Source organism: Thalassobaculum sp., from assembly GCF_040219615.1.
In the GTDB taxonomy this organism is placed as follows: Bacteria; Pseudomonadota; Alphaproteobacteria; order Thalassobaculales; family Thalassobaculaceae; genus Thalassobaculum_A.
Genome location: NZ_JAVJSE010000026.1, coordinates 55,539 through 112,092 on the forward strand (window position 1 = coordinate 55,539; position 56,554 = coordinate 112,092).

Sequence of the window (56,554 nt, forward strand, 5' to 3'; positions counted from 1 at the left end):
CAGCGCGGTGTAGCCGGTGGAGCCGCCGGTCGGCTCGACGATGGCGGCGGCGATGTCGTCATCGGCGTTCAGCAGGGCCCGCAGCCCCTCCAGGTCGTTCGGGTCGGCCAGCACCGCGTTCTCGGCGATCCCCGCCAGCACGCCGGGCGCCGCCGAGCCGTCGAACTGCGATGCCACGCCGTGGGTCATGTGGTCGTGCCAGCCGTGGAAATGCGTGCGGAACCGGACGATCTTCGACTTGCCGGTGAAGTCGCGGGCCAGCCGCAGCGCCATGTGGGTCGCCTCGGTGCCGGACGAAGTGAAACGCACGCGCTCGACCGACGGCACCAGCTTCATGACCTGTTCCGCCCAGCGCACCTCCAGCGGATGGTTGGCGCCGAACTGAGTGCCGATCGCCATCGCCTCGGCGGCCGCCTGCGTCACCTCCGGATGCGCATGCCCGAGCAGCAGGGCGCCGTGGCCGCCGAAATAGTCGACATACTCGTTGCCGTCGACGTCCCACTTCCGGGGGCCGGCGCCGCGCTCGATGTACACGCCATAGGGCTTGAGGTGGCGGGCGTCGTGGGTGATGCCGCTCGGGAACCGGGTCCTGGCCTCGGCCGCGAGGGCAGCGGAGCCGGGGGTGCGCTCGCGGAATGCCGCCTCGATCGGGGAATTGGACAGCGCGGCGTCGGTCGAATCGGGCATGGCGGGCTCCTCAGTCGGCGGCGGCGGACGACCGCAGGCCGTCCATGTAGCGGGAGAGCTTCGGTCCGACATCTTCGGCCAGCCGGGCGAAGGACCGCATCCACAGATCGTGCATACCTTCCATGTCGTGGCCGGTCACCATCAGCGTGCCGAAGTCGCCGATCTCGTCGCGGAACGCCACCAGCCGGTCCAGCACGGTGGCGGCCGAGCCGGCGATCACGAACTCGCGGGCGGTCTTCTCGGCACCGGCGCGCGCGGCCGGCCAGTCGATGTCCTTCGACAGGTCGCCGCCGGCCATCCGGCCGTGGACGTTGAGGTAGGTGTAGTAGCGGGTGAACACCCCGTCCGGGTCGGCCAGGATATCCTCGGCCTGGGCGTCGCTGTCGGTCACCAGCACGCTGCGGCCGACCCGCCAGAGCGACGGGTCCGCGCGCCGGCCCACGGCCTCGGCGCCGGCCGCGTAGGTCGGCCAATGGGTGGCGATGTCGGCGGCCGGGATGAAGTTGCCGGACACCGGGATCCAGCCGCGCCTGCCGGCCTCGGTCGCGGTGTAGGAGTTGGCGCTGCGCAGCGACACCGCGATCGGCGGATACGGCTTCTGGTAGGGCCGGATCAGCCGGCCGACGCCCAGCTCCGGGATGATCCGGTCCTCCAGGCTGACCTGGAAATGGGTGCCGTCGTGGCGGAACGGCGGATCCTCGGTCCACAGCTTCAGGATCAGCTCGATCGATTCGACCATAGCCATGCCGCGCTTGCGGCCGTCCAGGTTGCCGAAGATCTCCCAGTCGCAGGACAGCCCGCCGGAGCCGATGCCGAAGATCGTCCGGCCGCGCGACAGGTGGTCGAACAGGGCGACGTGGCCGGCCACCACCACCGGATGCTGCTGCGGCAGCGAGATCACCCCGGTGCCGAACACGATGCGCTCGGTCTCGGCGATCAGCGACGCGTTGAACAGCAGTGGCGAGGTCACCGGCTCGCCGGTCGAGGTGTAGTGCTCGCCCATCCAGGCCTCGGCATAGCCCAGGCGGTCGGCCAGCTTGACGAGGTCGCGGTCCTCCTCGAGGACCATGGTCAGGTCGCGCGCCGGTGGGTGCAGCGGCATCAGGAACAGGCCGAGCGAAACCATCAATATCCTCCCGAGGTCCGCGCGGACGCTAGCACCGGCGGACGCTCGCCCGAAAGCCGGCGCGCGAAATCACACCGATGCCGATTGCGACGGGCTCACGGCTTGGTCGCCCGCGGGAAGGTCGGCGCCACAAGGATCTCGTGGATGCTGGTGCGAGGATGCATGCGGGCCGCGAACAGCACCGCCTCGGCGATGTCCTCGGGCTGGATCAGCTTCTCCAGTTCCTCGGGCGTGAGCTTGACCGGACGGCGGTCGAGGATCGGCGTCGCCACCTCGCCCGGGCAGATCGCGCAGGCCCGGATGCCGTTGGCGCCTTCCTGCATGTTCACCTGGGCGCTGATCGACATCACCGCGTGCTTGGAGGCGCCGTAGGCGACGCCGGCGACCTGCGAGTAGAACCGGCCGGCCCATGACGAGGTGATGACGATCAGCCCGTCGCCCTGGCGGCGCATCGCCGGCAGCACCGCGGCCACGCCGTTGTAGACGCCCTTCACGTTGGCATCGATCACCGCGTCCCAGCCGTCCAGCACCGAGCGGTCGGCGATCGCGTCGCTCCAGTTGCGCGGCGTCAGGTTGGTGCCTGCATTCGCGAACATCACGTCGATCCGGCCGTGGGTCCGGTCGATGGCCGCCGCGGCGTCGAACACCGCGTCGCGGTCGGCGACGTCCAGCGCGACGACCTCGGCCCGGCCGCCGGTGCTCCGGATGGTCGCGGCCGCGGCCTCCAGCGGCTCGGCCCGGCGGCCCGACAGGACCACCGTCATGCCGGCCAGTGCCAGCAGCCGCGCGGTGGCTTCGCCGATGCCGGTCCCGGCCCCGGTGATCCAGACGACTTTTCCGTCGAGCGTGCGCATGGACGTGGCTCCCTGGCTGACCGATACTGATGGACCTTCCCACGAGCTTACGCCCATGTCCCCCTCCGTCGACACCCTGACTGCCAGGCTCAGGGCGCGCCTCACGCCCTACCTCGAACGGTGGGACGAACTGCCGGCGAACGCCCGGGGTTCGGTCTGGATGGTCGTCAGCTCGCTGGTGTTCGCGGTGATGGCCACCTGCATCAAGCTGCTCGGCCAGGATCTTCCGGTCGTGGAGATCCTGCTGTTCCGGCAGTTGTTCGTGCTGCTGTTCGTGTCGCCGGCGATCTTCCGGGGCTTTCCGGCGGTGCTCAGGACCACCCGCCGGCACCTGCATTTCACCCGCTCGCTGCTGGCCTTCGTCGCCATGACCGCCGGGTTCACCGCCCTGGTCCACCTGCCACTGGCCGAGGCGACCGCGATCAGCTTCGCGCGCACCCTGTTCACCACCATGCTGGCCGTGGCGTTCCTGCACGAAGTGGTCGGCTGGCGGCGCTGGAGCGCCACCCTGGTCGGCTTCGTCGGGGTGCTGGTGATCGTCCGCCCCTCGCCTGACAACCTGAACGAATACGCCCTGCTGGGGCTGCTGTCGGCCTGCTTCGTGGCGGCCCTGCAGATCGCGCTGCGCACCCTCGCCCGCACCGAGCGGCCGATCACCATCATGACCTACCAGAACGTCACCCTGAGCGTGCTGCTGGCCGGACCGGCCGCCTATTTCTGGGTAACGCCGAGCTGGCAGCAGGTCGCCGCGCTGGCGGCCGTCGGCTGCCTGATGTCGGTGGTGCAGTGGACGATGATCAAGGCCTACGGTGCCGGCGACGCCTCGGCGATCGCGCCGATGGAGTACGGCCGCATCGTGTTCGCCACCATCGCCGGCATCCTGGTGTTCTCGGAGGTGCCGACGGTCTACACCGCGATCGGTGCCACGCTGATCATCGGCAGCACGCTCTACACCATGCGCCGCAACGCCGCGAAGCAGCAGTCCCCGGACGCCGCGCCGCCCGGATGAAGGCGTGCATGCGGCCGATCGCGTGAATCGCCATGGTGCGACGGCCCCGGACATCGTAGGACTCGCCCGTCGATATTGTCCGAACGGAGGGAGTTCATGGCGCTGGGCGCAGGGGTCGCGGAGGGTGATTTCTGGAGGCGGGCCGGAAGGTTCGTCGAGAGCGGGCCCGCACAATGGTTTATCACCGCGCTGATCGTCGTCAACGCGGCGATCCTCGGCCTCGAGACCTCGCAGACCGTGATGGCGGCTGTCGGGCCGGCGCTGCTCCTCGTCGACAATGTCATCCTGGCGGTGTTCGTGGTCGAGTTGGTCCTCCGGATCGGCTATCGCCGGCTGGCGTTCTTCCGCGACGGCTGGAGCGTGTTCGATTTCGCCGTGGTCGGCATCGCGCTCGCGCCGGTCACGCCCGGCCTCTCGGTGCTGCGGGCGCTCCGCGTCCTCCGGGTGCTGCGGCTGATCACCGTGATGCCGAAGCTGAAGATGGTGGTCCGCGCGCTGCTGTCCTCGCTGCCGGGGCTCGGCTCGATCGCGTTGCTGCAGGCCTTGATCTTCTATGTCGCCGCGGTGATCGCCACCAAGCTGTTCGCCGCCGATTTCCCGGACTGGTTCGGCAGCATCGGGCAATCGCTGTACACGCTGTTCCAGGTCATGACCCTGGAGAGCTGGTCGATGGGCATCGTGCGACCGGTGATGGAGGTCTATCCCTATGCCTGGGCGTTCTTCGTCCCGTTCATCCTGATCGCCACCTTCACCATGCTGAACCTGTTCATCGCCGTCATCGTCAGCGCCATGCAGGCGATCCAGCACGACGAGACCGAGGCGGTGACCCAAGAGATCAGGACCGCGACCCACGACGAGACCGAGACCATCCTCGGCGAACTGAAGCGCCTGCGCGCCGAGGTCGAGGCCCTGCGCGACGGCATGACCGCGAGTGGGAGGCCGGCGGCGGGCGACTGACGCCGCCCGGAAGGTCCGCTCAGCGCACCCGGCGGGGCTTGCGGAACAGGGCGCGCAGCATGCCGCGGTCGGCCTTGCCGGTGCGCCCGGCGGGCAGCGCCGGCAGAACCTGGATCCGGCTCGGCGCCTTGTATTTCTCGATGCGCTCGGCGACCCAGCTCCGCAGCGCCTCGGGATCGAGCTCGACCCCCGGGCGCGCCACCACCCCGGCCGCGACCGCCTCGCCGGTCGCCTGGTCGGGGATGCCCGTCACCAGCACCGCCGCCACCCCGGGATGCGTCGCCAGGGCGTCCTCGACCTCGCGCGGGGCGACCTTCAGGCCGCCCTTGTTGATCATCTCGGAGGCCCGGCCGACCAGCGCCAGGCGGCCGTCGTCGCGGCGCGACACCAGGTCGCCGGTCCGGAAGTAGCCGTCCTCGTCGAACGCGGCGGCGATCCGCTCCGGGTCCTGCAGGTAGCCGGCCATGCCCCAGGGCGAGCGGATCCGCAGTTCGCCGTCGTCGGCGACCCGGACATCGATGCCGCGGGCCGGCCGGCCGAGCGACCCGGCGGCCGCGTCGTAGTCGTCCGGGTCGACGAAGAAGTCCGAGGTGCCGGTCTCCGTCAGGCCGTAGATGTCGCCCAGCCGGGCCGCCGGCCAGGCCTCGCGCAGGCGGCCGCCCAGGCCGGCGGGCAGGCGCTCGCCGCCGGCCAGAACGGTGCCGGGAAACGCCGGGGCATCGGTCTCGACCAGGGCCCGCAGCAGGGTCGGCACCGCCGGCAGCCGGTCGACCCCGCCGGCCGCCAGCCGGCGCGCCACCGCCTCCAGGGTCAGCCGTTCCGGTATCACCAGGGTGCCGCCGGTCAGCAGGGTCAGCCAGGCCACCCATTGCCCGAAGCTGAAGGTGAGCTGCAGCGCCAGCAGGGTCCGCGCCCCTTCCGGCCAGGCGGTCTCGTCGCGGATCGCCACCAGCTTGGCGGCCTGGCGGTCGCCGCGCAGGACCACGCCCTTCGGCGCCCCGGTCGAGCCCGAGGTGAACACCACGGTCGCGGCCCCGTCGTACAGCGGCGACGGCCCGAGCAGGTCGAGCATCTGCCGGCGCCGGACCTCCGGCGTCGCGCGGTGGATCGGGACCGCCACCCCGCCGGCCCGGTACACCGCCAGCAGGTCGATCACGTCGGTCGGCCGGTTGTCGACCTCGACCGGCACCGGCGCGAACCGACGCAGCCCCTCGGCCCGCAGGGTCCGGGCGCCGAGTTCCGCCTCTTCGACGATCCGGCTGGCGGTCAGGTTTTCGTCCTGCCCCTCGATCACCACCGCGTCGCCGCGACGGGCGAGCGCGTCGAATAGCGCTTCGGCAAGCGGTGTCATGCTGCATCCCAACGAGACAAGCCGCCCCTGGCGGCGCTACCGTCAGGCTACGGGAGGACGAAACCGGCATACAAGGACGAGACCGTGGACCAGACGATTCTCTACGAGACCCGGGGTCCGGTCGCACTGATCACCCTGAACCGGCCGGACCGTCTGAACGCCCTCGACCAGCCGATGCTGGATGGCCTGCAGGCAGCCTGCGACCGCGCCGAGGCCGACGAGGCGGTCGGCGCCGTGGTGCTGACCGGCGCCGGCAAGGCGTTCTCCTCGGGTTTCGACCTGCAGGCGCAGGCGGCGGCGACGCCCGAGGGCGTGGACCAGTGGCGGCCGGTCCTGCGCCGCGACTTCGATGCTACCATGCGGTTCTGGCATCTCTCGAAGCCGACGGTCGCCGCGGTGCACGGCCCGGCCCTGGCCGGCGCCTGCGAGATGGCGATGGCCTGCGACATCACCGTGGCGTCCGAGGACGCGGTGTTCGGCGAACCGGAACTGAAGTTCGGCGCAGGCATTGTCGTCATGCTGCTGCCGTGGATCGTCGGGCCGAAACGCGCCAAGGAAATCATCCTGCTCGGGCTGGACCGGATCGGCGCCGAGGAGGCCCGGGCCATGGGTCTGGTCAACCGGGTGGTCGCGAACGGGCGCGACGTCGAGGAGGCGCTGGCGCTGGCGCGCCGCATGGCCGGCATGGATCGCGTGCTGGTCAAGGAGACCAAGCGGGCGATCAACAGGACCTACGACCTGATGGGAATGGGGGCAGCCCTGGAAGCGGCGCTGGACATCGATACATTAATCGAGGGACAAGGCATGCCCACGAAGCGACGCTTCCTAGAAATCGCGCGGGCGGACGGACTGCGGGCGGCACTGGCCTGGCGGGAAGCCCGTGCCGCGGACTCCGAGGAACGGGAAGCGGGCGGGCTGGAACAGGGGCGCGGAAGACCACATGTACCGGGCGCCTGATAGCGAGAGGAGACGCCAAACATGGCCAAGGCGATGTTCGCGGCCGGATGCTTCTGGGGCGTGGAGGAAATCTTCCGCAAGGTCCCGGGCGTGACCGACGTCGCCGTCGGATACAGCGGGGGCTCGGCGTCGAGTCCCACCGACGACGACGTGCGAACGGGCCGGACCGGGCATGCCGAGGTGGTTCTGATCGAATTCGACCAGCGCAAGGTCGACTACGACGAACTCCTCGAAGTGTTCTGGGAGAGCCACGACCCGACCCAGGTCAACCGTCAGGGCGCCGACGTCGGCAGCCAGTACCGCTCGGCGATCTTCACCTTCGACGCCGATCAGGAAGCGGTCGCGCGCGAGTCCAAGCACGGGCACGACGCCTCCGGGCGCTATGCCCGGCCGATCGCCACCGAGATCCTGCCGGCCGGGCCGTTCTGGCGAGCCGCGGAGTTTCACCAGCGCTATCATGCCAAGCGCCAGGCCGCCCTGGCGGACGAAACCGCGCACTGATCCGGATACAGGCGAACCACGAGGAGACAGATCATGGCGAAGATCGCCCTGGTGACGGGGGGCTCGCGCGGCATCGGCGCGGCGACCTGCCGGCTGCTGGCGCGCGACGGCTGGGACGTCGCCGTGAACTACCGCAGCGACGCGCCGGCCGCCGAGGCGGTGGTGGCCGAAGTGACCGCGGCCGGTCGCAAGGCGATCGCGGTGCAGGGCGACGTCGGCAACGAGGCCGACGTGATCCGGCTGTTCGAGACCACCGAGCGCGCGCTCGGCCCGGTCGACGGCCTGGTGAACAGCGCCGGGGTGATCGGCCCCAAGGGCCGCGTCGACGCGCTGACCGCCGACGCCATCGAGGCGCTGCTGCGCACCAACGTCATCGGCTCGATCATGACCTGCCGCGAGGCGGTGAAGCGCATGTCGACGAAGCACGGCGGCAAGGGCGGGGCGATCGTCAACGTGTCGTCCGGCTCCGCCTATATCGGCAATCCCGGCACCGGCGTGCTCTACGCGATCTCCAAGGGTGCGGTGAACTCCCTGCACATCGGCCTCAGCCAGGAGGTCGGCGGCGAGGGCATCCGGGTGAACGCGGTATCGCCCGGCATGACCGCGACCGACATGGTCACCGAGGAAGCAATCCGCAAGGCAATGCCGAACATCCCGATGGGCCGCGCCGGCGAGCCCGAGGAGATCGCCGAAGCGATCGTCTGGCTGCTGGGCGACAAGGCGAGCTACGTCGCCGGCGCCAACATCCGGGTCGCCGGCGGACGGCCGTAGGGCGGCGGTCAGGCCGGCAGCAGGGCCCGCAGCCGGTCGGCCAGCCCGGCCGGAAGCGGCACCGGGCCGCCGCGCCCGCGGCTGACGCAGACGCTGCGGGTCAGCGCCACCGCCGCGCAGCCGGCACCGGCGAACAGTCCATAGCCCAGGGTGAACGAGGTCCGGCCGACCCGCAGGGGTGCTACCTCGACCGTCACGTCCTGCGGGTACATCAGGGACCGGACGTAGCGGACCGTGACCTCGGCGATCGGCCAGGACAGGTCGTCCGGATCCCCGGTCAGGTCCGCCATCGACGCCCTGAACCCGAGCCGGGCCTCTTCCAGATAGGCGAGATAGGCCGCGTGATTGACGTGGCCGTTGGTGTCCAGGTCGGCGTAGCGCACCGCCACAGTGGTCCGGTAGCGGTCGGCCCGGGAGTCCCGAAGGGCGTCGAGGTCGGCGTCATGCATTGCGGCCATCCCGCTCCATGTCCGGACCGGGTCCCTACCCGAGCGCCGCCTCCAGCTCGGCCAGCAGGTCGTCGCAATCCTCGATGCCGACCGACAGCCGGACCAGGCCGTCGGAGATGCCGAGCGCCTCGCGGATCTCCTTCGGCACGCTGGCGTGGGTCATGATCGCCGGGTGCTCGATCAGGCTCTCGACGCCGCCCAGCGACTCCGCGAGCGCGAACAGCTCGCAGCGCTCCAGGAACCGCCGGGCGTCGTCCAGCCCGCCCTTCAGGACCGCCGTCACCATGCCGCCGAAGCCGCGCATCTGGCGCTTCGCCAGTTCGTGCTGCGGGTGGCTCTCGAGACCCGGGTAGTAGACCTTCTCGACCCTGGGATGGGCCTCCAGGAACTCGGCGATGCGCTGGGCGTTGGCGCAGTGCCGCTCCATCCGTACCGGCAGGGTCTTCAGCGCCCGCAGCACCAGGAAGCTGTCGAACGGCCCCGGCACCGAGCCGACGGCGTTCTGCAGGAACGCCAGCTTGTCGCGGATGTTGTCGCGGTCCTCGGCAACCACCGCCACGCCGCCGACCACGTCGGAATGGCCGTTCAGGTACTTGGTGGTCGAGTGCATGACGATGTCGAAGCCGTGGTCCAGCGGCCGCTGGACGTAGGGCGAGCAGAAGGTGTTGTCGCACACGCTGATCAGGTTGCGCTTCCTGGCGATCTTCGCGATCGCCTCCAGGTCCACCATCTTCAGCAGCGGGTTGGTCGGGCTCTCGACCCAGACCATCTTCGTATTGTCCTGGATCGCCGCCTCGAAGGCCGCCGGGTCGGACAGGTCGACGAAGCTGAACTGCAGGCCGGCCGAGCGTCGCCGGACGTTCTCGAACAGCCGGTAGGAGCCGCCGTACAGGTCGTCCATGGCGATCACGTGGTCGCCGGAATCCAGCAGTTCCAGCAAGGTGCCGATGGCGGCCAGGCCGCTGGAGAACGCGAAGCCGGCCGCACCGTTCTCCAGGTCGGCGATGCAGGCCTCGAGCGCAAACCGGGTCGGGTTCTGGCTGCGCGAGTACTCGAAGCCCTTGTGCACGCCCGGGCTCTCCTGGACGTAGGTCGAGGTCGCGTAGATCGGCGTCATGATCGCACCGGTGGTCGGATCCGGCTTCTGGCCGGCGTGGATCGCCCGGGTCGAGAAGCCGGGCCGGTTGCGCGTGGTCGCCATGGGTGTCTCCGGTGTGAAGGTCAGCCGAGCTTGCGGCGCAGATGGTTGATCAGGTCGACCTTGGTGACCATGCCGAGGAATCGGCCGTCGCCGTCCTCCACGATCGCCACCTTGTCGGCCTTGAACAGCGGCAGCAGCGCCGTGGTGTCGGCGCTCGCCGGCAGCACGTCGAGCCGGCTGGTCATGTGCCGGTCGACGGTGTCCCGGAAGCAGTCGGCGCATTCGTGGACCGCCATCAGCAGATCCTCCTCGTCGAGCAGCCCGACGATCCGGTCGCCGTCCATCACCGGCAGCTGCGAGACGTCGTTGGCCCGCATCCGGTTGTAGGCAGTGTTGATGGTGTCCTTGGGGCCGACCGTCACCACCCGGCCCTCGTCGGCGCGACGCACGATCAGGTCGCGCAGATCGCCGGCGGCCGGCCGGTCCAGCAGCCCCTGGTCGGCCAGCCAGGCGCTGTCATACGCCTTCGACAGGTACTTGTTGCCGGTGTCGCACACGAAGGTGACGACGTTCAACGGCTCGTTCTGCCGCCGGCACCAGCGCAGCGCGCCGGCCAGCAAGGTACCGGTCGAGGTGCCGGCCAGGATGCCCTCGGTGCGCAGCAGTTCGTTGACCGCCGCGAACGCCTCCCTGTCGGTCACCGTGACGCCCTCGTCGATCACCGACAGGTCCAGGTTCGGCGGGATGAAGTCCTCGCCGATACCCTCGACCAGCCAGGAACCGTCCTCGTACTTCACCTGGCCGGTCTCGACGGCGCCGGCGACCACCGAGCCGTCGGGGTCGGCGACCACCACCTTGAGCTTCGGGTTCATCGACTTCAGGAACCGGCCGGTGCCGGAGATCGTGCCGCCGGAGCCGACGCCGGCCACCAGGGCGTCGACCCTGCCGTCCATCTGCGCCCAGATCTCCGGGCCGGTGGTGGTCTCGTGCGCCAGCGGGTTGGCCGGGTTGTCGAACTGGCTGGCCCAGAACGCCCCCGGCGTCTCCTGGACGATCCGCTCGGCCATGTCCTGGTAGTATTCGGGGTGGCCCTTGGGGACGTCGGAACGGGTCAGCCGGACCTCGGCGCCGAGCGCGCGCAGGTGGCGGATCTTGTCGGGGCTCATCTTGTCGGGGATCACCAGCACCAGCCGGTAGCCCTTCTGGGCCGCCACCAGCGCCAGGCCGAGCCCGGTGTTGCCGGCGGTCGCCTCGACGATGGTGCCGCCAGGCTGCAGCCGGCCCTCCCTCTCGGCCGCCTCGACGATGGCGAGGCCGATGCGGTCCTTGATCGAGCCGGCCGGGTTCTGGTTCTCCAGCTTGACGAACAGCCGGCACGGGCCGGCGTCCAGCCGCGTCAGTTCGAGCATCGGCGTGTTGCCGATCATCTGGAGGACGGAACTCGCAGTGGCCATGACCGTCTCCGGCGCGGCTGTCTCGGGACCGGGGATATGGGGATGCAATCCCGCCGCTAAAGGGAAGCTGCCGCGCGACAGCCGTTCCTTACGGCGAACGCCGATGGCCCCGGCTACTCCAGGATCCGGTATGCCAGCGACAATACCTGGTGCAGCGGCTCGTATTTCAGGTGCCTGCTGCCGTGCCGGTCGGTGATCGACCGCCACACCTCGGTGGCGTGGTCCAGCCGGGACAGGGCGTCGCCGAGCTCGCCGAAGATGTCGGACGCGTTGCCGAGGAAACTGATGAACGGCCCCGGGCTCTGCTTGTCGATGAACAGCTTGCGATAGGCGTCGTTGTATTCCTCGAGCCGGCTTCGTGCCTTGCGCCAGCGGTCGCGCAGCAGCCCGCGGGTGGCGTCGCGCACGTCGAGGACGATCTTCCGGTTGGCGGTCGGGATCAGGTCGATCGGCTCGGCCCCGCTGCCCAGCCACTCCGCGAACCGGCGGATCTGCGATTCGAGGGTCGCCATCCGGTAGTCGTAGTAGATCACGCCCTTCCAGGCGTGCAGGGCGATCGGCGCCTCGTCGCGGTCCAACTCCATCGCCTTGATGATCGGGGCCAGGGTGTCCATGTCCTTGGCATCCCAGAGCTTCTCGACCAGCTGGCGCAGCCGCGCCTGGGCCCGGGCGGCGTCCAGCCCGGCATAGGCGAACTCGACGATCGGCCGGAACCGCGCCATCACGTGCTCGCGGATCCGGGTCCATTCCTCCTGGGTGATCTCGAAATAGCCCGGATGCGGGGTGATCGCCTCGGCCATCAGCCGGTCCTTCAGCAGGAACGGGTCGAGCGACGGCAGGTTGTCGAGGATCTGGATGATATCGCGGTCGCGGATATAGTCCTCGACGCCGCGCTTGCGGTCAAAGCCGGCCTGGAAGGCCAGCGCGTTGTCGAAGTTGGGATCGCCGACGAAGATCGACTTGCCGCCCTCGTAGGCGTTGGTCTCGTTGAAGGCGAAGTACAGCTTGGTGCCGATCCGGTTCGAGCGGCCCTCCAGGTACTGGCCGTCACGGATCGCCTGCTTGATGAAGATGATCCGGTGCAGCTCCGGATGCCGGAACAGGAACTCGTCCGGACCGGCGCCGGAGTCCTGGACCAACCTGTGCAGCCGATCCGCGTGGTAGACGCGTGACGATCCGGCATTGAGCTCGGTCGCGAGGTGCTGGGCGGCGAGTTTGTCCCAGTCGACGAGCTTCTTGGAGTCGAGCATGTGCGACCGAATCAGTTTGGCATTTTCCTGACATTAGCACGCTGCTCGCGCAACCGAATCCGCAATAGCGACCCGGCCACGGATCCCTTCCGTTGCCGGTGCCGGGATTACCCGCGCTTCCCGGCGGGGCCGGACCTCAACTGGCCCGGACCCTCGCTATGAACGTGTCGACCTCACCGGCCAGGCGCTGGGCGTCGCGTGCCAGCCCGCCAGAAGCCTCCAGGACCTGGCTTGCAGCGGCACCCGTGGCGCGTGAAGCCTCGCTCAGACCGCTGGTGTTTCGCGACACCTCCTCGGTTCCGCTCGAGGCCTCCTGGACGTTGCGCGAGATCTCATTGGTCGCGGCGTTCTGCTGCTCGACCGCCGCCGCGATCGAGGCGGCGTTCTCGTTGATCTCGGAGATGGTCTGCGCGATCCCGCGGATCGAACCGGCCGCCTCTCCGGTGGCGGACTGGATGCCGGAGATCTGCTCGGAGATCTCGCTCGTCGCCTGGCCGACCTGGGTGGCCAGCGACTTCACCTCGGAGGCCACGACCGCGAAGCCCTTGCCCGCCTCGCCGGCGCGCGCCGCCTCGATGGTGGCATTGAGCGCCAGCAGGTTGGTCTGCGCGGCGATGTCCTGGATCATCGATATCACGTCGCCGATCCGCTGCGCGGCCTCGACCAGGCCCTCGACCTGGCGGTTGGTCGCCTCGGCCCGCTCGACGGCGGCCGAGGCGATGCGTCGGGACTCGCCGGCCTGCCGTCCGATCTCGGAGATCGAGGCCGAGAGTTCCTCGGATGCGGTCGCCACGGTCTGGACGTTGCTGGATGCCTCGCTCGCGGCGGCCGCCACCGCGGCGGCCTGGGCATTCGCCTGCTCGGCGGTGGCCGACATCGATCCGGCGGTCGACTGCAGCTCCTCCGCGGCGCCGGTCACCGCTCCGACGACGGCCTTGACGCTGGCCTCGAAACCGTCGGCCAGTTCGCTCATGGTCCGCCGCTTTTCCGATTCGGCACGCTCGGCCGCCTGCTTCTGCTCGACCTCCAGGCGCTGGACCTCGCGGGCGTTCTGCCGGAACACCTCGACGGAGCGGGCCATGGCCGCGATCTCGTCGCCGCCGTCGCCGCTCGGCAACTCGATGTCGAGGTTGCCGCCCGCGAGGTCGCGCATACCGTCGGTCAGAACCCGGATCGGGCCGACCACCCGCCGCAGAACGATCCAGAATGCCAGCACGGTCAGCACCATCGCGGCAGCGAGGATCGCGCCGCTGACCGCCATCGCCGACACGCTGTCGCCTTTCGACTGATAGGCCAGGCGCTCGGTAGCGTCGCTGGCCGCCTTTACGAGCGCCTGCAGGGAATCGGCACCTGCGCTGGCCTCCGTCGCCCAGGTTCCGGAGTCTATCGGATAGACCGGTCCGCGCGATCCGGCTGCATACACCTGCTCGCGCACCTGCTCGAACTTGCCGAAGAACACCTCGCGGACGACGTCGGCAGCTGCCGCGATCTCCGGCTCGACCAGGCCTTTCGACAGATAGTCCTCGACCTCCGACCAAGCGTGTTCGACATGGCCTCGCAGGTCTGCCAGGCGTCGAAGCATTTCCGGGGACATGGCGTTTCCGGCCGACACCAGACCGCCAACCAGCGTCCGCTCGTGGCCGGCGTACTCGGTAATGGTCCAGACTGCCTGCTTCACGCCCTGCGACAACTGAATACGGATCTGGAGCGCGTCCGGGAGATACTGCGAGACCATGCGCAGTCGCTGCGATGCCTCGATGACCTCGCCGATCGTCGGCCCCCAGGCCTTGGTCGCCTCCGGAGGTCGGCCGAACTTCGGCTTGCCGAGATCTTCGTCAACCTTCGCGCGCAGATCTCGAAGCGCTAGATGAGCCGCCTGAAGCGCCTCGACCTTTTCACCCCGCCCCGATGCACCCGGAACCGCAGAGACCTGAGAAAGCGCTCTCGCCATCGCCGCGTCGGCGGCGCTACGGCGCTCGTCGATCGCGGCCCGGGTGGCATCGTCCGGCGCATTCCATCCGTCGAGCGCCTGGGCCGTCGCGTCGCGTTCGGCGGCCCAGTCGCCGCTGGCGGTCTGGAGCAGATCCGCAATCCGGTTTCCGTCGACAATCCGTCCGGATTGCTGCAGTTCCTTCCAGGACTGCAGGCTGGCCATTCCAGCCAGCAGCACCACGGACATCGACAGCAGCCCCATGACGGCCATTAGGCCGGCACGAATCGTGAAATTCAGCTTGAGCATCCCCGTCCCCCAACACTTCCTACGCACATTCGAACGGCGCGCAGCAGAGAGAAGCATCGAGGCAAAGTCTTAAATATTTACTTTCAACAACAACCGATACTGGTTGTTCTGGTGTCTATATCTACACCTTCGGGTTCCCGGAGGCGCACGTCTACCGGGGATCCAGCGCTAGGCCATCCAGGCCTCGATCAGCTGCGGGCCGGGCTCGGCGATCGCCCGGGCCAGCGCGTCGTTGAAGGTCTCGGCACTGTCGACCCGGACGCCCGGGACGCCCATGCCCTTGGCCAGCGCCACCCAGTCGAGTTCGGGCCGGTCGAGGGTGAGCATGTCGATCGCCTTGCGGCCGGGGTTCTCGGCGCCGACGTTGGTCAGTTCGTGCCGCAGGATCGCATAGGAGCGGTTGGCGAAGATGATGTTCACCACGTTGCAGCCCTCGCGCGCCTGGGTCCAGAGCGCCTGCAGCGTGTACATGCCGGAGCCGTCGCCCTCGGTGCAGATCACCTTGCGGTCCGGGCAGGCGATCGCGGCCCCGGTGGCGTAGGGCAGGCCGAGGCCGATCGACCCGCCGGTCAGCGCCAGCCAGTCGTGCGGCGCCGAGCCGACAGTGAACGGCATGAATCCGCGTCCGGCGGTGACGCTCTCGTCGGCGATAATGGCGTTCTCCGGAATCAGCCGCCCGAGCGCCTGGGCCACCGCTTCGGGTGTCAGCGCGCCGGTCGCGAATTCCGGCCGCTTGCTGTCCTGGATCGCCGGCCTGGCGCTCCAGGCGTCGAGTTCGTCGCACAGCGCCGAAAGCACCGCGTGGTGGTCGTCGCCGATGTCGGCGAGCCGGTGGACGGCGCACCCCTCGGGGATCAGCACGCTCGGCTTGTTCGGGTAGGCGAAGAACGCCACCGGCACCTTGGCCCCCAGCAGGACGATATGCTCGACCGAGGCGAGTTGCTTCAGCGCGATGTCGACCGGGTACTGGATGCGCTCGATCGCCACCCGGCCGGCGCCACGCTGCCAGCGGCCGTTGGAGGTCTGGCAGGACAGCCGGCAGCCGGTCTTGGCGGCGATCTTCCCGGCGATCTCAAGGGTGTCGGCGCGCAGCACCCGGCCCGACATGTGGATCAGGGTCTCGCGGCCGGAGGTCAGGGCCTTGGCGGCCTCCCGCACGGCGTCCGGATCGGGCCCCGGCAACGGTGCCGCGGCGATCGCCGCGGCCGGGCCGTCGGACTCGTCCCAGGCGGTGTTGGCCGGCAGGATCAGGGTGGCGATCTGGCCCGGAGGGCCCATCGAGGCGGCAACCGCAGCGGCGCCGTCGGCGGCCACGTCCCTGGCGCTGCGCGAGGTCTTCACCCAGCCCGACACCGGGCGGGCGATGCCCTCGATGTCGGCGGTCAGCGGCGCGTCGTACTCGATGTGATAGGTGGCGTGCTCGCCGACGATGTTGACGATCGGGGTGAACGCCTTCTTGGCGTTGTGCAGGTTGGCGATGCCGTTGCCGAGGCCGGGGCCGAGGTGCAGCAGCGTCGAGGCCGGCTTGTCGGCCATCCGGCCGTAGCCGTCGGCCATGCCTGTGACGACGCCTTCGAACAGGCCGAGCACGCAGCGCATGCCGTCGACCCGGTCGAGTGCCGCGACGAAATGCATCTCCGAGGTGCCGGGGTTGGTGAAGCAGACGTCGACGCCGGACGCGACCAGCGTGCGCACGAGGGATTCCGCGCCGTTCATGAGATTCGCCCTGGAAGCTGAGAGTTCAGACCCGCCGATCATGGACGGACATGGCGGGCGGAACAAGACCGCGCGCTTGCCAAGCGGCGGCCCGACCGGGCCTCATGCCGAAAACCAGTTCGGGGGAAGATGCCGTGACCGATGCCGACCTGCCGATCATCGACGCGCACCATCATTTCTGGGACCTCGGCCACGACCGCTACCCATGGCTCGAGGAGCATGTGATCCCGTTCCGCTACGGCGACTATGCCTCGCTCCGCCGGCACAGCTACCTGGTGGAGGATTTCCGCCGCGACCACGGCAGCCACAACGTCGTGAAGTCGATCCACATGGAGGCTGAATGGGATCCGCGCGACCCGGTGGCCGAGACCCGCTGGCTGCATGAACTGCACGACCGCACCGGCTGGCCGCACGCCTGCGTCGGCCAGGCGTGGTTCGGGCGCGAAGACATCGCCGGCGTGCTGGCCGGCCACGCCGGGTTCCCGCTGGTCCGCTCGGTCCGGCAGAAGCCGGCGGCCGCGAAATCGCCCGACGCCTTCGTCGCCGGCGCGCCCGGCTCGATGGCGGACCCGGCGTTCAGGGCCGGCTACGGCCTGCTGGCCCGGCACGGCCTGCACTACGACCTGCAGACGCCCTGGTGGCACCTGGGCGAGGCCGCCGACCTGGCACGCGACTTCCCCGACACCCTGATCGTCCTGAACCACACCGGCCTGCCGTCCGACCGATCCGCCGCCGGGATGGACGGCTGGCGTGAGGCGATGGCGGCGTTCGCGGCGCAGCCGAACACAGCCGTGAAGATCTCCGGCATCGGCCTGCCGGGGCAGCCCTGGACGCCGGCGGCGCAATCCGGCGTGGTGCTCGACACGATCAGGCTGTTCGGTCCCGACCGCTGCATGGTCGCCAGCAACTTCCCGGTCGACTCGCTGTGCGCGAGCTACGACGAGATCTTCGCCGGCCTGAAGGCGATCACCGCCGGCCTGCCGCCGGCCGACCGCCGCGCCGTCTTCCATGACACCGCGGACCGGGTCTACCGCCCAGTGTGAGGCCTGGCGCTCGGAAGGGCCGCCCGTCGCCCGGTGGGTTCCGGATCCGCTCCGCCTGCGGCGGCTCGGTCCGGAATGACGTCAGGAAGGGGGTTGCCGCAGTATACGCCCCCTTTGACGTCATTCCGGACGGGCGCGCCGGCGACGGCGCGCCCGTCCGGAACCCACCCGCCGCGGCAAGGGCAATGCCCCCTCAGTTCAGCAGGGTCTGCGGCAGCCAGGTGATGACCTCCGGCCAGATCATGAACACCGCGACCGTGATGAAGTCGGCGACCACGAACGGCCCGACGCCGCGGAACACCGTGGCGATCGGGATGTCGGGCCGGACCGCCGACACCACGAAGCAGTTGAGGCCGATCGGCGGCGTGACCAGGCAGACCTCGGCCATCTTCACGACGATGATGCCGAACCAGATCGAGTCGTAGCCGAGCGCCATCACCGCCGGGTACACGACCGGCAGGGTCAGCAGCAGCATCCCGATCGCATCCATGAAGCAGCCCAGGATCGCGTAGGCGATCAGGATGCAGACCATCACCACCCAGGGCTCGAACGGCAGCGACACGATGAAGTTCGTGAAGTGCTCGGGCAGCCCGGCGAAGCCGAGGAACCGCACGAACGCCAGCACGCCCCAGATCAGGCTGAAGATCATCACCGTGAGCTTGGCGGTGTCGAGCAGCGACTCCCGCAGCGCCGGCCACCGCATGCCCTTCATCATCGCCATGACGAACACGACGAACGCCCCCAGCGCGCCGGCCTCGGTCGGGGTCGCCCAGCCGAAATACATCGCGCTGAAGATGATGATGACCACCGCGATCACCGGGAAGGTGCCCGGGATCGCCTTGACGCGATCGCTCCAGGTATAGCCGTGGATGGCCGGGCCGACCTTCGGGTCGGCCTTGGCCCAGATCAGGATGATGCCGACATAGATCAGCGCCGAGACCACGCCCGGGATGAAGCCGGCGAGCAGCAGCTGCCCGACCGATTCCTCGACGATGATCGCGTAGATCACCAGGATGGCGCTCGGCGGGATCAGGGTCGCGAGCGTACCGCCGGCGGCCACGACGCCGGCCGCGATGCTCTTCGAGTATCCGGCCGACAGCATCTCCGGGATGGCGACGCGGGCGAACACCGCCGCCGTCGCCGTCGAGGCGCCCGACACCGCCGCAAACCCGGCGGTCGCCATGACCGAGGCGACGGCGAGCCCGCCCGGCAGCCAGCCGAGCCACTTGCGCGCCGCGTCGAACAGCGCCTGGGTGATGCCGGCGTGGAATGCGAGGTAGCCGATCAGGATGAACATCGGCAGCACGGACAGGGTGTAGGTGACCGACTTCGAATGCGGGATCGTGCCGATCATCCCCGCGCCGGCATCCCAGCCGATGATCGCGACCAGGCCGACGAAGCCGACGGTCGCCGCGGCGATGTAGACGCGGACGCCGATGACCACCATCACCAGCAGGGCGATGACTCCGATGATACCGATAGTGTCGTTGCTGAGCTCGGTCACGCGCCGGCCCTCCCCTTGGAACCGTCGTCCTTGTCGTCGATCGCGCCGGCCTCGGCCGCCTCCTCCTTCGCGAGCTCACGGATGTCGGCGATCAGCGGGACCGCGACGGGCTCGACCTCGGGATGCAGGAACAGGCGCAGGTAGCCGATCAGGTTCAGCAGCTGCCGCACGAACAGCAACGCGAACGCGGCGGGAATCAGCATCTTCGACGGCCACCAGGGGATCTGCGCGTCGATCGTCGAGTCGCCGTACTCGTAGGCCCGCATCGCGTGCTCCCAGCCGTACCAGATCAGGACGGCCATCAGGAGCAGGCCCAGGACCTGTCCGGCGATTTCGGCAAGCCACAAGGGCCGCCCGCGCAGCTTGCCGACCAGCAGCTCCATGCGGACGTGCCCGCCCATGCGCTCGCAGTAGGCGATGGCCAGAAACGCGAACACCGCGATCGACATCTCGATCGCGTCGATATAGCCGAAGATCGGAAAGTTGAAGACCGTCCGGCCGACGATCTGGCAGACGCCGACCAGCATCAGCCCGAAGATGAAGATTGCCGACGCCAGGGCGGTGAAGCGTTCGGCCGCGTGCAGGGCGCGGTCGAGCCGGGCGATCATCTGCCCGCCCGACGCCGCCTGGTCGGGCGTCAGGTCAAGGGGCTGGGTCATGTCGACGTCCCTCTCGTGATGTTGTCCGGCCGCTCAGTCGCGCGCAACGGCCGCTCGATCCGGCCAGATGCGGGAAAGGGCCGCGCCCGGCGCGACCCTTTCCGCTGTACTCGGTCGGATGGTTACTTCTTGGCGGCCTTCGCCTCCGCGAAGATCAGGTCCAGCAGGCCCTGTGCGTCGAACTTGTCCTTGTTCTCCGCCACCCACTGATCCCAGACCGGCTTGCCACCGAGCTTGCGGAACTCTTCGAGCTGCGCGTCGGTGTAGACGATCTCCTCGAGCTTGGCCTTGAACATCGGCAGGTTCTTCTCGTCGATGTCGTGATAGGCCTTGATCTGGACCTTGTAGGCTTCCGGCTTCAGGTCCATCAGCAGCTTCTTGTACTGCTCCGGCAGCTTTGCGTACGCGTCCTTGTTCAGCACCGCCGCACACTCGGACGTGCCCGGGGACATGTTCGCGGTGAACCAGTTGCTGATCTCGTGGATCTTGTAGGCCGCGTGCGAGTAGGTGTACGGGAACGACGCGGCGTCCATCGTGCCGCGTTCCATGCCGGTGTAGACGTCGGTCGCCGGCACGGTGGTCAGGGTCGCGCCCAGCTTCTCCATCGCCGTTCCGACGCCACCGCCGGCGCGGACCCGCATGCCCTTCCAGCCGGCCAGGGTCTTCGGTGCCGGACCGCGGCCGAGGAACTCGTACTGCGGCAGCAATGCCGAGAAGTACGGCATGGCGTTCCAGTTATCCATGTCCGCCTTGAATTCCGGCGACTGCATCAGCTTCTCGCGGACATGCATCGAGACCTCGAGGTCGCCGATCGGCAGGAACGGCATGGTCAGCACCATCCACGCCGGGTTCTTGCCCGGATGGTAGAAGTTGCAGAACTGCGCGGCCTGGAAGGCGCCGATCTTGATGCCGTCGAGATTCTCGCGGGCCTTCGACAGCGCCTCGCCGTAGTGGATCTTCATCGTGAAGTTCCCGCCGGTCTTCTCGGACAACTGCTGGGCGATCCACTCGGGGCCGACCGTGAAGGCACGCGCCTTGCCCCAGGTCGAGAAATTCCAGGTGACCTTCGGGCCTTCGACCTCCGCCGCCTGGGCGTTGGCCAGCCCGAGGGTGCAGGCGCCGACGATCATGGAGACGCGAGCGAGCGTCTTGAACTTCATGGTGTCCTCCGCTGTGATTCTTTGCCGTACTCTCGGACGTTACCGGAGCGCTTTACTTCGAACGAAAGTCCGATCCTCGTCGCTCCCCTCACGACCGCGCCGTGTGCCGGAGTCCGGCGCCTTCCTCCCGGCCCATCACCGGGCACGGCCAGGAGTTTGACCGCACAGGCGTGACGCCACAAGTCACACGGCGGATCACCGACCGACTGATCGTCTGTATACAATCCTACGGCCGGATGAACAACCTACTCAGAACTCACATCTAGACCGGTTCACCGGTGAACAGCTTGAGGACCGCGATGCCGTCCAGTTCCTCATGCCCGCGCGCCGCCATCAGCCGGAACAGCTCGGCGGCCTGGGTCGACATCGGGATCGCGGCCTTCAGGTCGTGCGCGAGGTCGTGCACCATGTCGAGGTCCTTGAGGACCTGCCGGAGATAGCCGGCAGGCGCATAGTCGCGCTCGATCATCCGCGGCCACATCGCGCGCATCAGGTTCGACCCGGCATAGCCGGAGCCGAGTGCGTCGATCAGCTTGCCGCCGTCCACCCCTCCGCGCTCCGCCAGGTTCAGGGCCTCCGCCAGCACCACGAAGTTGGTCAGGACGCAGACCTGGTTGACCATCTTGGTCACCTGGCCGGCCCCGACCGGACCGAGATGCACCAGGCTGGCGGCCAGACCCTCCAGCACCGGGCGGGTCGTCGCCATGTCGGCGTCGGTCCCGCCGGCCATGATGGCAAGGCCGCCGCCCCGGGCCGCAGGCGGGCCGCCGGACACCGGCGCGTCGACCCAGCCGGCACCGGCGGTGTCCCGCAGCCGTCCCGCCATCTCCCTGGTCCGGGCCACGACGGTGGTCGAGAAGTCGACCAGCACCGCCTCCCGGCCGATCGCGGCGGCGACACCGTCGTCCCCGAAGACCGCCGCCTCGAGGTCGTCGGTGGTGGTCACGCAGGTCATCACCAGCCCGGCCCCGGCGGCCGCCTCGGCCGGGCTGGCGGCGGCCGCGACCCCCCAGCCGGTCGCGGCGTCCCGGCGTTCCGGCCGCGGGTCGAAGCCCCGCACCTCATGCCCGAGTTCGACGAGCCGGCGCGTGAACCCCTCGCCCATCAACCCGAGCCCCAGAAACCCGATGTGCATGGCGCTCCCTCTCCGTCGTCCATTCCGGCTCAGTGCAGCTTGGGACCCTTCAGCAGGGCACGGCGCGCCACCGATTCGATGGTCAGTTCCAGCAGTTCGCCGTCACGGGCGACGGTCAGCGGGATGGTGCTGCCGGCCGGGCCGGTCGCCCAGACCTGTCGCAGGAAGTCCGCCAGGCTGGCCACCGGATGGCCGTCGACCTTGGCGATCACGTCGCCGACCTGGACATCCGCCTGTTCGGCCGGGCCGCCGTCGCTCAACCCGGCGACCACGAGCCGGTTCTCCATCTCGGTGCCGTACAGGCCGAGCCACGGCCGCGGCGGCCGGTTCGGCATGCCGTAGGTCACCATGTCCTCATAGATCGGCTTCAGCAGATCGATCGGCACCACCATGTTGCCGTCGACCGGCTGGCCGCCGCCCTGCGACTGCTGGATGAACAGCGAGCCGATGCCGAGCAGCCGGCCGTCGTCGCCGATCAGGGCGCTGCCACCCCAGTTCGGGTGTGCCGGCGCGGTGAAGATCGCCTCGTCGATCAGGTACTCCCAGTAGCCGGCGAACTCGCGGACGCCGATCACCTGGGCCTTCACCGCCGCGCGCCGGCCGCCATGGCCGGCCAGCACCACGGGGTCGCCCTCGCTCAGGTCCGAGGAGTTGCCGATCTCCAGGGCCGGCAGGTCGAGGGCGCCGAGCGCCTGGACCAGGCCGAATCCGGTCTCCTGATCGTATCCCAGCACGGTCCCCGGAACGGCCCGGCCGCGGTTGTCGGTGATCCAGACGGTCTCCGCCTCGGTGACCAGATACCCGATGGTCAGGATCAGCCCGTCCTCGCGGATCACCACCCCGTTGCCGGAGCGCTCGGTCCCGAGGATCGGGGCGGTGAAGGCGTCCTCGGGAACGTGGGTCTTCAGGCCCACGATCGACGACAGCACCTTGTTCAGGTCGTAGGCCAGATGCTCCGGCCGCGGATCTTCCTCCGACATGTCTTCCCGTCGTTCGCCGGTTGCGGTCCCACACTGCGGCGCCGGCGCGAGCCGGGCACCGCCAAAGGGGCACTCTAGCACGCCGCCCGACGCCACCGGCAGCCTTGCGTGGCGGCCTATTCCTGGGTGTCCGGAAACCCGTCGAGCGGACCGATCTGGATCTGGTCCCGGGAGACCACGGGCGGGCTCATGACATACACCGCCACCAGCCGCGCCAGCGCCGCCAGCGAGTCGATATGGACCCGCTCCCAGCCGTGGCTGGCGTCCAGACCGAACGCCACCAGCGCCGTGCGGATGTCGTTGCCGGCCTCCAGCGCCGAGGCGGCGTCGCACCGGTAGTACCGGAACACGTCGCGGCGGTGGTCGATGCCGTAGCGCCGCGCCAGGTCGATCAGCCCGTGCGTCAGGTGGTAGTCGAACGGGCCGGTCATGTCGCCCATGGCGATGGTGACGCCGTATTCCGACGAGTTCTGGCCGGGTGCCACGGTCGCGTTGTCGACCGCCAGCACCTCCGACACGTCGCCGTGCAGGACCGCCGAGGCGCCCGACCCGGTTTCCTCCGAGATCGTGAACAGGAAGTGACAGTCGACCGCCAGGTGGGCGTCGGTCTCGGTCAGCGCCGCCAGCACCTCCAGCATCGCCGCCACCCCGGCCTTGTCGTCCAGGTGCCGGGCATTGATGAAACCGGTGTCGGTGACTTCCGGCTGCGGATCGACGGCCACCATGTCGCCGATGTGGAAGGCCCGCGAGATCAGGTCCTCCTGGGTCGACACCCGGTCGTCGACACGGATCTCCAGGTTGTCCCAGTTCGCGGGCTGGGTGTCGATCTCCTGGTCGAAGACGTGGCCGGACGCCTTCAACGGCAGGATCGTCCCGCGTCGCGGGCCGGCCTCGGTGAACACGGTGACGCGCGCGCCCTCGGCGAACCGAGCCGCCCAGGTGCCGACCGGGCGGACCGCCAGCCGGCCGTTCTCCTTGAGCCGGATGACCTGGGCACCGAGCGTGTCGACATGGCCGACCACCGCGCGGTCCGGGCTGCTGACGTCGCCGGGCAGATTGGCCCGGATGGCGCCGCGTCGGGTCAGTTCGTAGTCGATCCCGTGCTCTTCCAGCCACAGGCAGACGTGCCGGACGATCGAGTCGGTGTAGCCGGTCGGGCTCGGGATCGCCTGCAGCGCAAGCAGATGGTCGAGGATCCGGCGGCCCTCGATCGCGGCCAGGGTGCGCGACGCGTCGCCATAGGCGCGAAGCCGTTCCTCGGCGGATCTATCGAGCGGCGGCATGGCTCACCTCCAGGTCGCGCTGTGCGCCCGGGCGCATGGAGCGATCGACGGTGTGGGGGAACAGCATGTCGACGAACCGTTCGGCGGTCGGCTGCGGCTCGTGGTTGGCCAGTCCGGGGCGCTCGTTCGCCTCGATGATCACATAATCCTCCTTGGACGGGTCGGGCACGAGGAAGTCGAACCCGACCAGCGGGATACCGAGCACACGCGATGCCTCCTCGGCGGCCAGCGCCAGCCGCGGGGACAGCACGGGGGTGACATCGTGGATGGTCCCGCCGGTATGCAGGTTGGCGGTCTTGCGAACCGCCAGATGCTCGCCGGCCGGCAGCACCGAATCGTAGGTGTAGCCGGCGAGCCCGATGCAGCGCTCGGTCTCGCCATCCGTCGGGATCCGGCTCTCGCCGCCGGTCGCGGCCGCCCGGCGCCGGCTCTGCTTCTCGATCAGGGTCCGCACCGTCGAGACCCCGTCGCCGACCAGGCTGGCCGGCTTGCGGACCGCCGCGGCAACCAGCTTGTGGTCGATGACGATCAGGCGCAGGTCCTGGCCCTGGCAGAATTCCTCCAGCAGGACCCGGTCGGAGACGGCATAGGCGGCCTGGATGGCCTTCCGCATGGACTCCACGTCGCTGATGTCGACCGCGATGCCGCGCCCCTGCTCGCCCTTGGCCGGCTTCACCACGATCCGGCCGTGCTTCTTCAGGAACGCTTCGTCCTCCTCGTCGTCGGTGACCTCGCGCTGTTCCGGCACCCGGAACCCCTGCTTGCGCAGCAGGCGCGAGGTGAGCGACTTGTCGTCGCACCGGCTGAACGCCACCGCGCTGGTCAGTTCGGTCAGCGACTCCCGGCAGGCGACGCGCCGCCCCCCGTGCGTCAGGGTGAACAGCCCGGCCTCCTCGTCCTCGATCTCGACGCCGATGCCGCGCCGCCGCGCCTCGTTGATGATGATCCGGGCGTAGGGGTTGAGCCGGGCCTCGGGAGCCGGCGCCGAGTAGAGCTTCTCGTTGATCGGGTTCTTGTACTTGATGCTGAACTGCGGCACCCGCTCGAAGCCGAGCTTCTCGTAGAGCCGGATGGCCTGTTCGTTGTCGTGCATCACCGACAGGTCGATCTGCGCCAGCCCGCGGGTCTGGAAGGTCTCGATCAGATGCCGGACCAGCACCTCGCCGATGCCCGGCAGGCTGGCCTGCGGATCGACCGCCAGGCACCACAGGCTCGACCCTCGCTCCGGATCGGCGAAGGTCAGGACGTGGTCGATGCCGGTCACCGTGCCGACGATGTCGCCGGACGCCTCGTCGACCGCCAGCAGGTGCACGATGTGCCGGGATCCGCGATGGGTCAGGAAAAACTCGCGGCTGACCTGGACCATGCCGTGCTTGGCGTAGATCCGGTTGACGGCGGCGGCATCGTCGCCGGAACGCACGCGCCGGACATAGACACCGGGGACCCGGTCGCGACGCGGCCGGTAGCGCTGAAAGTCCAGCCGGTAGGTATGCGACGGGTCGAGGAACAACGCCTCCGGCGCCTGCGCCAGCAGCACATGCGGATCGGAGAGATAGATCGCGATGTCGCGCTCGTCCGGCGCCTCCTGCCGGATCGCCTCGGTCAGCGCCTCGGCGCTTTCGAAGGTGTGCCCGAACAGCAGCCGGCCCCAGCCGCAGTGCACGACGGCGTTTTCGTCGGGCTGAGCCTGGTCCGACCCCTCGCCCTGTCCGTGGTTCCAGGACCGCCGGGCCCAGTCGCGGGCGCGCGACCGGCGCTGGCGAAAGACGGTCTGAGAACGATCGTTCATGATATCGTCTCCTCCGGTGTCAGACCCCGTGGGCCTGCAGCCAACCTTCCAACAACGCCGCCTGCCACAGTTCGGATCCGCCGAGGCCGGTGATATGGGCTTCCGGGGCCTGCAGGCGGCTGTCCAGCCAGGACTTCTCGAACAGGCCGCGGTCGCGGGCCCGGCGATCGGTGAGGATGGCGCGGACATGCTCCAGGGTATCGCCCTGGATGTATTTCAGCGCCGGCACCGGGAAGTAGCCCTTGGGCCGGTCGATCACGTCCGACGGGACGACCCGGCGGGCCGCCTGCTTCAGCACGTGCTTGCCGCCGCCGCCGACCTTGTGCTCGGCGGGGATCCGGGCCGCCAGCTCGACCAGCTCGTGATCGAGGAACGGCACCCTGGCCTCAAGGCCCCAGGCCATGGTCATGTTGTCGACCCGCTTCACCGGGTCGTCGACCAGCATGACGGTGGTGTCGAGCCGCAGGGCCCGGTCGACGGTGCGCCCGGCCCCCGGCGCCGCGAATGCCTGCTCCAGGAACGCGCCGGCATGGTCGCCGTCGCGCATTGCCTCGCCGGCAGCCGCCAGGAAACGGTCATGGTCGCGGTCCCGGAACAGCCGGGCGTAGTCGCCGACCCCGGTCGCATCGTCCAGCAGCGGCGGGTACCAGTGGTAGCCACCGAACACCTCGTCGGCGCCCTGTCCCGACTGCACCACCTTGACCCGCTTCGAGACCTCCTCGCTCAGCAGGTAGAATCCGATGCAGTCGTGACTGACCATCGGCTCGGACATCGCGGCGATGCAGCTCGGCAGCGACGGCAGCAGCCGCTCGCGGCTGTCGACCCGGATCTGGTGGTGCACCGTGCCGAAGTGCTCGGCGATGATGTCGGAGTATTTGAACTCGTCGCCGACCTCGTCGCCGACCGATTCGAAGCCGACCGAGAAAGTCTCCAGCGGCACGTCGCTGTGCTCGGCGATCAGGCCCGTGATGATCGACGAGTCGACGCCGCCCGACAGCAGCACGCCGACCGGCACGTCGGCGACCAGCCGGCGGCGGACCGCGGTGCGCAGGCTCTCCAGGACCCGGTCGGCCCACTCCTCGACCCCGAGGCCGCGCTCGTCGTCGGGGGTCTCGTAGACCGGCCTCCAGTAGGTGCGCTCGCGCCGCCGGCCGTCGGCCTCGACGGTCAGCACGGTCGCCGGCGGCAGCTTGCGCACGCCCTTGAGGATGGTGCGCGGTGCCGGGACCACCGCATGGAAGTTCATGTAGTGATTGAAGGCGACCGGATCGATCTCGGTCGACAGGCCGCCGGCCTTGACCAGGGCCGGCAGGGTCGACGCGAAGCGCAGGCCGCCCGGGATCTCGGCGAGGTACAGCGGCTTGATGCCCAGCCGGTCGCGGGCCAGGGTGACGCGGCCGCTGCCACGCTCCCAGACCGAGAAGGCGAACATGCCGGCCAGCCGGTCGACGCAGGCCGGGCCCCATTTGTGGAACGCCTTGAGGATCACCTCGGTATCGCCGTCCGAGAAGAAGCGGTAGCCGTCCGCCTCCAGCTCGGCCTTCAGTTCACGGTAGTTGTAGATCGCACCGTTGTAGGCGATCGCGAGGCCGAGTTCCGGATCGACCATCGGCTGCTGGGCACGATCCGACAGGTCGATGATCGACAACCGCCGGTGCGCCAGTCCGAACCGGCCCTGCAGGAACAGGCCGTCGGCGTCGGGACCGCGGGTGACCATGGCATCCGCCATGGCAGCAAGACCGACGGGCGACACGGACCGCCCGTCGAACCGGATTTCGCCGGCCAAACCACACATGAGATCATTACCTGACAGTGAAGGATGCCGACAATATGGCATGCCCGCGCAATAAATGAACCCCTCGCGGGATTCTCATGTATAAATCAAATTAAACAAAAACGTTTCCGTAAAATCTCGATGAATCAGAAAATACTCGACGATCATACACTTCGATCAGCGAGAAATACCCTGGATACGGCAGTTTTTATTGTGAGTATCATTCGATAACATTCGAAGAAGGCAGCAACACTGACCGGCGCGCCCCAGCAACCACGAGCCAGGCGGCCACGAACCCGCCGGAGGCGTTCACCGTCGATAGCCGAACTCGGCCATGACCTCGGCCACTTCGCCGGTGATCAGCGCGGCGGCCCGGTCACCCAGTTCCGTTTGCCAGCCCCCGGCCTCGCCGCGCCGGAAGAAGCTCGCATTGTCGGCCTGACCGCGCGCCCGCCCGCCGGAGAGCATCTCGAACCGGCCCGCCTCGCCACAGGCGGCAACCGTCCGGTCGTCGGTGGCGACACCGAGGAAGCGGAACGCCGCCCGAAGGGCATCGGCCTCGTCGGCGATCAGGTCCTCGTAGCGCAGGTGAACGACAGCCGCCGGGTACGCGTCCCGGTGACGCAGATACAGGCGGTTCACCTCGACCCACTTCCGGAGGTAGCCGTCGAAGATCGCCTGGTCGGTCTCGTAGATCCGCCCGGTATGGGTCGCTTCGAGGCGTCGCGTCTGGTGCAGCATCGACAGGACCGAGTCCCGGGGATCGCGGACCAGGAAGACGCAGAGACTGTCCGGAAAGACCGTCCGCAGCAGGCCCAGCGCATAGGCATAGTTCGGGGTTTTGTCGCCGATCACGACAGCCTGCGGCTTGCGGGCATGCAGCCTGGCGAACCGCTGCGCGACGATGAAGCGCGCGATGTCGTTGAAATCGCGCTCGGAAAAGCCGTCGTGCGACGCCTTGTCCCGGTAGATCAGGTCGTTGTTCTGCCGGAGCTGGTCGTTGTAGCCCATCAGGATATTGCGCAGGGGAGCGAGCACCCAGTCGGTCAGGTGCCCTTCGCCCGAGCAGTTCACGGCCGGGTGGGCGTCCAGCATCAGTTGCAGCCACGTCGTTCCGGACTTCGGCGGACCGCAGAGGAAGAACTTCGTCGGTTCGGACGCCATGGACCGTGCCTGTAGGGTTCGGGCTCCGCCTGTGCTGCCGCCTTCCGGCCCTGCGGTCAAGCCGCGGCGCGGTGTCAGCCGAACTCGAACCACTCCGATCGCAGGTCCGCCGGCCGGACACCGGAAAGGGTCAGCGTGTTGCCGCCACCCAGGGCGAACTGGACGCTGCCGTCGGCCGTCGTGCTCGCCGCCGCCTGCAGTTCGGCGAATGTGTCGATCGCCGTGCCGTTCGCGCTGGCTGCGATCTGGACAAGGTCGCCGGCAGCACCGTCGAAGTCGACCACGGTATCGGCACCGCCGCTCGCCTGCACGACCACCCGGTCGGCCCCGGCCCCGGTGTAGATCGCGTCGTCGCCGAGACCGCCGTACAGCGTATCGTCGCCGAGATTGCCCGCCAGTTGGTCGTCGTCCTGGCCGCCGAACAGCACGTCGTTGCCCTGCCCGCCGTACAGGGTGTCGGCCCCGAGATTGCCGTACAGCACGTCCTCGCCGAGGTTGCCGTAGGCCAAGTCGGCGTCCTGTCCGCCATAAGCGACGTCGGCGTCCTGCCCGCCATACAGGATGTCCGAAGCGAGATTCCCGTAAAGGACGTCGGCCTGCTTGTTGCCGTACAGCACGTCCGAGCCGGCACCGCCGATCACCACGTCGGCACCGTCCTCGCCGTAGAGCAGGTCGTTGCCGTCGGCGGAGCCGACGGTGTCGTTGCCGCCGCCGCCGTACAGGGTGTCGTCGTCCTCGCCCAGCGAGATGAACTGCACGTCGGCGTCGCCGACCGCGAAGTTGCTGCCACCGCCGCCGGTGACCGTCGCCGCGCCGACGATCGACACGAACTCGATGTTGTTGACCTGCAAGAGCTTGCCGGTAACGGCCCGCATGTCGATGACGAAGGCCTCGACCTGGGTTCCCCCGGTGCTGCCGGTGATCACGATCGGGTCGCTGGTCGTACCGCCGGCGGCGAAGGTCGGTATGATCGTGCGGATGTCGATCGAGGTGGTCGAGCCGAGGTTGTTGACGAAAGTCTGCGCCCCGGTGATCGCGCTGCTGCCGCCGGTGACGCCGCGGGTACCCAGGGCGCTGACCAGTGAATTGGCGGCGGTCGTCCCGGACTGCGCCGTCGGCGGCCCCTCGGACGTGATGCTCACCGCCTGCGGCACGGTGGCGGTGACGGTGCTGCCGCCTCCCTGCACCAGCGTCGTCGAGGCTGAACCGGCGCCGGTGTTGACGATCGTGCGGGTGGTCGAGCTGTTGCCGACCGAGGTGTCGGTGACGGTCACCGAACCGGAGCTGCCCGAACTGCCGCCGCCCGAACTGCCGCCACCCGAACTCCCGCCGCCGCTGCTCGCCGGGGCCGTCAGGGTGATCGTCGTGTCGCCGCCGCTGACGCTGGCCGCGAAGGTGCCGCTGGACGAAGACAGGCCTGTCAGGGCGAGAGTCTGGCCGGTGGCGAGCGTGACCGTGGCGCTGGCGTTCGTGCCGTTCAGCGCCGACAGGTCGGCGCCGGTCACCACCAGGCTGTCGCCGACCGCGAAGTCGGAGATGGTGTCGCCGGCGAGATCGGCGGTGCTGCCGGTGAAGGTGTCGTTGCCGGCACCGCCGATCAGGACGTCGGCGAAGGTTCCGGTGCCGCCGACCAGAAGATCGGCACCGGCGCCGCCGGACAGGGTGTCGGCACCGCTGCCGCCGGACAGCGTGTCGGCGGAATCGCCCCCGAGCAGCATGTCGTTGCCGACGCCGCCCGACAGGGTATCGAGCCCGGTGCCGCCGGACAGGATGTCGTTGCCGCCGGCGCCGCGCAGGGAATCGTTGCCGGTGCCGCCCCGCAGGGTGTCGTCGGCGTTGCTGCGTCCCCGGATGATGTCGTCGCCGGAACCGCCGTCAAGCACGTCGGTGCCGGCAGCGCTGTCGAGGCCCTGGAGCGTGTCGTTGCCGTCGCCGCCGAACAGCGTGCTTTGACCGGTACCGCCACGCAGGTAGTCGGCCCCGGCCCCGCCCGACAGCAGGTTGCTGCCGCCGCCGGCCAGCAAGGTGTCGTTGCCGGCGCCGCCGATCAGGGTATCGGCACCGCCGCCGCCGCTGATCGAGAACCTGCCGTCGGTCTCGGCCGCACCGTTCCAGGTGACCGCATCGGCGCTGCCGGACGCATCGACCGCCAGTGTCTGACCGCTGCCGACGGTGCCGTCGTCGGTCGTGATGCTCTGCACGCCCGCGGCGATGCTGACGGTCTCGAAGTTGATCAGGGTCGTGGCGCCGAAGGTCACGCTCTGGGCCGCGGCGATGAGCAGCGTGTCGGTGCCCGCCAGACCGTCCAATGCGTCACCGGCATTCAGCGTGTTCGCCGCCCCGACCGTGACCGTATCGTTGCCGGCGGTCAGGGTCGGCGTGTCCGTCCCGGTCGTCAGCAGCGGGGTCGTCACGACCATGATCGTCGTGTTCCCGCCGCTGAAGTCGGCGCTGAAGCTGCCGCTGGCGCCGGTTATGCCGGTCAGGGTCAGGATCTGGCCGGCCCCGACGGTGATGGTTCCGCTGGCGCTGGTCGCATGCAGCGACGACAGGTCGACGCCGGTCACGATGATCTGGTCGCCGACAGCGAGGTCGGAGACGACGTCGCCGGCAAACTCCGCGGCACTGCCGGTGATGGTGTCGTTGCCGGCGCCGCCGACCAGGGTGTCGGCGCCGGTGCCGCCGGCCAGCAGGTCATCGCCGGCACCGCCGGACAGAACGTCGGCGCCATCGCCGCCGGACAGCGTGTCGTTGCCGGCCCGCCCGGTCAGGCTGTCGATGCCGGTTCCGCCGCGCAGCAGGTCGGCTCCGCTCGTCCGGCCCAGCAGAAGGTCGTTGCCGGCGCCGCCGTCCAAGGTGACCGAGCCGGTGACGCTATCCAGCCTGGTCGTCAAAGTATCGTTGCCGGCTCCCCCCGACAGGGTGTCCGCGCCAATGCCATCGACCAGCAGGTCATCGCCGGCACCGCCGACGATCAGGTCGCTGCCAACGCTGCCGGTGATCGCGAAGCGGCCGTCCGTCTCGGCGGATCCGATCCAGGTGAGCACGCCGCTGCTGAGCGAGGCATTGACGGTCAGGGTCTGCCCGGTCCCGACCGTCGCGTCGTTGGTCGTGATGCTCTGCGCGCCGGCGGTGATGGTGATGGTCTCGAAATTGACCAGGGTGGTCGCGCCGAAGGTGACGCTCTGCGCGGCCGAGATCGCCAGTGTGTCGGTGCCGGCCAGGCCGTCGATGACGTCGCCGGCATTCAGCGCTCCGGCCACGTCGGCGGTGACGGTATCGTCCGACGTGGACAGGGTCGGGGTATCGTTCCCGGCGGTCAGGGTGGCAGTGGCGAGAAGTCCGCCATAGGCCGCCCGCGCGGCCGGCCCGAAGGCCAGGGCGACGGTCGCGTCCCGGCCTCCGTCGAGCGCCCACGACCCGCCACGGGCGGCGGCGCCGACCGGCCCGGCCGATGCCGCCACGGCAACGCCGAGGGCGGCCTCGAGGGACTCGAGGAAGTCGCGGCCGCGGGGGCCGGCCGCGACCTCACAGCCGTACAGCACGACCGAGGCGTGCTCCGCCAGCGAGCCGGCGATCGCGTCGAGGGCATCGGCCGACTCCCTGAGCGCGTCGGCACCGATCCGCCGGCCCGCGAAGAGCAGTGCTCCGGGCTCGCCGTGGCTGAGGACATGGAGGGCTTCGACCCCGCGCCGCCCGGCCAGCAGGCCGGCCAGCTGCTCGAGCGGGCGCCTCCCGTGCTCGAGAAAATGAACATCGATGCCGGCGCGCAGGCCGTCCAGCAGCGCGGACGATCCGACGACCCCTGGATCGACGAAGAGGATCTCGCGCCCGTGTTCGCGGTCCACCTTCTGCGGGCCATGCAGCCCGACCATCGAATTCCGCAATGCCCGCCACCCTCTCCCAGCCGGAGCCGTGCGAGCGTGCCGACCGACGTAGCGGCGAACGCAGCCCCGCACGCCGGACACCTGAACTGCAGGCACGCGGAAACACTCGCCCCCTCAACCATTGCTTACGTACAATGATAGATGGGCACGGGTAAACGGTATAATCCCACCGCCGACTCGCCCGCACCAGGGCGGCTGCGGCCGGAGGCGGTCGCCCGGGGGCGCCGCCCCCGGCCGGAGGCTAGCTGAAGGTGAACCAGTCCGACTGCAACTGGGAGACGGTGATACCGTTGAGGGTCAGCGTGTTGCCGCTGCCGATGGCGATCTGGACGCCGGTCTCGGTGTTGGTCGAAGCCGCGACCACTTCGGCATAGGTGTCGATCCCGGTGCCGTTGGCGTTGGATGCGAGTTGCACCCGGTCGCCGGCGGCGCCGTCGAAGTCGGTCACCACGTCGATGCCGCCGTCCGACTGCACCACCACCAGGTCGGCCCCGGATCCGGTCACGAGCGTGTCCGCCCCCAGGCCGCCGTAGAGCGTGTCGTCGCCCAGGTTGCCGACCAGCAGGTCGTTGTGCTGACCGCCGAACAGAACGTCGTTGCCCTGGCCGCCATACAGGGTGTCGGCCCCGAAATTGCCGTACAGCGTGTCGTCGGCGAGGTTGCCGTAGGCCAGGTCGGCGTCCTGTCCGCCGTAGACGATGTCCGTGTCCTGGCCGCCGTACAGCGTGTCGTCCTCCTGGTTGCCGTAGATCACGTCGGCGCCGAGGTTGCCGTAGACCACGTCGGTCTCGGACCCGCCCCACAGCGAATCCAGGCCGGTGCCGCCGAACACCACGTCGCTGCCGCCGTCGCCGTACAGCATGTCGTTGCCGTCGCCGGAGCCGATGGTGTCGGCACCGTCGCCGCCCGACAGGGTGTCGTCGCCCTCGCCCAGCGAGATGAACTGCGCGTTGCCGTCGCCGACCGCGTAGTTGTTGCCGGACCCGCCGCTGACGGTGGCATTGCCGATGATCGACGCGAACTCGATGTTGTCGAGTTGCAGGATCTTGCCGCTGATCGAGCGCATGTCGATCACGAAGGCCTCGGACTGGCTGCCGCCGGCGGTGCCGGTGATGACGATCGGGTCGTCGGTGGTGACCCCCGTTCCCTGGGTCGGGACGATGGTGCGGATGTCCAGCGTGCTGGTCGATGACAGCTGGGTCAGGAAGGTCTGCGCGCCGGTCACGACGCCGGTCTCGCCGACCGTGCCGCGCGCCTGGATCGCCCCGACCAGGGTGTTGAGGGCAGAGTCGCCGGACTGCGCGGTCGCCGGACCGTCGGACACGACGCTGACCGACGGCGGCAGCGAGGCGGTCACGACGTTGCCGTTGTTGCCGGTGTTCTCGACGATCGCCGCCGAGCCGGTGCCCGATCCCGTGTTGGTGATCGTCCGCGCGCCGCCCGTCGTGTTGCCGGAGTCGGTCACGACCACCGTGCTGCCGCCCGAACTGGATCCGGAACCGCCGCCGCCGCCGGTCTGTGCTTTCGCGGAGAACGTGATATCGGTGCCGTCGACCGAGAACTCCAGCGAACTGGAGAGATCGGAGCTGAAGTTGATCGTCAGCTCCTTGCTTTCGGGCGAGTCGTTGGTGTCGATCTGGATGTTCGTGCCGTTGAAGCTGACCTTTTCGCTGGTCAGCGTCTGCGAATTCACCCGGATGACGTCGCCGGCCGCAAGGTCGGCGATCGTGTCGCTGGTGGCGTTGTCCGAGGTCGCGAAGACGAAGGTGTCGTTTCCGTCGCCGCCGTTAAGCGTGTCGCTGCCCTGTTGACCGGAGATGACGTCGTTGCCGGCGCCGCCGAAGATGACGTCGTTGTCGCTGCCGCCACTGATCGTGTCGTCGCCCTCGTCGCCGTAGAGGGTGTCTTCCCCGGCATCGCCCGAGACCGTGTCCCTGCCGGCGCCGCCATAAACGACGTCGTTGTCCTTCTGGCCCCACAGCCAGTCGTTGCCGTCGCCGCCATACAGGAGATCGTTGCCGGACGATCCCATCAGCGTGTCGTTTCCGGCCCCGCCATACAGGCTGTCCTGGCCGTCGCCGCCGGACACGCCGTCGTTGCCGTCGCCGCCGTACAGGACTTCGTTGCCGGTTTGGCCGTACAGGAAGTCGTTGCCGGTCTCGCCGTACATGGTGTCGTCGTCGCCGCCACCGTACAGCGTGTCGTTGCCGCCACCGCCATAGACGAGGTCGGCGCCGTCCTCCGCGGACACCGTGTCGTTCGCTTCGCCCGAGTACACCGTATCGTTGCCGACGCCGCCGACCAGGGTGTCCCGACCGTCGCTGCCGTACAGGAGGTCGTGCCCGGCACCGCCGTAGACGATGTTGTTGCCGTCGCCGGTGAGCGTCTGGTCGCTGGCGTAGCCGTAGATCGTGTCGTTGTCGTCGCCGCCGGACAGCACGTCGGCCCCGAGGCCGCCCGACAGCACGTCGTTGCCGGCCAGGCCGGTGACCGTATCGTTGCCGGCGAGCGCCGATACGGTGTCGGCGCCGGCGGTTCCGGTCAGGGTATCGGCGCCGGCCGTGCCGGTGGTCAGCAGGCCGGCATAAGCCGCACGGGCCTCCGCAGAGAAGCCGGGTTCAACCGCACCGCCGTCCGGGCCACGCAGGATCCAGCTGCCGCCGCGCGCGCCGGCGCCGACGGGCGCGACCGAGGCCGCCACGGTGGCCCCGAGAGCCGCCTCGAGGTAGGCGACGAACCCGCGCCCGGCGGGACCGGCCGCCACCGAGCAGCCATACAGCACCACCTCGGCATCGTCGGTCAGGGCGCCTGCGATGTCGGCCAGGACCGCCCACCGCATCGCGAGGCCGGGCAGGTCGACCCGTTCGCCGCCAAGATGCAACGCACCAGGCTCGCCATGGCTGAGAATGTGCAGGGCCGCGATGTCGCGGCGGCCGGCGAGATACAGGGAAATCTGCTCGAGCCCGCGGCCGCCGGGTGCCAGTCGAAGCACCTCCATGCCGGCACGGCGCCCCTCGAGAAGGGTCGACAGATCCTCGACCGCCGAATCCACGACCAGTACCTCGACGTTCGCGAGGCACGAGTTTCCGGTCTGGCGCCGCCGCGCCACGTCCGCATCAGTCATGTGTGTCTCCTCGTCCCGGCTACGGGAGGGTGTTCGGTCTACCCCCGGATCAGCGTCTCGACGTCGATGCGCAAGCCGTTCCCAATGTGCCGGCGCTGCTACCGTCGATTGCTGACGTTGCCATCGCAAATTCTGGGTAAATCCAGTTATCATCGTATTAAATTCGTAATTACTGCTAATTTGTAAAAAAAATCTTTCACGCATGGCTACTCATGCGCCGTGGCGGACCGGAAGGTACGGGGAATATCTGAAGCAACGGCTAACCGGACCGGTTAACCGCGAATTGACCATTCTCTCCCGGCAGGCGACCGGAGCCCGACCGGCAGCCCGAAAGGCGCGTTCGGAGCCATCTCAGCTCGCGACTGTCCGCGAGTGGGCGATACCGCCCTGCAGGCTGGCGATCGTATCGCTGGCGCCCAGGACGATCGCCGTCAGGCCGGCATCGCGCGCCTGCGAGCGGAACCGGTAGACCGTCTCGACCGGGTTGTCGAACCGGCGTTCCGGCGCGTCGATCACGACGGTGCTCAGCCCGGCAGCCGCGGCCGCGGCCACATCTCCGTCCGGGTCCCCGATCCGGACCGCCACCGCCGCGACCCGCGTTCGGACCAGATCGCCGGCGCGCGACAGCAGCGACCGCGCCGGCCCCTTGCCGGGATCGACGACCAGCACCAGCCGCTGGCGGACCGCCGGCGACAACGCGTCCAGGGCGGCCTTGATGTTGCCGAGGTAGAGCGGATTGACGAGGCTCGAGAGCCTGGCCGGCACGTAGAGCGGCTCGACCGACCCCACAAGAACCGAGGACATGGCCGTGGCCAGTTTCTCGAGCACGACGCAGTCGGTCTCGGCCCCGACCGCCGCGTCCAGCTCAGCGAAACTCTCGTCTCGCACGAACTCGCGCCCGCCTTCCTCGACGCGCCGCGACACCACGATCTCCAGGCCGATAACGACCCCGCCGTTGCCGGCCCTGATCTCGCGGTGCTGCAGCTTCACGCCCCGCTCGAGCTGTCGGGCCAGGCCGCGCTGCTTCGCGACATATCCCTTATGCGCGATGTGCACGAACCGGATCATGTCCTCGACCGTGTCGATAACGGCCCCGTCCAGCACCTCGTCCAGCTCGTAGCCGAAGCCCTCGGCCAGATAGCGGCCACCGGCGCCGACCTCGCCCAGCGCGGCCAGGGTCGCCTCGGCGATCTGCCGGCTCTTCGCCTCCGCCTGGGTCCGGCTGGCGCCGTCGAACAGGATCGCGATGCCGTCGGGCTCCATCCGGACCAGCACGTCGCTTTCCCGGATCATCCGGCGCGCGACCTCCTCGGCGACCCGCAGCGCCTTGGCCGGCGACAGCCCCGACGCCGACGCTCCCTCGACCATCGCACCGACGTCGATCAGCTGGACATGCCCGGCGGTGAGACGGCCGGCCTGCTCGCGCTGCCGGGCCGCCACCTCGCGCAGGCGGGCGCCGACCGACGCACCGGTCAGTCCCGGCACGGGTCCGTTCCGCCGCTGCTCGGCCTGCGGAGCCGCGACCACCGGCTCTGCCCGGCGGTTGCCGCGGAGCATCATCATCGCCGCCGCCGCGGCGATCAGCAGCAGCGCCCCCAATGCGCCGAGCCAGATCATGATCGCGCCCCCGCCCTAGTCTCCGTGGCCCCGGCCGCCGTGACGGCCGAGCTCATCTTACCCGGCGACGGCCCGGTGGGTAGCCGCAAGACGCCGCCGGCGACAACGCCGCCTAGGAATGCGGCTCCAGGATGAACGACCGCAGGATACGCTCGGTCTCGGCCGGCCGGTCGCGATGCGGCCCGTGTCCGGCCCCCGCCACCACTTCGTAGCGCAGCAGGTTCGGCGGCAGCGATGCCGCGATCTCCTCGGCGTCGGCCAGAGGGGTGACCGGATCGCGATCGCCCGCCAGCACCAGGGTCGGGCATCGCACGCGCGCCAGGTCGTCCCGGAAGTCCATCCGCCAGCGTTCACCCCCGGCCTTGAAGAACCGCGCCTCGGTGGCCGCCCGGCGAACCATGCGCGTGCGGCCGTCCGGGTCCTGCGGCCGGGTGTTGTAGTACGGGCGGCAGTGCCGGTCCCAGTCGTCGACGACGGTCGGGTCGTCCTCGATCGCGCCGCCCCAGAAGCGCTCGGCGGCGCGCCGCGACTCCGGCCCGCCCATCGCCTCGAAGGCGTCGTACTTGCGCTCGAACACCGAGCGGCAGGCGGTCGAGGCCAGGATCAGCCTGGCCGGCAGGTCCGGGTGCCGGGTCGCCGCCGACTGGGCGACGAAGCCGCCGAACGACAGGCCGTAGATGATCGGATGCTCGATCTCCAGCGCCGCGCAGAACCCGGCGACGTCGTCGCCCCATCGCGCCAGGGTCTCGGCCTCCGGCGGGCCGTCGTCGCTGCGGCCGTTGGCCCGATGGTCGAGCCAGATCACCTGGGCGATGTCCGCGAACCGTGCAAACCAGGGCTTCAGCGTGCTGTGATCGGCGCCCGGCCCGCCATGCAGGACGATCAGCGTCGGCTTGCGCCGTAGCGCCGGACCGTCCGGCACCAGGGCGGCGCCGTCGACGTCGAAGAACAGCCGGACGCCGTTCACCAGAACCCGCATGACGGGACCCCCGTGCCTTCCTCGGTTGCGACGGCGGTACTATGCTCCGCCGGTTCGACCGACGACCAGGGCCGATTGGGCGAGGCGGGGCATGGCAGGACCGAGAGTACTGGTGACCGGCGGCGGCGGGCTTCTCGGCACGCATGTGGTGGCGGCCATGACCCCCGACCATGCGGTCGAGGTGCTCGACCTGCGCCGCCCGGCCGCCGACGTGACCTTCCGCCCGGTCGACATGCGCGATCTCGAGGCGGTGCGCAGCGCGGTCCGCGGGCACGACCGGGTGATCCACCTCGCCGGCATCGACGACGGCACCGACGTGTCCGAGCACCGCTACATGGAGGTCAACGTCCAGGGTACCTGGAACCTGCTGCACGCCTGCGAGGAAGCCGGGGTCGCCAAGGTCGTCATCGCCTCGTCCTCGGCGGCGTTCGGTTTCAACCCACGCAACCCGCCGGACTACCTGCCGATCGACGAGGCGCACCCGCTGCGGCCGACCCGGACCTACGACCTGACCAAGGCATTGATCGAGCAGGTTGCCGAGAGCTTCGCCCGGCGCGGCGGCATCGGCTCGATCCTGTGCCTGCGGCCGACCCTGGTGCTGCGGCCGGAGAAGGCCCGCGAGATCCTCGCCGAGCTATCGACGCTCTCGCCCGAGGAGGGCAACCCTGGGGTCGCGGTCGACGCCCCGCGCTACGGCGACCTGCCGGCGCATCGCTGCTACGTGACCTCGCGCGACGCGGCGGCCGCGTTCCGGGCGGCGACGCTGGCCGGTACCGCGCCGTTCGCCCGCTACGTGATCGCGGCGCGCGACACCCTCGGCGGGGTCGCCGCGCTGCCCTGGATCGACCGGATCTACGGCCGCCGCCCGCCGGTCCGCGACCCGGACTGGTTCGCGGCCGAGACCGCCAGCCCGCTCGACAGCCGCGCCGCCGAGCGCGACCTGGGATGGCTGCCCGACGACGACTGGGCCGCGGTGGTCGGCACTGCCCTGACCGGGGACGGGGCGGCGGCATGAGCGGCGCGGGTACGCCGCCGGACCGGCACGCGGACGCCGAAGCGTTCGAACGCGACATGCGCGCCCGGTTCGTCACCCGCGAGAACCTCGAGAAGCTGTTCCGGCTGGTGCTGCCGCATCTCGACCCGGCGGCCCCTGCCCTGGTTTACATCCTCACCCAGTCCGACCGGATCGGTCACTTCACGATCGAGCCGCAGATTCTCAAATCGCTGTACGGCGACCGCTACCGGCGCATCGTCGTCATCACCCCGCCGATGGACCGGCCGGGCACCAACGCCCTGGTGCGGAACTGCCTGGGCGACGGTTTCGTCTGGGTGGAGACCGACGATCCGGTGATCCATGCCATGGGCTTCATCGACGGCGGACTCGCCGACCTGACCCGCCTGCATCTGCTGCTCCAGTCACCGCGCCTGCTGATCGTCGACTTCTGGCGCAAGGTGCTCGGCGGCGTCCGGCCGGCCCGCCTCGTGCTGCCCGACGCGGTGCGAGAGCGCGGCCACGAGCAGTTGCGCCGCATCGGCGTCGACCCGGCGGCGCCCTTCGCGTTCTTCCACATGCGCACGATGAAGTACCGCGAGGCCCAGGCCCATCACGGCCACCGGACCGCCGGCATCGACAGCTATGCCCCGTCGATCCGTCGGATTCTCGCGGCCGGATACCAGGTCGTCAGGATCGGCGAGCCGGGCCTGGAACCGGAGGGCTGGATGGGCGACCGCTATGTCAGCCTGCCGGACGCCCTGCCCGGGCTGGCCCCGGACGACCGCGCCGTCGACCTCGCGGTGCTGGCCGACGCCGCGTTCGGCACCGCGCAGAACTCCGGCCCGATTTGGGTGGCGGCCGCGTTCGGCACGCCGACCCTGCGCACCAACACGCCGTTCGAGCACCTGAACCTGCCCTACAACCGCGACCTCTCGCTGTTCAAGGGCTACCGCGACCTGAAGACCGGCCGAATGCTGCGCTATGCCGAGATCCTCGACCGGCGCCTGCCGGCGGTCTTCAGGGACACCGACTTCGAGGAACGGGCGGTCGGCCTGGTCGAGAACTCGGCGGCCGACATCGACGCGGCCACCGAGGAGTTCCTGGGGATGCTCGGCGGCGCGCCGGGCCGGGTCCCCGCCGCCCGGCATCGGCGGTTCCTGGAACTGGGCGCGGAGTATGAGCGAGCGATCCAGGCCGACGCCTGGTTCCGCGAGGAGAACATGGATTTCTACGGCTACGCGCATCCGTATGGCGAGATCGCCGGGACCGTCGGGGCCGACGACGGCTTCCTGGACTGACTCGGTTCGCGGCGAGGTGCTAGGCTTCTGTAAGGCAAGCGTTTGCCGGGAGGGTGGCATGGGCAAGTCGGACGGCATCCCGATTCTCGACCTCGGTCCCTACCGGGCCGGCGATGCGGGCGCGCTCGAGACCCTGGCGGCCGCCCTGCGCCACGCCCAGGAGAATGTCGGCTTCTTCGTCATCGTGAACCACGGCGTTCCACAGACGCGTATCGACGCCGCCTTCGAGAGCGCCCGCCGGTTCCACGCGCTGCCGCTGGACGCCAAGCTGGCGCTCAAGGCGAACGAGCACAACATCGGCTACCTGCCGTTCAAGGGCAGCACCACCCGCTCCTCGAAAGTCAACGTCAACACCAAGCCGAACCTGAACGAGGCGTTCTTCGTGAAGCGCGACCTGGCGCCGGACCACCCGGACGTGCTGGCCGGCAAGCGCTACAAGGCCCCGAACCTGTGGCCGGCCGAGATCGCCCTGCCCGGCTTCCGGGCCCAGGTCACTGCCTACTGCGACGCCCTGGAGGCGCTCGCCAGGTCGCTGCTGCCGCTCTACGCCCGCGCCCTCGACCTGCCGGCCGACTGGTTCGCGAAGGCCTTCGACTTTCCGATGTACACCCTGCGGATGACCCACTACCCGCCGGTCCCCGAGCCGGAGATCGAGGACAACCAGTTCGCCATCGCCCCGCACACCGATTCCGGCTTCCTCACCCTGCTGGCGCAGTCGGACATCCCCGGGCTGACGGTCCGGCTGCCGGACGGCACCTGGGTCGAGCCGCCGCTGATCCCGGGCTCCTTCGTGGTCAATACCGGCGACCTCGCCCACCGCTGGACCAACGAGCGGTTCCTGTCGACGCCGCACCGGGTGATCCACCGCACCCCGCGCGACCGCTACGCCGTGCCGTTCTTCTTCGACTGTTCCTACGACCACGTGATGGAGTGCGTCCCGACCTGTACCGGGCCGGGCAATCCGCCGAAATACCCGCCGACGACCTACCCGGAGTATCAGCTCTGGTTCGGCAGCCGGAACTACGCGCACATCGCGCCGAAGGCCGGCGAGAACATGGCCGCGGGCTGAGGCGATGGCGACTTCCCCTCGCCTCGCGGGCCGGGCCGCGATCGTGACCGGCGGCGGCGGCGGGCTCGGCCTCGCCATCGCCCGGCGCTTCGCCGACGAAGGCGCCGACGTGCTGATCGCCGACGTCCAGGGGACCCTCGCCGAGAGCGCCGCCGCCGAGGTGGCCGCCCGCGGCGTGGCGACCCGCGGCGTCCGCATCGACGTCACCGACACCGCCAGCGTCGAGGCGATGGCCGCGGCCGCCCTCGATGCGTTCGGCCGGATCGACATCCTGGTGAACTCGGCCGGGCTGGGCGAGCAGGTCTCGTTCCTGAAGCAGCGGCCGGAGGATTTCGAGCGGATCGTCGCAGTCAACCTGACCGGCTCCTACCGCTGCGCCCGGGCGGTCGCCCCGGCGATGATCGACGCCGGCCGCGGCGTCATCGTCAACATCGCCAGCGTCGCCGGCCTGGTCGGCATCTCCGGGCGGGTCGGATACGGCAGTTCCAAGCACGGCGTCGTCGGCCTGACCCGCAATCTGGCGATCGAGCTGGCGCCCTACGGCATCCGGGTCAACGCCGTTGCGCCGGGGTCGGTCGACACCCCGATGGTCGCCCAGGTGCACACCGCGGCGACCCGCGCCACCTACACCCGCGAGATCCCGCTGGCGCGCTACGGCCTGCCCGAGGAGATCGCCGCCGCGACCGCCTTCCTGGTGTCGGACGACGCCAGCTACGTGACCGGCCACACCCTCCCGGTCGACGGCGGCTTCGCGGTCACGGGGGCGATCTTCGGTCCGGACTGAGCGCGGCCGACGGCCTTTCCCTGCCCGACGTTGATCCATCGCAATGCGCGCTCCGCCGGAACCGGTTGATATGACCGGACGCGCCGTCGGGGGAGCGTATATGTCGATTGGGGGATCCGATGATCAGAATCAGTAGACTCGTCGCCTGCGGTCTCGTCGCCGTCGGCGTCGTCCTCGGGCCGCTCGCAGCAAGCGCGCAGACCGCCAATGCACCGGCTGCCAATGCGCCGACCGCCGACGCGCCGACCGCAGCCTCGCCCGCATCCGGGTTCGACGGCTACCGGGTACTGGCTGTGACCGCCGGCGTGATCGGCGGTGCCGCGGTGGCGGTCATCGTCACGGACGGCCTGATCCTGCCGGTCTACGCCCTGGCCACCGGCGCCGAAGCAGTCGGCCCCGGGCTGATCGCCGGGATGGCCGGGGGTGCGGGCGCCGGAGCCGGCGAGGTGGCGGTGGCGAACGGCCTAGCCGAGCCGATCGGTCGATACGGCTACCATGCGTTCCGCGGCGCAGCGGCACTCCTGGGTGCACTCGGGGGCGGCTTTTTCGTGGATTCATGGTATACGGGCAGCTGATTTTCTGTACACCGGTCAAGCGATGCACCTCCCCGGTGGCCGGGGGGCCGATGTATCCACTAGACTGGCTTTAGTGACAGTGTCCGGCGGCAGGTTGCTCGCCTAGGACACTTTCGGGGGCGGCGTTGGAGACTTGCAGCGACGCCATCAATGGTCTGCAACGAGGAGGTTCCCATGAATACGCTTAAGACAGTCGCCGCCGCCGGACTGATCGCGTCCAGCCTGGCGCTGGCCCCGGCCGGTGCGCAGGCCCAGACCGCGGCTCCGGCCGCCCCATCGAGCTTTGACGCCTACCGGGTGGTCGCCGTGACCGCCGGCGTCATCGCTGGCGCGGCGGTTGCCGCGATCGTCACCGATGGCCTGATCATTCCCGTATACGCCTATGCCACCGGGGCCGGCGGCATGAGCATGGGTGGCATGGCCAACGCGGCCGGCATGGGCGCGGTAGAGAGCATCGGCATGGCCGGCGGCGCGGCCGGGAACATGGGCTACGGCCTCCTGCGCGGCAGCATGCGGCTCCTCGGCGCCGTCGGTGGCGGCTTCTACGCCGACTCCTGGTACACCGGCCAGTAACGGCCCGACCGATCCGGTGCGCCCGGTTGTTCGGGCGCACCGGCTTCGAAGCTGCCTTCCGATGACGACGGGGGTCAGGTCAGTCGCTCTGGATCTTCAGTGAGTCCGGCAGCAGCACGGTGACCGTCGTCCCGCGGTCGACTTCGCTCTCGAAGCGGAGTTCCCCGCCCAGCGTATCGACATGCGCCTTCACGATGGCAAGGCCCAGCCCGACGCCGCCATGGTTTCGGACCAGCGGGCCCTGGCGCTGCCAGAACGGCTGGGTGACCTTCTCGATCATGTCCGCCGGGATGCCGAGTCCGTGATCGGTCACCACCATCGCCGGCCGGCCGTCGTCGCTGACGAACGCCCGCAGCGTGACCCGCGATCCCGTCGGCGAGAACTTCACGGCGTTCGACACCAGGTTCTGCATGATCTGATAGAGGATCGCCTCGTCGACCGCGAGCGACGGCATCCCTTCCTGAACCTCCGCCGCCACGGTCACGTCGCGTTCCAGGGCGGCCGGACGGACGTCGCGCAGCACGGCCTCGACCGCGGCCTGCATGTCGCCGTCCTTCCCGGTTTCGGCCAGCGATGCATGCTCGGATCGTGAGAACTCGAGGATCGCCTCGATCATCGCCAGCAGCTTCGAGCCGCTGTCGATGATGTCGGCGACATAGGCTCGGTAGTGCTCGTTGCCGAGCGGCCCGAACAGCTCGCGCTTCATCAGGTCGGCGAAGCCGATCACCGCGTTCAGCGGTGTCCGCAGTTCGTGGCTCATATTGGCCAGGAAGGTCGACTTCGCCGAGCTGGCGGCTTCGGCCCGCAGCATCGCCTCACTCATTTCCATCTCGCGCCACTTCAGCTCGGTGATGTCCGAGTAGACGCCGACCAGACCGCCCTCGGCGGTCGGGCGCTCGTCGATCCGGAACCACCGGCCGTCCAGGCACTCCTGGACCCGCGGCTCGGCCGCCCGGACGAAGGCCGCCATCCGCTCGCCGAGCCAGTCCCGGGCGCGGTCGACGGCATCGACCGGCGCCCGGGAGGTCTCCGCGTAGCGCTCCATGATGGTGTCGAAGCGTACCCCCGGTCTGGCCGTCGCGCCGGCCTCGCCCAGCATGTCCAGGAAACGGTCGTTGCAGATCACCAGCCGGCGGTCGGGTCCGAACAGCGCGAAGCCGTCGGTAATCCGGCCGATGCCGTCGTGCAGACGCTCGCCGGCCTGGCGGGCCGCCGCCTCGGCATCGAGCCGGGCACTGATGTCGCGCAGCACGATGACGAACACGCGGTCCCCGGCCGCGGTCTCGGCGACCGTCAGTTCGGTCCGCACCGCCGGTCCGTCGGCGCCGCGATCGACCGCCGCCGAGACGACGCGACCGCTGCGTACGGCGTCGCGCAGGGCACCCTCGGCGTGAAGCCGGACGGCCTCGGCCCAGGTTCCGGTCAGCAGGGATTCGATGCGAAGCCCGACCAACTGATCGACCGGCCGTCCGAACAGGCGCTCAGCCCCGGCGTTGGCGGTCACGATCCGCCCCTGGCCGTCGACCGTGACGATCGCATCGAAGCTGGCGTCAACGACCTGCCGCATGTAGGCCCCCTGGCGCGCCAGCATCGCGTCCTGGCGGCGGCGCACCACGCTCTGCTCATGCACGCGCACCAGGGCGACATGGCCGGTCATCGCCAGCACCGCCACCAGCGGGAAACTGGCGTCGGCCATGATTCCGGCCGACAGCGCGATGATGATCGCCGCGACCGGCAGGAGCATGACGGCCGCCACGGCGACCAGGCCGAGCATGGGCAGCCCGAGGACCGGTGCCGCCAGGATCACCCCGCCGGCCAGGGCGGCAGCGGTCGCCAGTTCCAGCCCGGTCATCTCGACCGGTCGGGCCAGGACCCGGCCGCCCAGGATCGAATCGATCGCAAGCGCCTGAAATGTCGTGCTCGACACCGCCTGTCCCGCCCCGGTCAGAACGCCGGCCGAGATACCGGACGCCGACGTCCCGACGACCGCCAGCCGCCCCGCCAGTTCGGCCGGCGGAACCCCGCCGGCGAGCAGCCGCCCGGCGGAGATCACCGGAATTCTCTCGGGATCTCGCGTGTCGACCCAGATCCTGCCGCTCAGGTCGGTCGGGACCAGCCGACCCGCGATCGAAAGTCCCGCGGGACCGTAGGACGTCGGCACTTCGGCGATCAGGTTGGCCGCACCGGTGGCGACCCGCACCGCCTCGATCGCCAGCCCGGGCAGCAGACTGCCGTCGAACGCCACGATGCCGGGCACCGTGCGCACGACACTGTCGAGTCCTGGATACAGGTTGACCGCACCCAGTCCGCGCGCCGCGGCTTCCAGTGCCGGTAGCGGTCGGACCAGGGTACTCGCCTGCGGCAACGCCTGCGGCCGAAGGATGCCATGCACCGCGACCCTGCCGATGATCGGTTGGGCTTCGGCCGGCGGCGCCGGTGCCGTCGACAGGGCCGCCGCCGCGATCACGGGGACCCGCCGCATGGCGCGCGCCAGGGCCAGGTCGTTGTCGGTATCCGGCCCGCCGGCCGCCGGCGACAGCCGGTCCGGCTCGGCCAGCAGGATATCGAGCGCGACGGCGGCTGCGCCCTCTTCGGCCAGCCGATCGACGATGCCGGCAAGCGTATCGCGCGGCCACGGCCATTGCCCGAACGCCCTCAGGCTGGCGTCGTCGATGTCGACCACCACCACCGCCGACGGATGCGACGCGGGCGGGCGCAGGGCCGAGACGAGGTCCGTTCCCCACAACCGGAGCGCGGCCAGCGGCGTCACGTCGCCGACCCAACCGGCGATCAGGGCCGCCAGCAGGACCGCGCCGACCAACCGGTCCCTGAGCGGGTTCGCGATCGCTGCGGCGTCGGCCCGGAACGGTTGGAAACGGTGGCTGTCCATCGAGTGATACTATGCGCTCGGATATGCTGGAGGCATCACGGACTTGGCAGAGGCCAGCCTCAGCGAACCGTGACCTCCACCCGCCGGTTGCGCGGTTCGTCGACCCCGTCGGCCGTCGGGACGACCGGGTCGCGCTCACCGAACGAGTCGACGCTGATCAGGCGCGCCGGCACGCCGAGTTCCAGCACCAGCTGCCGGACCAGTTCGGCACGCTGCAATGCGAGCCGATCGTTGACGTCGGAGGCTCCGACCCGGTCGGTGTGGCCGGCGATCTCGACGCCCGGCACGACGCGCCGGCGGATCGTCTCGAGCACGGTCGGCAACTCGGCCTGCGACGCCGGGGTCAGCTGGTTGGTGCCGGTCTCGAAATACAGCCGGACGGCGACCGGCGGCTCCGGCTCCGCCCCGATGGCACGGCCGAACAGGTCGCGGACGTCCTGCTCGCCGAGGGTCCCGACCGCCCCCGGAGACGCGGCGGCGGTCCCGACCACGGCGCCGGCCCGCAGGGTGTCGAGGGTGACGGAACCCGCGCCGGTACTGAGATCGACGGCCCCGACCGCGCCGTCGGCGTCCGCCAGCAACACCACGATGGTACCGCCCAGGCCGTCCTCGACCACAACCATCGCCGCCTCGAACTGGGTGCGGCACGCGGCAATGTCGTCGGGCTGGTGGCCCTCCTCCTGCTCCTGCATCCAGCAGTCGAAGCCGGCCTGCGCCCTGGCCGCCGCCGCCGGGGTGAAGGCGCGGGCGCCCTGGGCCAGCGCACCGCTCAGCCGGTCGCGGGCAGCACCCAGGGTTTCCCGGTCGGCCGGCGCGAGGTCGCGCGCCTCCAGGGCCTCGGGCTCGACCCGGTCGCCCTCCGCCGCCGTCGTGGCGCGCCGATAGAACCGCGCGGTGTCGGGCCAGTCGTATTCGGCACGCTCCATGTCGCCCAGGGTCGCGTATTCCTGGCTCAACGCCGCCTGGAACGCGGAGTCGGGCGGCGGGACGGTCGCCAGATGCTCGGTATCGAACGGGCCGAACGCGCAGCCGGCGACCAGGCTCAGCGCCGCCGACACCGCCATCCCGCGCAGAACCGCCGACATTCCCATCGCCTAGTTCCCACCGGCGGCCGGCAGGCGGACCGCGAACCGGGTGCCGCGGACCGCGATCACCGAAACCGGCGTGCGGATCCGGGTCCGCTCAGGCGCCAGCTTGCCGATCTTGCCCGACGAGTAAAGCACAGTGCCGCCCAGGGCCGAGCCCAGGAACCCGAATGCGCCCCGCTTCGGCGAATACTCGAACTCGCTGAACTCGAACAGCGAGTTCGGCCCGAGCGAGATCAGCGTTCCGTCGTTGAGGGTCACCCCGGCCGCGCCGTCGGGGCCGGTGCGGAGCCGGTCGCTCAGATGCACTTCCCCGCCGACCTCGGCGGCCAAGGCAGCGCCGCCGCGCAGCAGCTCGACCGCGCCTTCCGTCGTCTTCACGACTCCGATCAGCGGGCCGTCGGCCCAGGCACCCCGCGGCGCGCCGGACATCGCGCCCAGCACCAGCATAGCGGCCAGCCCGAAGGCCCGCAGTGTCGTTCCGATCCCGCCCATCCAGGCAAGCGTGTACCGGCCGACACAATCGGTCAACCCGACATCGGCGGCTGGACCCCGGCGTCAGGCATGCTAGCGTCCGGCCATGCTGATGCCCCGGATACTCCTGACCGTCGCCTCCCTTCTGCTGGCCGCCGCCGTCGCCCTGGCGGCGGTCGGCGCGCATGCGGTGCCGGACGCCGCCCACCCGGGCGGGCTGTGGTGGACGGCGGTGTTCTGGCACGCGATCGGCGGCCTGGGGCTGTTCGCGATCGGCGCCGCCTGGGGCCGGTTCCACTGGGCCTGGGGCACGCTCGGCGCGGCGCTGATGCTGGTCGGCGTCGTGCTGTTCTCGGGAACGCTCTATGTCCAGGGGGCGAACGGCTGGGGTGCGGGGACCTTCCTCGCACCGACCGGCGGCACCCTGCTGATCCTGGCCTGGCTGGCGATGGCGGTCGCGGCGGCGCGCGGCCCCCGTTGACGGGTCCCGGGCCGACCGCCAGCATCCCCGGCCACCCAACCGAACGGAAGAGGAAGCGGCGATGGCCGGACGCGTGCAGGACAAGGTGATCGTGTTGGCCGGCGCCGGCTCGGTCGGCCCCGGCTGGGGCAACGGCAAGGCCTGCGCGGCGCTGTACGCCCGCGAGGGCGCCACGGTCTACCTGATCGACCTGAACCCGGACGCCGTCGAGGAGACCCGCCGGCTGATCGCCGAAGAAGGCGGCCGCTGCCATGCCGCCTCGGGCGACCTGACCGACGGCGAGACGGTCAAGGCGCTGCTGCAGGACTGCGTCGACCGGTTCGGGCGACTGGACGTCATGCACAACAATGTCGGCGGCTCGATGCCCGGTGGCGTCGCGGAGATGGACGAGGCGACCTGGGACCGCCAGGTCGACCACAACCTGAAGACCGTCTATCTGGGCTGCCACCACGCCATTCCGCACATGCGCAAGACCGGCGGCGGCGCCATCGTCAACGTCGCCTCGGTGGCCGGCTATCGTCACATCGGCTCGCCGATCCACGCCTATGCCGCCACCAAGGCCGGCGTGGTGCAGCTGTCGCGGGCCATCGGGGTGAGCTACGCCAAGGAACGCATCCGCTGCAATACGGTGGTGCCGGGCCTCATGCACACCCCGCTGGTCGAGGTCCGACTGGCCGGCCAGCGCTCCGGCGGCGACGCCGAGGCGCTGATCGCCAAGCGCAACGCCCAGGTCCCGATGGGCCACATGGGCGACGCCTGGGACGTCGCCTATGCCGCCCTGTACCTGGCGTCGGACGAGGCCAAATACGTCACCGCCACCGAGATCGTGGTCGACGGCGGCCTGATCATGAGCGCGCCGCTTTAGGCGGGCGCCGATCACCGGCGATCACGTTCCGTCGAGGTGCCCGGGACGGCCGTTACCCCCGCTGTCCGCTGTCATTGGTCCATGATCGTGACGCGACAGCGGAGGCATGCCGCCATGGACGCCAGGACAGGAATCGTCATCCCCTTCCCGCATCCTCGGGCGACCAACCTATTCGGCCCGGACGACCACGCCGCCCTCGACCGGCTGGTCGCCCGGCTGCGACGCAGCGGCGCGGTGCGGTGGGAAACCGAGGAGCGGCCCGGACAGGCCCGGGCCTTCGTCCTGGGAGTCGAGGACGAGACCCTCCTGATCGTCGCCAAAACCGCAGGCGGGATCTCGGTCAGCAGCGGCTACGCGCACGAGCCGCTGTGGCGGGGCGACCGGCTGGCCGGCTACGCCTGACCGGTCCGCCCCGGAACGGCGGCCGCCCTAGAACAGCTTGCCGAAGTAGAGATAGCCGGCGGTCCGGCCGGCGTCGCCCTTGCCCAAGGCCAGGTAGCCGGCACCCAGCGGCGTGTCCGCCCCCAGGAACAGGCTGCCGCCGAAGGCGTTCTTGTCGAATTCGTCCTCGCCGGACGCGTCGTCCAGCCGGGCCGCCTCGAACGACCCGCCGGCATAGACCGGCAGGTCGAAGAACAGCGGCGACCGCCGGCTGAGCCGGCGCATGAGGAGCATCCGACCGAGCAGCAGGTTGCCGGTCGACAGCTCGTCGCGGGCGTAGCCCGACAGGCTGAACAGGCCGCCCACGCGGAACCGGTCGTAGACCGGAAGGTCGCCACTCGCCGCGGTTCCGCCGGAACTCCCCAGGACCAGGGTATTGGATCCCCAGGTCAGGGCACGTACCGCCGTTGCATCCAGCCTGACGTAGTTGTCGTCGGCACCGAGTTCGGTCCGGGAGGCCCCGGCCTGCAGCCGGAGCAGGCTTCCGCCGGTCGGGAACCGCACGCTGTCCAGGGTGTCGTACAGCAGCCGCGCCTCGGCCGCGCCGATCCGGAAGTCGCCGGTCTCGACCCCCGCGCCGGTGCCGGTGTGCAGGTCGACCTCCCCGGCTCCGACACGCAGGCCGACACGGGTGTCGAGCTCGGTGCCGAACTCGTAGCCGAGATAAAGGGCCGCTTCGGCGCGGGTGGTCCGGAACTCGCTGGTCGTACCGTCGTTTCCCCGGGCCCGCGCGTCATTGCGGACATAAGCCGCCGCCGGCAGGACGTAGAACCCGGTCCCGGGCTGCAGCGGCTGGTAGAACTCGCCGAGCAGGTACTGCGCGTCGCCGAACGCGAGTTCGCCGCGCGCCTCGGCTCCATAGGAGTTCAGGGCGGTCAGGGTGAGGCCGAAGCCGACCTCGTAGCTGCTCTCCCCGTCGACGTCGCTCTCCAGCGCCAGGCCGAGGCGAATGTAGTCCTGCGCCCAGGCCTTGCCGGTGGCGGTCACGACCAGGCCGGTCTTGCCCTCGCGGTCGACCAGGGCGTAGTCGACCTGCTCGTAAAGCCCGGACCCGTAGAGCTGGGAGAAATCCTCCTCGATCTGCTTGACGTTCAGCGGCTCGCCGACCTTCTGGCGGATGCTCGCGCGGATGCGCCGGTCGTCGAGCTTGGTGCGGTTGTCGATGTCGACAAAGGCGATCACCGGCGACTCCACCCGTTTGACCCCGCGGCTCCTGCGGTCGTCGGCGTAGGCGGCGGGAGCGAGCGACAGGGCCTGCAGCCGCGCCGTCTGGGCGCGGGCGGCGGCCTCGCCGGGCGCGATCATCTCGAGGATCGCGTCGAAATCGACGGAGCCGCGGTCGCCGAGATCCGGCTGGATCAGGATGTCCTGCGGGCCGAGGCTGGCGATCTGGGCCAGGGAGTTCTGCTGGATCAGCACGGCCAGCATCTGGCCGGCGATATCGAGGCTGCTGGTCAGCTGGTCGCGCTTCTTCAGCACCGTCGGAATGTCGACGACGATGAGCACCTCGGCCCCCATGGCGCGCGCGACGTCGACCGGGAGGTTGTTGGCGACGCCGCCGTCCACCAGCAGGCGCCCGTCAACCTCGACCGGCGGCAGGAAGGCCGGAACCGACATGCTGGCGCGCATCGCGGTCGCCAGGTTGCCGCCGCCGAGGATCACCTGCTTCCCGGTCTCCAGGTCCGCGGCGACCGCGCGGTAGCGGATCGGCAGGTTGTCGAAGTCGCCGATGTCGTGGGCGCGCACGGTCAGCTCGCGCAGCATCAGGGTCAGGCGCTGTCCCTGGATCAGGCCGGCCGGGAGTTGCAGGCCGCCGTCCTTGATCCCGAGCTTGAGGTCGAGCAGGAAGCCGTAGTCCTCCTGCTTGCGTCGCACCGGCAGGGAGCCGCGTGGCGGGCTGTCCTCGAAGGTCTTCGCCCAGTCGATGCTCGCGACCAGGGACTCCAGTTCCTGCGCGTCGAGCCCGAGGGCGTAGAGGCCGCCGACGATCGACCCCATGCTGGTCCCGGTGATGATGTCGACCGGGACCTTCAGCTCCTCCAGCACCTTCAGCACGCCGATGTGGGTGGCGCCGAGGGCGCCGCCGCCGCTCAGGACCAGGCCGATCACCGGCCGGCGCACCTCCGATGCTGCGACGGGAGCCTGAAGCCCGGCCAACAGCCCGACGACCAGCATCGCGCCGAGCCCCCGCATCCACCCCCGCAGCACCCGCCGCCCCGCAACCCGCATTGCCGTCTCCCCGGATCTCTTGCCTGCCGAACCGGCGCGCTCGACGCGCGGCCGCTCCATGCGATCGGGACAGGGTAGACCAAAGAACCGGGATCGGGCCGAGCTTGTTGCAGTCGGTCGCACCGGGCGGCCCTGGTCGGGAACGGTTTGCAAGCGGGGCGCCGCGGGCTAGGGTGCGGCGGTTGCCTTCGGAGCCGCCCATGAACGATGCCGCCCTGCCCACGGAACGCGTCTCCCGCCTCGCCAAGCTGCAGATCCTGGTCGGCCTGCTGGACGCCACGATCGACCACGAACGGAATCGGGACACCCCGTTCGAGGCCCCGGAATGGCTGGTGAAGCACTACCCGCACATCGATCCCGACGACCTGGACGACGTGCTCGACGCCGGGCGCCGGGCGCTGGCGAGGATCACCGCGCGCTGACGCCCGACGGACCGCGGGACGTCAGCGCCGGTAGTTCAGCCGCTCCAGGCCGCGCGGTTCGCGCCGGCCGATGCCGAGCCGGACCAGCCCGAACAACAGCAGCCCGTAGATGACCCAACCGATGATATCCACTGCTTCCATGGCGACGCCCGCAACGGTTGTCGAACGGCGACAGTGTTATCTGCAAAGGTTAACGAATCGCAAAGAAATACGGTTACCGGTCAGGCGCCGCCGAGCGCGGACTTCGGCAGCATCACATGGATGCCCTTCTGCTCGTTCACCAGCTGGGTGACCCGCACGTCGGCCGCCAGGCTCATCAGCATGAACGCCTGGTGGCGCGACAGGTTCGAGCTCGCGGTGATCCAGTCGATCATCTGGCGCAGCGCATGGCTGGCGGCATCGTCCAGATCGGCGTTCATGCCCATGGTCATCCGGTGGGTCGGCGTCTCGGCCCGCGGGTAGGTCCAGTCCAGGTCCTTGCGCAGCACGATCTCGACGGTTCCCTCGAGCGCCGTCTCGATGGCGGTCACGCAGACCTCGCCATCACCCTGGACGCCGTGGCCGTCGCCCAGCGACAGCTTGCCGCCCTCGGCGAACACCGGGAGGTACAGGGTGGTGCCGGGGATCAGCTCCTTGTTATCCAGGTTGCCGCCATGGGCGCGCGGCTGGATCGTCGAGATCATCCCCCAGGCCGGCGGCGGCGCCACCCCCATCACGCCGAAGAACGGCCGCAGCGGCAGCTCGGTGCCCCACGGCAGGCGACCCACATTCCGCTCGGCGTCGAGCGCCACGATCATCTGCTCGCCGGTGTCGAAGTCGTCCGGCAGCGCGCCGGCGAGCGGCCGCACGAAGGTGTAGCCCCAGTCCTGGCGCAACCTGATGTCGAGAATCCGGATTTCGAGCACGTCGCCGGGCATCGCGCCCCGCACCGCGATCGGCCCGGTCAGCATGTGCCCGGGCAGCTTGCGCGGCACGCTCTCGTGCACCCGATAGAGCTCCGGCGGCACGTGGTAGCCTTCGCCGGGCAGATTGGCGGGCGCCCCCGACACCGTCTCGACCGTGACCCGGTCGCCGCTGTCGATGGTCAGCACCGGCTCCATCGTGGCGTCGAACCAGCCCCAGTGGACGGTGTCCGGTCCGGCGGTCAGTCGATGTTGCGTCATGAGGGTTCCCTTCGCCCGGGTGCGCGGCGAAGGATTATGCACCGCCCTTGGTGCGGGCGTCGATGCGGGCCGGATCCAGCATCGATGCGACGGCCATCCGGTCGGCGGCGACATCCAGGTGGAGGCAGACTTCGCCCAGGCAGGCGGACGGGTCGAGGTCAAAGCGGTCCTGGTCGACGGCGACGATCCGTTCGGGTGGGATGCCGAACGCCGACACCCGGGCAGCAGCGCTCGCGAGCGCCTCGCGTGCCGCCGATATCACTCTGTCCACCCCAACCGCGCCGATGGCCGCCGCCATCGACTCCGGGCTGCGTGTCAGGACCAGCAGGGACACGTCCGGCGGGTCCAGGAACGGGAACAACGGACCGGACGGGTCGTGCAGGATCGCCACCTGCGCACCGGTCCGGCTGTTGCGTGCGTCGCGAAACAGGCTCGCCAGGGCCGTCGCGCCGGTCTGCCTGCCGACGGCGACCGTCGCAGGGAAGTCCTCGCGGGGCGTCCCGCGCATTGCCGAGCGCGCGGCCTGATGCAGGGCCATGCCGATCGACATCGGCGACGGGGCGACGATCTGCGGGTGCCGGTCCAGGTGCTGAAGGAACGGTCCCGGCTGGGTCGCGGGTCCGGCAATGAGCAAGAAGTCGCGCGGGCGAATCGTTGCCAAGATCCCTACCCCGACTCAACAAAGGACGGGCAACTGTCGCCCGCGCACCGGATCCGCGCAAGCCCTGGTAGAACTACCATACAACACGACATCCCCACTCGATATCGTCATTTGACGTCAGTGAAGCGTTGGGAGCAATAATGAGGCATCCTTGGGGAGCAGGGACGATGCATCGCGTCTACACCGTGGTCCATACTCGTTGGATCGGTCGGGACGGCCGTGACGAGGATCTGAAGTCGCGGGTCGGCCGGCTCGGGGACGACGTGTCGGTGTTCGCGATCCATACCCTCGGCTGGATCCAGGTCCTGGAGATCGCACGGTTCCTCGAGATCCGCTTCGACCCCCGCGCCACCGGACCGGCTGCCATCGCTGCGCTGGACGGGTTGCTGTACTCGCTGGAACGCAGCGAGACCCCCTGGCTCGTCAAGATGCATGTCTTCAACGGCAAGACCTGGATCGAGACGACCGACACGGACGCCGCCCGGCTGTCCCGGTTCGTTCACGATTGCGTCAGCTTCTGCGAGCGGCCCGACGTGCCGAGCGCGCTCCGCACCGAGATCCTGGGCGACGGCGAGTTCCGCCATCTCGCGGACCCGCTCATCGACCGTATCTCGGCCGCCTGGCGCGGCCATGGCGGACGGATCGATCACGAGCTGATGGCCGAGGTCGGATCGGGCACCTACGGCAACGTGAAGATGCTGACCCTGCTCGACGACAACCGGCTGGTGTTCAATCACTACCGGGCGTCGATCACCGGTCCCTGGGACAACGCCACCTGGGCCAGCTTCTCGGGCCGGGACGTCAGGCAGGCGGTCCCGGACCGCGCGCTCGCCGACGCGGTCGACCGGTCGGCCCGCCGCGTCCTGGCCGGCGCCGCTCCCATGCTCGAGCATTGGAGCGGGCCGATCCTGACCTCGAAAGGCGCGGCCATGTACGACTGGCTGCGCGCTTCGTTCCCGGTCCAGCTGCGCGACGGCCGCGGCCGGGACGGCGCGACCACCGTTCTGGTGGTCTGCGTCCCGTCCCGCACCGCCTACCGCGCGACCGCCTAGCCGGTCCTGACCTGCCGCTCCCCGTTGCGGTCGACGATCAGGCGGCGCTTTCCCGACGAGAATGTTTCTGCACGCTCGAACGCGGCGTCCGGCTGCGTCGACATCAGCACCAGGTCGGAGTCCTCCGGAACATGCGGGCGGATCCAGGTGATCCGCTCGTAGACGTCGGGCTCCCCGACGCGCTGGGCCCGGCCGGCATCGGTGATCCAGCGCTTCATCAGCGAGAAGCTGATCTGCGGTCCCCACCAGGCGGCCGCCAGGGCACGCACGGCCATCGGCATCGCATAGGCCAGGGTCGACGCATGGCCGCGCAGATCGGGCCGTATCCAGAACCCGCCGACATAGACCGCCGACTCGTCGACCGTCGAGGCGAAGCGCTCGGCCTCGCCCTCGATGATCAGCCGCTCGCCCCGCACCATCTGCTCGACCGGGTTGGCGTAGAACAGGCTCAGCGTGGCCAGATGGTCGGCCAGCGACGTCACGCCGAACCGGTACAGTCGGATCGCGTGGGTCGCCGCCAGCCCATTTCCATCGCGCACCACGATGGCCGCGGCGTCCCGGGCCCGGAACGGCTTGAGCTTTCGGTCGAACGCGGTCGGCAGGAACTTGCCGGTCGCCGCCAGAACCGAAGCGAAGTCGTCCATGTCGTCGAGCACCGAGAAGGTCAGGCCGCTGGCCTCGGCGTCGCGGTCGAGGCACACGAAGGCTTCCTCCAGGACGTGACGGCGGTCACCGACCGAATCCGCGATTGGTCCGATCGACGCGAGCAAGGCTGTTTCAGTCATCACATGGTCCCCACCAGTGAAGCGGGGCCGGACCATCCGCCCCCGCGGTACCCACTAGCAAGCAACGGCAGGACGGATGGTGGAAGAGGCAGCCTCGAACCCCGCGGGAACCGGGCACGCGCACGGGCAAGCCGGCAGCCGTCGCAACGCCGG

At 69.7% G+C, this 56,554-nt stretch carries 47 protein-coding genes (1 of these 47 running past the window's edge); 17 read left to right on the forward strand and 30 right to left on the reverse strand.

Translation table 11 applies throughout. The features are described from left to right. The 3 genes from RIC31_RS14465 to RIC31_RS14475 form a co-directional block, all read right to left on the reverse strand. A protein-coding gene (locus tag RIC31_RS14465) for an aspartate aminotransferase family protein (RefSeq protein ID WP_350108772.1) crosses the window boundary here: on the reverse strand, positions 1-687 show its beginning. Its footprint begins 702 nt before the window's first position; the window shows 687 of its 1,389 coding nt (coding positions 1-687); the start codon lies at positions 685-687; its stop codon lies beyond the left edge, outside the window. 10 nt (positions 688-697) lie between these two features. Then, complete coding sequence (locus tag RIC31_RS14470; RefSeq protein ID WP_350108775.1) at positions 698-1,813, reverse strand: LLM class flavin-dependent oxidoreductase; 1,116 nt, start codon at positions 1,811-1,813, stop codon at positions 698-700. A 95-nt stretch (positions 1,814-1,908) separates the two neighbouring features. Further along, positions 1,909-2,667, reverse strand: coding sequence for an SDR family oxidoreductase (locus RIC31_RS14475; protein ID WP_350108779.1), 759 nt, complete (start codon positions 2,665-2,667; stop codon positions 1,909-1,911). 55 nt (positions 2,668-2,722) lie between these two features. Here RIC31_RS14475 and RIC31_RS14480 point away from each other — a divergent pair, with 55 nt between their 5' ends. Next, the gene (locus RIC31_RS14480) at positions 2,723-3,676 is read left to right on the forward strand and encodes a DMT family transporter (protein WP_350108782.1); all 954 of its coding nucleotides are present in this window, start codon (positions 2,723-2,725) and stop codon (positions 3,674-3,676) included. Positions 3,677-3,772: 96 nt separating this feature from the next. Next, a complete protein-coding gene (locus RIC31_RS14485) occupies positions 3,773-4,633 on the forward strand; it encodes an ion transporter (RefSeq protein ID WP_350108785.1) in 861 nt (286 codons plus the stop codon). A gap of 19 nt (positions 4,634-4,652) precedes the next feature. Here the strand turns inward: RIC31_RS14485 and RIC31_RS14490 are convergent, their stop codons facing one another. Beyond that, a complete protein-coding gene (locus tag RIC31_RS14490) occupies positions 4,653-5,984 on the reverse strand; it encodes a class I adenylate-forming enzyme family protein (protein ID WP_350108789.1) in 1,332 nt (443 codons plus the stop codon). Positions 5,985-6,068: 84 nt separating this feature from the next. Here RIC31_RS14490 and RIC31_RS14495 point away from each other — a divergent pair, with 84 nt between their 5' ends. Genes RIC31_RS14495 through RIC31_RS14505 form a run of 3 tightly spaced genes read left to right on the forward strand, consistent with a single transcriptional unit; the run spans position 6,069 to position 8,213 of the window. Continuing rightward, positions 6,069-6,941: an enoyl-CoA hydratase/isomerase family protein gene (locus RIC31_RS14495; protein ID WP_350108792.1), complete on the forward strand. Its 873-nt coding sequence runs from the start codon at positions 6,069-6,071 to the stop codon at positions 6,939-6,941. 21 nt (positions 6,942-6,962) lie between these two features. Continuing rightward, positions 6,963-7,442: a peptide-methionine (S)-S-oxide reductase MsrA gene (gene msrA, locus RIC31_RS14500; protein WP_350108795.1), complete on the forward strand. Its 480-nt coding sequence runs from the start codon at positions 6,963-6,965 to the stop codon at positions 7,440-7,442. A 33-nt stretch (positions 7,443-7,475) separates the two neighbouring features. After that, a complete protein-coding gene (locus RIC31_RS14505) occupies positions 7,476-8,213 on the forward strand; it encodes an SDR family oxidoreductase (RefSeq protein ID WP_350108798.1) in 738 nt (245 codons plus the stop codon). 8 nt (positions 8,214-8,221) lie between these two features. Here the strand turns inward: RIC31_RS14505 and RIC31_RS14510 are convergent, their stop codons facing one another. The 6 genes from RIC31_RS14510 to RIC31_RS14535 all read right to left on the reverse strand — a co-directional run bounded on the left by RIC31_RS14510 (position 8,222) and on the right by RIC31_RS14535 (position 16,504). Then, a complete protein-coding gene (locus tag RIC31_RS14510; protein WP_350108801.1) occupies positions 8,222-8,662 on the reverse strand; it encodes an acyl-CoA thioesterase in 441 nt (146 codons plus the stop codon). A 34-nt stretch (positions 8,663-8,696) separates the two neighbouring features. Beyond that, entirely contained in the window at positions 8,697-9,863 is a 1,167-nt protein-coding gene (locus RIC31_RS14515) for a cystathionine gamma-synthase (protein WP_350108804.1), read from the reverse strand. A 20-nt stretch (positions 9,864-9,883) separates the two neighbouring features. Next, positions 9,884-11,257: a pyridoxal-phosphate dependent enzyme gene (locus RIC31_RS14520; protein ID WP_350108807.1), complete on the reverse strand. Its 1,374-nt coding sequence runs from the start codon at positions 11,255-11,257 to the stop codon at positions 9,884-9,886. Between the two features lie 113 nt (positions 11,258-11,370). Beyond that, positions 11,371-12,507, reverse strand: a complete 1,137-nt coding sequence (locus RIC31_RS14525; RefSeq protein ID WP_350108810.1) for a hypothetical protein — start codon at positions 12,505-12,507, stop codon at positions 11,371-11,373. A 136-nt stretch (positions 12,508-12,643) separates the two neighbouring features. After that, positions 12,644-14,803, reverse strand: a complete 2,160-nt coding sequence (locus RIC31_RS14530) for a methyl-accepting chemotaxis protein (RefSeq protein WP_350108813.1) — start codon at positions 14,801-14,803, stop codon at positions 12,644-12,646. Positions 14,804-14,914: 111 nt separating this feature from the next. Then, positions 14,915-16,504, reverse strand: coding sequence for an acetolactate synthase large subunit (locus RIC31_RS14535; RefSeq protein WP_350108816.1), 1,590 nt, complete (start codon positions 16,502-16,504; stop codon positions 14,915-14,917). Positions 16,505-16,596: 92 nt separating this feature from the next. On the opposite strand from RIC31_RS14535, the gene RIC31_RS14540 reads away from it, so the two are divergent. Beyond that, complete coding sequence (locus RIC31_RS14540; RefSeq protein ID WP_350108819.1) at positions 16,597-17,505, forward strand: amidohydrolase family protein; 909 nt, start codon at positions 16,597-16,599, stop codon at positions 17,503-17,505. A 193-nt stretch (positions 17,506-17,698) separates the two neighbouring features. Here the strand turns inward: RIC31_RS14540 and RIC31_RS14545 are convergent, their stop codons facing one another. From RIC31_RS14545 to RIC31_RS14605, 13 genes are all read right to left on the reverse strand, one after another. Continuing rightward, positions 17,699-19,009, reverse strand: a complete 1,311-nt coding sequence (locus RIC31_RS14545; RefSeq protein ID WP_350108823.1) for a TRAP transporter large permease — start codon at positions 19,007-19,009, stop codon at positions 17,699-17,701. Continuing rightward, on the reverse strand, positions 19,006-19,668 hold the full coding sequence (locus tag RIC31_RS14550) for a TRAP transporter small permease subunit (protein ID WP_350108826.1): 663 nt from the start codon (positions 19,666-19,668) through the stop codon (positions 19,006-19,008). The genes RIC31_RS14545 and RIC31_RS14550 overlap by 4 nt, the downstream gene beginning before the upstream one ends. Positions 19,669-19,790: 122 nt before the next feature. After that, positions 19,791-20,828 (reverse strand): C4-dicarboxylate TRAP transporter substrate-binding protein, encoded by a 1,038-nt coding sequence (locus RIC31_RS14555; RefSeq protein ID WP_350108829.1) that lies wholly within the window; start codon positions 20,826-20,828, stop codon positions 19,791-19,793. Between the two features lie 262 nt (positions 20,829-21,090). Then, positions 21,091-21,963 (reverse strand): NAD(P)-dependent oxidoreductase, encoded by an 873-nt coding sequence (locus RIC31_RS14560; protein ID WP_350108832.1) that lies wholly within the window; start codon positions 21,961-21,963, stop codon positions 21,091-21,093. Positions 21,964-21,992: 29 nt separating this feature from the next. Continuing rightward, complete coding sequence (locus RIC31_RS14565) at positions 21,993-22,943, reverse strand: S1C family serine protease (RefSeq protein WP_350108835.1); 951 nt, start codon at positions 22,941-22,943, stop codon at positions 21,993-21,995. 116 nt (positions 22,944-23,059) lie between these two features. Next, positions 23,060-24,226 carry an osmoprotectant NAGGN system M42 family peptidase gene (locus RIC31_RS14570; RefSeq protein ID WP_350108838.1) on the reverse strand — a complete coding sequence of 389 codons (1,167 nt, stop codon included), beginning with the start codon at positions 24,224-24,226 and terminating at the stop codon, positions 23,060-23,062. Then, positions 24,210-26,015 carry an N-acetylglutaminylglutamine synthetase gene (gene ngg, locus RIC31_RS14575; protein ID WP_350108841.1) on the reverse strand — a complete coding sequence of 602 codons (1,806 nt, stop codon included), beginning with the start codon at positions 26,013-26,015 and terminating at the stop codon, positions 24,210-24,212. The genes RIC31_RS14570 and ngg overlap by 17 nt, the downstream gene beginning before the upstream one ends. Positions 26,016-26,034: 19 nt before the next feature. Continuing rightward, on the reverse strand, positions 26,035-27,810 hold the full coding sequence (locus tag RIC31_RS14580) for an N-acetylglutaminylglutamine amidotransferase (RefSeq protein WP_350186399.1): 1,776 nt from the start codon (positions 27,808-27,810) through the stop codon (positions 26,035-26,037). 288 nt (positions 27,811-28,098) lie between these two features. Beyond that, entirely contained in the window at positions 28,099-28,953 is an 855-nt protein-coding gene (locus tag RIC31_RS14585; RefSeq protein ID WP_350108847.1) for a sulfotransferase family protein, read from the reverse strand. A gap of 74 nt (positions 28,954-29,027) precedes the next feature. Then, positions 29,028-32,828, reverse strand: coding sequence for a DUF4347 domain-containing protein (locus RIC31_RS14590; protein ID WP_350108850.1), 3,801 nt, complete (start codon positions 32,826-32,828; stop codon positions 29,028-29,030). A gap of 253 nt (positions 32,829-33,081) precedes the next feature. Next, the gene (locus RIC31_RS14595; protein ID WP_350108853.1) at positions 33,082-35,964 is read right to left on the reverse strand and encodes a DUF4347 domain-containing protein; all 2,883 of its coding nucleotides are present in this window, start codon (positions 35,962-35,964) and stop codon (positions 33,082-33,084) included. Positions 35,965-36,315: 351 nt separating this feature from the next. After that, on the reverse strand, positions 36,316-37,581 hold the full coding sequence (locus tag RIC31_RS14600; protein WP_350108856.1) for a hypothetical protein: 1,266 nt from the start codon (positions 37,579-37,581) through the stop codon (positions 36,316-36,318). A gap of 112 nt (positions 37,582-37,693) precedes the next feature. Continuing rightward, positions 37,694-38,560, reverse strand: coding sequence for an alpha/beta fold hydrolase (locus RIC31_RS14605; protein ID WP_350108859.1), 867 nt, complete (start codon positions 38,558-38,560; stop codon positions 37,694-37,696). A 91-nt stretch (positions 38,561-38,651) separates the two neighbouring features. On the opposite strand from RIC31_RS14605, the gene RIC31_RS14610 reads away from it, so the two are divergent. The 6 genes from RIC31_RS14610 to RIC31_RS14635 all read left to right on the forward strand — a co-directional run bounded on the left by RIC31_RS14610 (position 38,652) and on the right by RIC31_RS14635 (position 43,853). Further along, positions 38,652-39,575: an NAD-dependent epimerase/dehydratase family protein gene (locus RIC31_RS14610; protein ID WP_350108862.1), complete on the forward strand. Its 924-nt coding sequence runs from the start codon at positions 38,652-38,654 to the stop codon at positions 39,573-39,575. Further along, a complete protein-coding gene (locus RIC31_RS14615; RefSeq protein ID WP_350108865.1) occupies positions 39,572-40,852 on the forward strand; it encodes a TIGR04372 family glycosyltransferase in 1,281 nt (426 codons plus the stop codon). Before RIC31_RS14610 ends, RIC31_RS14615 begins: the two co-directional genes overlap by 4 nt. A 58-nt stretch (positions 40,853-40,910) precedes the next feature. Beyond that, positions 40,911-41,921, forward strand: a complete 1,011-nt coding sequence (locus tag RIC31_RS14620; protein ID WP_350108868.1) for an isopenicillin N synthase family dioxygenase — start codon at positions 40,911-40,913, stop codon at positions 41,919-41,921. 4 nt (positions 41,922-41,925) lie between these two features. Next, positions 41,926-42,705, forward strand: coding sequence for an SDR family NAD(P)-dependent oxidoreductase (locus RIC31_RS14625; protein WP_350108871.1), 780 nt, complete (start codon positions 41,926-41,928; stop codon positions 42,703-42,705). A 119-nt stretch (positions 42,706-42,824) separates the two neighbouring features. After that, complete coding sequence (locus tag RIC31_RS14630) at positions 42,825-43,280, forward strand: hypothetical protein (protein WP_350108874.1); 456 nt, start codon at positions 42,825-42,827, stop codon at positions 43,278-43,280. A gap of 174 nt (positions 43,281-43,454) precedes the next feature. After that, a complete protein-coding gene (locus tag RIC31_RS14635; RefSeq protein WP_350108877.1) occupies positions 43,455-43,853 on the forward strand; it encodes a hypothetical protein in 399 nt (132 codons plus the stop codon). Positions 43,854-43,932: 79 nt separating this feature from the next. On the opposite strand, the gene RIC31_RS14640 is transcribed toward RIC31_RS14635, so the two are convergent. The 3 genes from RIC31_RS14640 to RIC31_RS14650 are packed head-to-tail and all read right to left on the reverse strand — an operon-like array spanning position 43,933 to position 48,359. Next, positions 43,933-46,743, reverse strand: a complete 2,811-nt coding sequence (locus RIC31_RS14640) for a CHASE2 domain-containing protein (protein ID WP_350108880.1) — start codon at positions 46,741-46,743, stop codon at positions 43,933-43,935. A gap of 59 nt (positions 46,744-46,802) precedes the next feature. Continuing rightward, positions 46,803-47,828 (reverse strand): OmpA family protein, encoded by a 1,026-nt coding sequence (locus tag RIC31_RS14645; RefSeq protein ID WP_350108883.1) that lies wholly within the window; start codon positions 47,826-47,828, stop codon positions 46,803-46,805. Between the two features lie 9 nt (positions 47,829-47,837). After that, entirely contained in the window at positions 47,838-48,359 is a 522-nt protein-coding gene (locus RIC31_RS14650) for a FecR family protein (protein ID WP_350108886.1), read from the reverse strand. 55 nt (positions 48,360-48,414) lie between these two features. Between RIC31_RS14650 and RIC31_RS14655 the strand changes: the two genes are divergently transcribed. From RIC31_RS14655 to RIC31_RS14665, 3 genes are all read left to right on the forward strand, one after another. Then, positions 48,415-48,783: a DUF423 domain-containing protein gene (locus tag RIC31_RS14655; RefSeq protein ID WP_350108889.1), complete on the forward strand. Its 369-nt coding sequence runs from the start codon at positions 48,415-48,417 to the stop codon at positions 48,781-48,783. Between the two features lie 61 nt (positions 48,784-48,844). Further along, positions 48,845-49,648 carry an SDR family NAD(P)-dependent oxidoreductase gene (locus RIC31_RS14660; RefSeq protein ID WP_350108892.1) on the forward strand — a complete coding sequence of 268 codons (804 nt, stop codon included), beginning with the start codon at positions 48,845-48,847 and terminating at the stop codon, positions 49,646-49,648. Positions 49,649-49,762: 114 nt separating this feature from the next. Then, positions 49,763-50,050 (forward strand): hypothetical protein, encoded by a 288-nt coding sequence (locus RIC31_RS14665; protein WP_350108895.1) that lies wholly within the window; start codon positions 49,763-49,765, stop codon positions 50,048-50,050. A gap of 27 nt (positions 50,051-50,077) precedes the next feature. Here RIC31_RS14665 and RIC31_RS14670 read toward each other — a convergent pair whose 3' ends face one another. Continuing rightward, the gene (locus RIC31_RS14670) at positions 50,078-52,318 is read right to left on the reverse strand and encodes a patatin-like phospholipase family protein (RefSeq protein ID WP_350108898.1); all 2,241 of its coding nucleotides are present in this window, start codon (positions 52,316-52,318) and stop codon (positions 50,078-50,080) included. 200 nt (positions 52,319-52,518) lie between these two features. On the opposite strand from RIC31_RS14670, the gene RIC31_RS14675 reads away from it, so the two are divergent. Further along, positions 52,519-52,740: a hypothetical protein gene (locus RIC31_RS14675; RefSeq protein ID WP_350108901.1), complete on the forward strand. Its 222-nt coding sequence runs from the start codon at positions 52,519-52,521 to the stop codon at positions 52,738-52,740. Between the two features lie 221 nt (positions 52,741-52,961). Here the strand turns inward: RIC31_RS14675 and RIC31_RS14680 are convergent, their stop codons facing one another. Beyond that, on the reverse strand, positions 52,962-53,903 hold the full coding sequence (locus tag RIC31_RS14680) for an acetamidase/formamidase family protein (protein WP_350108904.1): 942 nt from the start codon (positions 53,901-53,903) through the stop codon (positions 52,962-52,964). 34 nt (positions 53,904-53,937) lie between these two features. Continuing rightward, entirely contained in the window at positions 53,938-54,564 is a 627-nt protein-coding gene (locus tag RIC31_RS14685) for a hypothetical protein (protein ID WP_350108907.1), read from the reverse strand. Between the two features lie 167 nt (positions 54,565-54,731). Here RIC31_RS14685 and RIC31_RS14690 point away from each other — a divergent pair, with 167 nt between their 5' ends. Beyond that, complete coding sequence (locus RIC31_RS14690) at positions 54,732-55,616, forward strand: hypothetical protein (RefSeq protein ID WP_350108910.1); 885 nt, start codon at positions 54,732-54,734, stop codon at positions 55,614-55,616. Here RIC31_RS14690 and RIC31_RS14695 read toward each other — a convergent pair. After that, complete coding sequence (locus RIC31_RS14695; protein ID WP_350108913.1) at positions 55,613-56,401, reverse strand: hypothetical protein; 789 nt, start codon at positions 56,399-56,401, stop codon at positions 55,613-55,615. The genes RIC31_RS14690 and RIC31_RS14695 overlap by 4 nt on opposite strands. Positions 56,402-56,554: the final 153 nt, after the last annotated feature.

What these genes read in the sequence shown, in the direction of transcription:
- RIC31_RS14470 (WP_350108775.1), bottom strand. Translation starts at nt 1,813, where the DNA reads ATGGTTTCGCTCGGCCTGTTCCTGATGCCGCTGCACCCACCGGCGCGC.
- RIC31_RS14475 (WP_350108779.1), bottom strand. Translation starts at nt 2,667, where the DNA reads ATGCGCACGCTCGACGGAAAAGTCGTCTGGATCACCGGGGCCGGGACC.
- RIC31_RS14480 (WP_350108782.1), top strand. Translation starts at nt 2,723, where the DNA reads ATGTCCCCCTCCGTCGACACCCTGACTGCCAGGCTCAGGGCGCGCCTC.
- RIC31_RS14485 (WP_350108785.1), top strand. Translation starts at nt 3,773, where the DNA reads ATGGCGCTGGGCGCAGGGGTCGCGGAGGGTGATTTCTGGAGGCGGGCC.
- RIC31_RS14490 (WP_350108789.1), bottom strand. Translation starts at nt 5,984, where the DNA reads ATGACACCGCTTGCCGAAGCGCTATTCGACGCGCTCGCCCGTCGCGGC.
- msrA (WP_350108795.1), top strand. Translation starts at nt 6,963, where the DNA reads ATGGCCAAGGCGATGTTCGCGGCCGGATGCTTCTGGGGCGTGGAGGAA.
- RIC31_RS14505 (WP_350108798.1), top strand. Translation starts at nt 7,476, where the DNA reads ATGGCGAAGATCGCCCTGGTGACGGGGGGCTCGCGCGGCATCGGCGCG.
- RIC31_RS14510 (WP_350108801.1), bottom strand. Translation starts at nt 8,662, where the DNA reads ATGCATGACGCCGACCTCGACGCCCTTCGGGACTCCCGGGCCGACCGC.
- RIC31_RS14515 (WP_350108804.1), bottom strand. Translation starts at nt 9,863, where the DNA reads ATGGCGACCACGCGCAACCGGCCCGGCTTCTCGACCCGGGCGATCCAC.
- RIC31_RS14520 (WP_350108807.1), bottom strand. Translation starts at nt 11,257, where the DNA reads ATGGCCACTGCGAGTTCCGTCCTCCAGATGATCGGCAACACGCCGATG.
- RIC31_RS14525 (WP_350108810.1), bottom strand. Translation starts at nt 12,507, where the DNA reads ATGCTCGACTCCAAGAAGCTCGTCGACTGGGACAAACTCGCCGCCCAG.
- RIC31_RS14530 (WP_350108813.1), bottom strand. Translation starts at nt 14,803, where the DNA reads ATGCTTCTCTCTGCTGCGCGCCGTTCGAATGTGCGTAGGAAGTGTTGG.
- RIC31_RS14535 (WP_350108816.1), bottom strand. Translation starts at nt 16,504, where the DNA reads ATGATCGGCGGGTCTGAACTCTCAGCTTCCAGGGCGAATCTCATGAAC.
- RIC31_RS14550 (WP_350108826.1), bottom strand. Translation starts at nt 19,668, where the DNA reads ATGACCCAGCCCCTTGACCTGACGCCCGACCAGGCGGCGTCGGGCGGG.
- RIC31_RS14555 (WP_350108829.1), bottom strand. Translation starts at nt 20,828, where the DNA reads ATGAAGTTCAAGACGCTCGCTCGCGTCTCCATGATCGTCGGCGCCTGC.
- RIC31_RS14560 (WP_350108832.1), bottom strand. Translation starts at nt 21,963, where the DNA reads ATGCACATCGGGTTTCTGGGGCTCGGGTTGATGGGCGAGGGGTTCACG.
- RIC31_RS14565 (WP_350108835.1), bottom strand. Translation starts at nt 22,943, where the DNA reads ATGTCGGAGGAAGATCCGCGGCCGGAGCATCTGGCCTACGACCTGAAC.
- RIC31_RS14570 (WP_350108838.1), bottom strand. Translation starts at nt 24,226, where the DNA reads ATGCCGCCGCTCGATAGATCCGCCGAGGAACGGCTTCGCGCCTATGGC.
- ngg (WP_350108841.1), bottom strand. Translation starts at nt 26,015, where the DNA reads ATGAACGATCGTTCTCAGACCGTCTTTCGCCAGCGCCGGTCGCGCGCC.
- RIC31_RS14580 (WP_350186399.1), bottom strand. Translation starts at nt 27,810, where the DNA reads ATGTGTGGTTTGGCCGGCGAAATCCGGTTCGACGGGCGGTCCGTGTCG.
- RIC31_RS14585 (WP_350108847.1), bottom strand. Translation starts at nt 28,953, where the DNA reads ATGGCGTCCGAACCGACGAAGTTCTTCCTCTGCGGTCCGCCGAAGTCC.
- RIC31_RS14590 (WP_350108850.1), bottom strand. Translation starts at nt 32,828, where the DNA reads ATGGTCGGGCTGCATGGCCCGCAGAAGGTGGACCGCGAACACGGGCGC.
- RIC31_RS14595 (WP_350108853.1), bottom strand. Translation starts at nt 35,964, where the DNA reads ATGACTGATGCGGACGTGGCGCGGCGGCGCCAGACCGGAAACTCGTGC.
- RIC31_RS14600 (WP_350108856.1), bottom strand. Translation starts at nt 37,581, where the DNA reads ATGATCTGGCTCGGCGCATTGGGGGCGCTGCTGCTGATCGCCGCGGCG.
- RIC31_RS14605 (WP_350108859.1), bottom strand. Translation starts at nt 38,560, where the DNA reads ATGCGGGTTCTGGTGAACGGCGTCCGGCTGTTCTTCGACGTCGACGGC.
- RIC31_RS14610 (WP_350108862.1), top strand. Translation starts at nt 38,652, where the DNA reads ATGGCAGGACCGAGAGTACTGGTGACCGGCGGCGGCGGGCTTCTCGGC.
- RIC31_RS14615 (WP_350108865.1), top strand. Translation starts at nt 39,572, where the DNA reads ATGAGCGGCGCGGGTACGCCGCCGGACCGGCACGCGGACGCCGAAGCG.
- RIC31_RS14620 (WP_350108868.1), top strand. Translation starts at nt 40,911, where the DNA reads ATGGGCAAGTCGGACGGCATCCCGATTCTCGACCTCGGTCCCTACCGG.
- RIC31_RS14625 (WP_350108871.1), top strand. Translation starts at nt 41,926, where the DNA reads ATGGCGACTTCCCCTCGCCTCGCGGGCCGGGCCGCGATCGTGACCGGC.
- RIC31_RS14630 (WP_350108874.1), top strand. Translation starts at nt 42,825, where the DNA reads ATGATCAGAATCAGTAGACTCGTCGCCTGCGGTCTCGTCGCCGTCGGC.
- RIC31_RS14635 (WP_350108877.1), top strand. Translation starts at nt 43,455, where the DNA reads ATGAATACGCTTAAGACAGTCGCCGCCGCCGGACTGATCGCGTCCAGC.
- RIC31_RS14640 (WP_350108880.1), bottom strand. Translation starts at nt 46,743, where the DNA reads ATGGACAGCCACCGTTTCCAACCGTTCCGGGCCGACGCCGCAGCGATC.
- RIC31_RS14645 (WP_350108883.1), bottom strand. Translation starts at nt 47,828, where the DNA reads ATGTCGGCGGTTCTGCGCGGGATGGCGGTGTCGGCGGCGCTGAGCCTG.
- RIC31_RS14655 (WP_350108889.1), top strand. Translation starts at nt 48,415, where the DNA reads ATGCCCCGGATACTCCTGACCGTCGCCTCCCTTCTGCTGGCCGCCGCC.
- RIC31_RS14660 (WP_350108892.1), top strand. Translation starts at nt 48,845, where the DNA reads ATGGCCGGACGCGTGCAGGACAAGGTGATCGTGTTGGCCGGCGCCGGC.
- RIC31_RS14665 (WP_350108895.1), top strand. Translation starts at nt 49,763, where the DNA reads ATGGACGCCAGGACAGGAATCGTCATCCCCTTCCCGCATCCTCGGGCG.
- RIC31_RS14670 (WP_350108898.1), bottom strand. Translation starts at nt 52,318, where the DNA reads ATGCGGGTTGCGGGGCGGCGGGTGCTGCGGGGGTGGATGCGGGGGCTC.
- RIC31_RS14675 (WP_350108901.1), top strand. Translation starts at nt 52,519, where the DNA reads ATGAACGATGCCGCCCTGCCCACGGAACGCGTCTCCCGCCTCGCCAAG.
- RIC31_RS14680 (WP_350108904.1), bottom strand. Translation starts at nt 53,903, where the DNA reads ATGACGCAACATCGACTGACCGCCGGACCGGACACCGTCCACTGGGGC.
- RIC31_RS14690 (WP_350108910.1), top strand. Translation starts at nt 54,732, where the DNA reads ATGCATCGCGTCTACACCGTGGTCCATACTCGTTGGATCGGTCGGGAC.
- RIC31_RS14695 (WP_350108913.1), bottom strand. Translation starts at nt 56,401, where the DNA reads ATGACTGAAACAGCCTTGCTCGCGTCGATCGGACCAATCGCGGATTCG.